This window comes from Campylobacter sp. B0100352/1 (assembly GCF_020135855.1).
In the GTDB taxonomy this organism is placed as follows: domain Bacteria; phylum Campylobacterota; class Campylobacteria; order Campylobacterales; family Campylobacteraceae; genus Campylobacter_D; species Campylobacter_D taeniopygiae.
Window position 1 is genome coordinate 1 of sequence record NZ_JACHTP010000008.1, and the last position, 57671, is coordinate 57671.

At 28.8% G+C, this 57671-nt stretch carries 51 protein-coding genes and 7 tRNA genes (1 of these 58 running past the window's edge); 40 read left to right on the top strand and 18 right to left on the bottom strand.

Going from position 1 to position 57671, the window contains the following annotated elements; all coding sequences use genetic code 11:
• Positions 1–177 precede the first annotated feature (177 nt).
• Both H2279_RS03525 and H2279_RS03530 read left to right on the top strand, forming a co-directional pair.
• Complete coding sequence (locus H2279_RS03525) at positions 178–930, top strand: hypothetical protein (protein ID WP_337195615.1); 753 nt, start codon at positions 178–180, stop codon at positions 928–930.
• Between the two features lie 26 nt (positions 931–956).
• A complete protein-coding gene (locus tag H2279_RS03530) occupies positions 957–1331 on the top strand; it encodes a YbgC/FadM family acyl-CoA thioesterase (RefSeq protein ID WP_137623720.1) in 375 nt (124 codons plus the stop codon).
• Here the strand turns inward: H2279_RS03530 and H2279_RS03535 are convergent.
• The gene (locus tag H2279_RS03535; RefSeq protein WP_171000077.1) at positions 1323–2519 is read right to left on the bottom strand and encodes a hypothetical protein; all 1197 of its coding nucleotides are present in this window, start codon (positions 2517–2519) and stop codon (positions 1323–1325) included. The genes H2279_RS03530 and H2279_RS03535 overlap by 9 nt on opposite strands.
• Entirely contained in the window at positions 2516–3127 is a 612-nt protein-coding gene (locus H2279_RS03540) for a uracil-DNA glycosylase family protein (RefSeq protein ID WP_337195616.1), read from the bottom strand. Before H2279_RS03540 ends, H2279_RS03535 begins: the two co-directional genes overlap by 4 nt.
• Positions 3128–3291: 164 nt before the next feature.
• Between H2279_RS03540 and rpmH the strand changes: the two genes are divergently transcribed.
• The 15 genes from rpmH (at position 3292) to H2279_RS03615 (ending at position 18915) form a co-directional block, all read left to right on the top strand.
• The gene (gene rpmH / locus H2279_RS03545) at positions 3292–3426 is read left to right on the top strand and encodes a 50S ribosomal protein L34 (protein ID WP_087723277.1); all 135 of its coding nucleotides are present in this window, start codon (positions 3292–3294) and stop codon (positions 3424–3426) included.
• A complete protein-coding gene (gene rnpA / locus H2279_RS03550) occupies positions 3423–3749 on the top strand; it encodes a ribonuclease P protein component (RefSeq protein ID WP_137623719.1) in 327 nt (108 codons plus the stop codon). Before rpmH ends, rnpA begins: the two co-directional genes overlap by 4 nt.
• The gene (gene yidD, locus H2279_RS03555) at positions 3737–4084 is read left to right on the top strand and encodes a membrane protein insertion efficiency factor YidD (RefSeq protein ID WP_137623718.1); all 348 of its coding nucleotides are present in this window, start codon (positions 3737–3739) and stop codon (positions 4082–4084) included. The genes rnpA and yidD overlap by 13 nt, the downstream gene beginning before the upstream one ends.
• Positions 4084–5649, top strand: coding sequence for a membrane protein insertase YidC (gene yidC / locus H2279_RS03560; RefSeq protein ID WP_137623717.1), 1566 nt, complete (start codon positions 4084–4086; stop codon positions 5647–5649). The genes yidD and yidC overlap by 1 nt, the downstream gene beginning before the upstream one ends.
• Positions 5650–5664: 15 nt before the next feature.
• Positions 5665–6480: a Jag N-terminal domain-containing protein gene (locus H2279_RS03565; RefSeq protein ID WP_337195617.1), complete on the top strand. Its 816-nt coding sequence runs from the start codon at positions 5665–5667 to the stop codon at positions 6478–6480.
• Complete coding sequence (mnmE, locus tag H2279_RS03570; RefSeq protein WP_337195618.1) at positions 6473–7801, top strand: tRNA uridine-5-carboxymethylaminomethyl(34) synthesis GTPase MnmE; 1329 nt, start codon at positions 6473–6475, stop codon at positions 7799–7801. The genes H2279_RS03565 and mnmE overlap by 8 nt, the downstream gene beginning before the upstream one ends.
• An 11-nt stretch (positions 7802–7812) precedes the next feature.
• The gene (purL, locus tag H2279_RS03575) at positions 7813–9999 is read left to right on the top strand and encodes a phosphoribosylformylglycinamidine synthase subunit PurL (RefSeq protein WP_337195619.1); all 2187 of its coding nucleotides are present in this window, start codon (positions 7813–7815) and stop codon (positions 9997–9999) included.
• Positions 9996–10766, top strand: a complete 771-nt coding sequence (locus H2279_RS03580; RefSeq protein ID WP_337195620.1) for a DnaJ family molecular chaperone — start codon at positions 9996–9998, stop codon at positions 10764–10766. The genes purL and H2279_RS03580 overlap by 4 nt, the downstream gene beginning before the upstream one ends.
• A gap of 16 nt (positions 10767–10782) precedes the next feature.
• On the top strand, positions 10783–12429 hold the full coding sequence (locus H2279_RS03585) for a tetratricopeptide repeat protein (RefSeq protein WP_337195621.1): 1647 nt from the start codon (positions 10783–10785) through the stop codon (positions 12427–12429).
• An 18-nt stretch (positions 12430–12447) separates the two neighbouring features.
• Positions 12448–13980: a bifunctional phosphoribosylaminoimidazolecarboxamide formyltransferase/IMP cyclohydrolase gene (gene purH / locus H2279_RS03590; RefSeq protein ID WP_337195622.1), complete on the top strand. Its 1533-nt coding sequence runs from the start codon at positions 12448–12450 to the stop codon at positions 13978–13980.
• A gap of 90 nt (positions 13981–14070) precedes the next feature.
• On the top strand, positions 14071–15663 hold the full coding sequence (locus tag H2279_RS03595) for a methyl-accepting chemotaxis protein (protein ID WP_337195623.1): 1593 nt from the start codon (positions 14071–14073) through the stop codon (positions 15661–15663).
• A gap of 10 nt (positions 15664–15673) precedes the next feature.
• Positions 15674–16105 carry an META domain-containing protein gene (locus H2279_RS03600; protein ID WP_337195624.1) on the top strand — a complete coding sequence of 144 codons (432 nt, stop codon included), beginning with the start codon at positions 15674–15676 and terminating at the stop codon, positions 16103–16105.
• Between the two features lie 79 nt (positions 16106–16184).
• A complete protein-coding gene (locus H2279_RS03605; RefSeq protein WP_337195625.1) occupies positions 16185–17162 on the top strand; it encodes an agmatine deiminase family protein in 978 nt (325 codons plus the stop codon).
• A complete protein-coding gene (locus tag H2279_RS03610) occupies positions 17159–18046 on the top strand; it encodes a cation diffusion facilitator family transporter (RefSeq protein ID WP_137623707.1) in 888 nt (295 codons plus the stop codon). Before H2279_RS03605 ends, H2279_RS03610 begins: the two co-directional genes overlap by 4 nt.
• Positions 18043–18915 carry an N-carbamoylputrescine amidohydrolase gene (locus H2279_RS03615; protein WP_337195626.1) on the top strand — a complete coding sequence of 291 codons (873 nt, stop codon included), beginning with the start codon at positions 18043–18045 and terminating at the stop codon, positions 18913–18915. The genes H2279_RS03610 and H2279_RS03615 overlap by 4 nt, the downstream gene beginning before the upstream one ends.
• Here the strand turns inward: H2279_RS03615 and H2279_RS03620 are convergent.
• On the bottom strand, positions 18905–20236 hold the full coding sequence (locus H2279_RS03620) for an SH3 domain-containing C40 family peptidase (protein WP_337195627.1): 1332 nt from the start codon (positions 20234–20236) through the stop codon (positions 18905–18907). The two genes, H2279_RS03615 and H2279_RS03620, sit on opposite strands and share 11 nt — an antisense overlap.
• 48 nt (positions 20237–20284) lie before the next feature.
• Between H2279_RS03620 and H2279_RS03625 the strand changes: the two genes are divergently transcribed.
• Positions 20285–21622 carry an ATP-dependent DNA helicase gene (locus tag H2279_RS03625; protein WP_337195628.1) on the top strand — a complete coding sequence of 446 codons (1338 nt, stop codon included), beginning with the start codon at positions 20285–20287 and terminating at the stop codon, positions 21620–21622.
• Between the two features lie 9 nt (positions 21623–21631).
• Positions 21632–22372, top strand: a complete 741-nt coding sequence (locus H2279_RS03630; protein WP_337195629.1) for a hypothetical protein — start codon at positions 21632–21634, stop codon at positions 22370–22372.
• Between the two features lie 4 nt (positions 22373–22376).
• Here the strand turns inward: H2279_RS03630 and lolA are convergent, their stop codons facing one another.
• Complete coding sequence (gene lolA / locus H2279_RS03635) at positions 22377–22886, bottom strand: LolA-like outer membrane lipoprotein chaperone (protein ID WP_337195630.1); 510 nt, start codon at positions 22884–22886, stop codon at positions 22377–22379.
• 92 nt (positions 22887–22978) lie between these two features.
• Between lolA and secA the strand changes: the two genes are divergently transcribed.
• Positions 22979–25567 carry a preprotein translocase subunit SecA gene (gene secA / locus H2279_RS03640; RefSeq protein ID WP_337195631.1) on the top strand — a complete coding sequence of 863 codons (2589 nt, stop codon included), beginning with the start codon at positions 22979–22981 and terminating at the stop codon, positions 25565–25567.
• Complete coding sequence (locus H2279_RS03645; protein ID WP_337195632.1) at positions 25564–26769, top strand: ABC transporter permease; 1206 nt, start codon at positions 25564–25566, stop codon at positions 26767–26769. The genes secA and H2279_RS03645 overlap by 4 nt, the downstream gene beginning before the upstream one ends.
• Before the next feature lie 60 nt (positions 26770–26829).
• Here H2279_RS03645 and H2279_RS03650 read toward each other — a convergent pair whose 3' ends face one another.
• Together H2279_RS03650 and H2279_RS03655 are read right to left on the bottom strand one after the other, a co-directional pair.
• Positions 26830–29862, bottom strand: a complete 3033-nt coding sequence (locus H2279_RS03650; RefSeq protein ID WP_337195633.1) for a YobI family P-loop NTPase — start codon at positions 29860–29862, stop codon at positions 26830–26832.
• Between the two features lie 108 nt (positions 29863–29970).
• Positions 29971–30354, bottom strand: coding sequence for a hypothetical protein (locus H2279_RS03655; protein WP_239820633.1), 384 nt, complete (start codon positions 30352–30354; stop codon positions 29971–29973).
• 110 nt (positions 30355–30464) lie between these two features.
• Here H2279_RS03655 and H2279_RS03660 point away from each other — a divergent pair, with 110 nt between their 5' ends.
• The 8 genes from H2279_RS03660 to H2279_RS03695 all read left to right on the top strand — a co-directional run bounded on the left by H2279_RS03660 (position 30465) and on the right by H2279_RS03695 (position 31892).
• Positions 30465–31244 carry an amino acid ABC transporter permease gene (locus tag H2279_RS03660; protein WP_337195634.1) on the top strand — a complete coding sequence of 260 codons (780 nt, stop codon included), beginning with the start codon at positions 30465–30467 and terminating at the stop codon, positions 31242–31244.
• A 61-nt stretch (positions 31245–31305) separates the two neighbouring features.
• Positions 31306–31381, top strand: a tRNA-Lys gene (locus tag H2279_RS03665).
• A gap of 4 nt (positions 31382–31385) precedes the next feature.
• Positions 31386–31461 (top strand) — tRNA-Val (locus tag H2279_RS03670).
• A 10-nt stretch (positions 31462–31471) separates the two neighbouring features.
• Positions 31472–31548, top strand: a tRNA-Asp gene (locus H2279_RS03675).
• 5 nt (positions 31549–31553) lie between these two features.
• A tRNA-Lys gene (locus tag H2279_RS03680) sits at positions 31554–31629 on the top strand.
• A gap of 14 nt (positions 31630–31643) precedes the next feature.
• Positions 31644–31719, top strand: a tRNA-Arg gene (locus H2279_RS03685).
• A gap of 10 nt (positions 31720–31729) precedes the next feature.
• Positions 31730–31805: transfer RNA gene (locus H2279_RS03690), tRNA-Val, on the top strand.
• A gap of 10 nt (positions 31806–31815) precedes the next feature.
• A tRNA-Asp gene (locus tag H2279_RS03695) sits at positions 31816–31892 on the top strand.
• Between the two features lie 15 nt (positions 31893–31907).
• On the opposite strand, the gene H2279_RS03700 is transcribed toward H2279_RS03695, so the two are convergent.
• Positions 31908–33176, bottom strand: a complete 1269-nt coding sequence (locus H2279_RS03700; RefSeq protein ID WP_337195635.1) for an aminotransferase class V-fold PLP-dependent enzyme — start codon at positions 33174–33176, stop codon at positions 31908–31910.
• 150 nt (positions 33177–33326) lie between these two features.
• Here H2279_RS03700 and H2279_RS03705 point away from each other — a divergent pair, with 150 nt between their 5' ends.
• Positions 33327–34100, top strand: a complete 774-nt coding sequence (locus tag H2279_RS03705) for a DUF234 domain-containing protein (RefSeq protein ID WP_337195636.1) — start codon at positions 33327–33329, stop codon at positions 34098–34100.
• Positions 34100–35119: a fla regulon two-component system sensor histidine kinase FlgS gene (locus tag H2279_RS03710; protein ID WP_337195637.1), complete on the top strand. Its 1020-nt coding sequence runs from the start codon at positions 34100–34102 to the stop codon at positions 35117–35119. Before H2279_RS03705 ends, H2279_RS03710 begins: the two co-directional genes overlap by 1 nt.
• Here the strand turns inward: H2279_RS03710 and H2279_RS03715 are convergent.
• The 6 genes from H2279_RS03715 to H2279_RS03740 all read right to left on the bottom strand — a co-directional run bounded on the left by H2279_RS03715 (position 35112) and on the right by H2279_RS03740 (position 40980).
• Positions 35112–36536 carry a UDP-N-acetylmuramoyl-tripeptide--D-alanyl-D-alanine ligase gene (locus H2279_RS03715; protein ID WP_337195638.1) on the bottom strand — a complete coding sequence of 475 codons (1425 nt, stop codon included), beginning with the start codon at positions 36534–36536 and terminating at the stop codon, positions 35112–35114. The two genes, H2279_RS03710 and H2279_RS03715, sit on opposite strands and share 8 nt — an antisense overlap.
• Before the next feature lie 2 nt (positions 36537–36538).
• On the bottom strand, positions 36539–37261 hold the full coding sequence (locus tag H2279_RS03720) for an alpha/beta fold hydrolase (protein WP_137623693.1): 723 nt from the start codon (positions 37259–37261) through the stop codon (positions 36539–36541).
• Position 37262: 1 nt separating this feature from the next.
• Positions 37263–37478: a type II toxin-antitoxin system Phd/YefM family antitoxin gene (locus H2279_RS03725; RefSeq protein ID WP_137623692.1), complete on the bottom strand. Its 216-nt coding sequence runs from the start codon at positions 37476–37478 to the stop codon at positions 37263–37265.
• Positions 37479–37539: 61 nt separating this feature from the next.
• Positions 37540–38580, bottom strand: a complete 1041-nt coding sequence (locus H2279_RS03730; protein ID WP_337195639.1) for a D-alanine--D-alanine ligase — start codon at positions 38578–38580, stop codon at positions 37540–37542.
• Between the two features lie 13 nt (positions 38581–38593).
• Positions 38594–39145: a Holliday junction branch migration protein RuvA gene (ruvA, locus tag H2279_RS03735; protein ID WP_137623690.1), complete on the bottom strand. Its 552-nt coding sequence runs from the start codon at positions 39143–39145 to the stop codon at positions 38594–38596.
• A complete protein-coding gene (locus H2279_RS03740; RefSeq protein WP_337195640.1) occupies positions 39118–40980 on the bottom strand; it encodes a flagellar assembly protein A in 1863 nt (620 codons plus the stop codon). The genes ruvA and H2279_RS03740 overlap by 28 nt, the downstream gene beginning before the upstream one ends.
• Positions 40981–41096: 116 nt before the next feature.
• Here H2279_RS03740 and murJ point away from each other — a divergent pair, with 116 nt between their 5' ends.
• Genes murJ through H2279_RS03775 form a run of 7 tightly spaced genes read left to right on the top strand, consistent with a single transcriptional unit; the run spans position 41097 to position 49678 of the window.
• A complete protein-coding gene (murJ, locus tag H2279_RS03745; RefSeq protein ID WP_337195641.1) occupies positions 41097–42548 on the top strand; it encodes a murein biosynthesis integral membrane protein MurJ in 1452 nt (483 codons plus the stop codon).
• Positions 42548–43930, top strand: a complete 1383-nt coding sequence (gene cysS / locus H2279_RS03750; RefSeq protein WP_337195642.1) for a cysteine--tRNA ligase — start codon at positions 42548–42550, stop codon at positions 43928–43930. The genes murJ and cysS overlap by 1 nt, the downstream gene beginning before the upstream one ends.
• Positions 43923–45659 (top strand): ABC transporter ATP-binding protein, encoded by a 1737-nt coding sequence (locus H2279_RS03755; protein WP_337195643.1) that lies wholly within the window; start codon positions 43923–43925, stop codon positions 45657–45659. The genes cysS and H2279_RS03755 overlap by 8 nt, the downstream gene beginning before the upstream one ends.
• A 54-nt stretch (positions 45660–45713) precedes the next feature.
• Positions 45714–46763, top strand: a complete 1050-nt coding sequence (locus H2279_RS03760) for a quinone-dependent dihydroorotate dehydrogenase (RefSeq protein ID WP_137623686.1) — start codon at positions 45714–45716, stop codon at positions 46761–46763.
• A complete protein-coding gene (locus tag H2279_RS03765; protein WP_337195644.1) occupies positions 46760–48001 on the top strand; it encodes a M16 family metallopeptidase in 1242 nt (413 codons plus the stop codon). The genes H2279_RS03760 and H2279_RS03765 overlap by 4 nt, the downstream gene beginning before the upstream one ends.
• 1 nt (position 48002) lies before the next feature.
• Positions 48003–48899 (top strand): 4-hydroxy-tetrahydrodipicolinate synthase, encoded by an 897-nt coding sequence (gene dapA / locus H2279_RS03770; protein ID WP_337195645.1) that lies wholly within the window; start codon positions 48003–48005, stop codon positions 48897–48899.
• Complete coding sequence (locus H2279_RS03775; RefSeq protein ID WP_337195646.1) at positions 48899–49678, top strand: enoyl-ACP reductase; 780 nt, start codon at positions 48899–48901, stop codon at positions 49676–49678. The genes dapA and H2279_RS03775 overlap by 1 nt, the downstream gene beginning before the upstream one ends.
• 34 nt (positions 49679–49712) lie before the next feature.
• On the opposite strand, the gene H2279_RS03780 is transcribed toward H2279_RS03775, so the two are convergent.
• The 3 genes from H2279_RS03780 to dsrO are packed head-to-tail and all read right to left on the bottom strand — an operon-like array spanning position 49713 to position 54556.
• Complete coding sequence (locus H2279_RS03780; RefSeq protein ID WP_337195647.1) at positions 49713–52724, bottom strand: molybdopterin-dependent oxidoreductase; 3012 nt, start codon at positions 52722–52724, stop codon at positions 49713–49715.
• Positions 52725–52728: 4 nt separating this feature from the next.
• The gene (nrfD, locus tag H2279_RS03785) at positions 52729–53790 is read right to left on the bottom strand and encodes an NrfD/PsrC family molybdoenzyme membrane anchor subunit (protein ID WP_337195648.1); all 1062 of its coding nucleotides are present in this window, start codon (positions 53788–53790) and stop codon (positions 52729–52731) included.
• Between the two features lies 1 nt (position 53791).
• Positions 53792–54556, bottom strand: coding sequence for a sulfate reduction electron transfer complex DsrMKJOP subunit DsrO (dsrO, locus tag H2279_RS03790; RefSeq protein WP_337195649.1), 765 nt, complete (start codon positions 54554–54556; stop codon positions 53792–53794).
• Positions 54557–54720: 164 nt separating this feature from the next.
• Between dsrO and H2279_RS03795 the strand changes: the two genes are divergently transcribed.
• Positions 54721–55401, top strand: a complete 681-nt coding sequence (locus H2279_RS03795) for a response regulator transcription factor (RefSeq protein WP_337195650.1) — start codon at positions 54721–54723, stop codon at positions 55399–55401.
• Positions 55386–56963: an ATP-binding protein gene (locus H2279_RS03800; protein WP_337195651.1), complete on the top strand. Its 1578-nt coding sequence runs from the start codon at positions 55386–55388 to the stop codon at positions 56961–56963. The genes H2279_RS03795 and H2279_RS03800 overlap by 16 nt, the downstream gene beginning before the upstream one ends.
• On the opposite strand, the gene H2279_RS03805 is transcribed toward H2279_RS03800, so the two are convergent.
• Positions 56949–57257: a hypothetical protein gene (locus H2279_RS03805; RefSeq protein ID WP_137623677.1), complete on the bottom strand. Its 309-nt coding sequence runs from the start codon at positions 57255–57257 to the stop codon at positions 56949–56951. The genes H2279_RS03800 and H2279_RS03805 overlap by 15 nt on opposite strands.
• A gap of 9 nt (positions 57258–57266) precedes the next feature.
• Positions 57267–57671, bottom strand: partial view of an MBL fold metallo-hydrolase gene (locus H2279_RS03810; RefSeq protein WP_337195652.1) — the 3' portion only. 192 nt of this gene lie beyond the right edge of the window; 405 of the gene's 597 nt are visible here — the last part of the coding sequence; its start codon lies beyond the right edge, outside the window; its stop codon occupies positions 57267–57269.

Here is a 57671-nt window from a genome sequence, read left to right on the forward strand (position 1 = left end):
ACACCTGAAAGATTGGAATTTATTTACAAAAAAGGAGACCTTGATGCTAAGCTTGATCCTAGAATCCCTGCTATATATAGGGCTAACTTCCCCGAAGAACTTAGAGCTAAGATAAGAGCTTATGCTAAAGAACATGGGATTAAAGAGTAAAGAATATATTTAAAGAAAGGAAAAACAATGCAAAAAATACTTCAAATTGATTTAGAAAAAAGAAAAGCTTTAGAAAATTTAAAAAATCTAGGTTTGGTAGGATTAGGCGGAACAATGCTTTTTAATTTAAAAGAACAGCCTTTAGTTTTTAATCAAGAATTAACTTATGTAAATACTTACAATAAGTATCTAAATTTAGATATCAATTCTTTTTATATCCCTTCTGTGCTTATGTCTTTACTTCAATTAATTAAAAAGACTCAAGATGCTTTTTATATTAATGTTTTAATCAATAGCGATACACATTATAAAAATCCTTTATTACAATACACCATCACTCAAAAACAAGAACATAAAAATATCGTTTATGCTTTAAAAAACGATGAAAGTTTTAATACTTTTCATACTTTAAATGATTTAAAATTGGCTTTAGAAGAAAAGAATTTTTATCTTAATTTTTTAGATTTAAACAATAAAGAAAGTCTTATGAGTTTTTATAATTTTTTACTAAAAGATAAGAATTTAGAATCTTATTTTTATTTTAAGGATCAACGTTTTTATATAAGTAAGAAAAATCTTAGAGAACTTCAAGTCAATACAGACTTAGATTCTAGAATGAGTTTAGATCTTTATTTAAAACTTCTCAATGATTTTAAAGTTTTAAATAAGTTTGAACTTATAGAGATTTTAGAAGCTTTAGCGCAAAATAATATTAAGGCTTTATATTTGAATAAGAAATTTACTTTTTCACCTTTCTTGATAAATTTAAGGGTAAAATAAAAACTTAGATATAAAAAAGGACTAGGATGAAGATAAGAGTTTATTACGAAGATACGGATGCTGGCGGAGTGGTCTATCATAGCAATTATTTAAAATTTTGCGAAAGAGCTAGAAGTGAAGTTTTATTTTCTAAAAAAGCTTTGATATTTGATGCTACTAATGGCCATTTTTTGCTTACAAAAGCAAATTGTAATTTTATAAAACCTGCTAAACTTGGAGATATAATAGAAGTTGAAACAAAAATTTTAGAAATTAAAAATGCTTCTGTGGAAATTTTGCAAGAAATTTACAAGGATAAAGATAGGATTTTTAAATTAAATGGAACTCTTGCTTATATAAAAAAAGAAAAACCTGCCAGAATGGAACCAGAAATTAAAAAACTTTTTGAAGAATTATTTTAATTCTTCAAAATTTGATTTGACGCTTTGCATCAGATGGACTTTGTATAAAACCTGCGAGTCTTCAATTTTTTCATCAAAAATACTTTTGCTTTCTTGATTTAAAAAATTGGTATAAAAATAATCAGTTCCTATGCTTGTTGCGTAAGCTACCCAATTGTAATCTATATTTTGGTTAAAAATTTCATTCAAATAAGATAAATTATCGTCATGATTATTAATAGAATTTGCAATAATAAAATTTTTTCTATCAGCTTCTTGAGTAAGATTTAAAAATGCAGGATTATAGTTTATTTGAGTGGATAATAATATATAAGGATGTATATTATAAACACGTAATTGAGAGCTTGTAAGCGCTGTTTTTACTAAAGGTGTATTAAAAAAAATAGAAGCTTGATTTAAACTTCCTTGAGATCTTAGTAATTTATAAAAATCAAGTTTTTCTCCATCAATTTTATAAATTCTTGCATTTTGATTTTTACTATTGAGTAATATACGTGTATTTAGGTTATCTGATAAAATAGAATTATCTCCAAAAATTGCTATATTGGAGTTAGCTTTTTGTAAAAGAGCCATAATTTGAGCATCATAATCTATGCTACCAAAAATTATATTTTGATTTAAATTAGAGGCAAAATTTTTATGAAGAGTTGGGATAAATATCTTCATATTCTTAGAATAATCTTTAAGAGCGTAAGCACCCTTTAGAGTAAAAGCTGCAATAACATATTGATAACCTTGAGCTTCTATTTGATCAAGAGTTTGGTGTATTTTGTTTTCATCTTCTGTGCCTATTAAAAATACTTTAACTTTAATATCTGCTCTTTGTCTTAAAAGATAGGCAATGCTAGAATTTACAATAGTGTTAGAATAGCTTTTAATTGTTTTTTCAGGAATAATAATGGCCAATTTAACTGCTGTAATTTTTTGTACAGCTTGATCAAAATCTGTAATAGAATTTAAAAGTTTTGCATAAACATTGGATAAAAATTGATCTTTTTGATCGCTAAATTCACTTAAAAAACTAAGGTAAAGTCTAGATTCTAATAGGTCAAAAAGACAGTTTATCCCACATTCTTGAGTGCTTAGATTGGGATAAAAATTCTCAGAAGGCGGTATATCTACTAATCGTTGTTCTCTAGCTACAAGAAAGCAAAAACATAATCCCAAAATTAATAATATTTTTTTCATAAAAATCCTTTAATTTTTTTTAGATCTTCTATAAATTTTTTTTCATAACTTGGATTTTTTTCTATAAATTCAAGTTCAAAACTAGCCATAAAAAAGAAATCTTTATGAGTAAAAATTTCTCCTCTTAAAGCATTAAAATCGGAAAAACCCAAGCTATTAAAAGCATATTCTCCCAAGCAAAGGATGAATTTAGGTTGAAGTAATTCTACTTCATTCCAAAAAAATGGTAAGCAAGATTGTAGCGAAAAATCATCAAATTTTCCATTAGAAAAACATTTAAAAAGATATGAAAAATAAAATTGCTCTTTTTTAAGCCCTAAGATATTATAAATATAACTTTGCAATGTTTTACCTTTTTTTGATTCTAGAATGCAACCATTTTCATTTTCAATCTTTTGTCCAAAAGTATCTAAAATCATTAAATTAACTGGTTTTAATTGATTTTCCATTAGCGTAAAACGACGGAATTTTGAAAAATGACATAGATTGCATTTTTGTACATTTGATCTTAAGTCTTCAAAATTTTTTATTTTTGATAAAATCTTATGAGGCTTATTGTCTGTAAAATTATATCCCATAGCTTTTAAATAATATAAACTTCTTATCATTGACTGCAAACTTAAAAATTATCTATAAAATTAAAAATACTGATTTTTTTAAAAATTTAGCAAAAAAAAATTAATCTTAACTATAAAAGCAATTTATAAGTAAGATTAAGGTAGAATTCGCTTTTATTCTTTATTTTCAAAAATAAAATTAAGGAAAATTTAAAATGAAAAGAACTTATCAACCACATGGTACTCCAAGAAAACGTACTCACGGATTTCGTGTTAGAATGAAAAGTAAAAATGGTCGCAAAGTGATCAATGCAAGACGTGCTAAAGGTAGAAAAAGACTCGCTGTGTGAAATTTTTTGAAAAAATCAGCAAAAATGAAGAATTTTCAGCTGTATATAAATTGGGAAAAAAATGGTATTGTGATGGCATTATTATTTTTTATCTCAAATGCGATGAGCAAAAAATGGCAGTTGTTGCAAGTAAAAAAGTTGGAAAAGCAGTGATTAGAAATCGCTCCAAGCGTATCTTAAGAGCTTTGTTTTCTCAAATTGAAACAGAAATTTATAATGGAAAATATATTTTTGTTGCGAAAAATGAAATCACTCAATTTTCTTTTTCTAAATTAGAGAGAAGCTTAAAATGGGGTTTAAAGAAGCTACAATGTTTAAAATAGCGTGTTTAAAATTGTTAATGATTTATCAAAAATTTTTAAGCCCACTTAAGCCTTCTGTATGTAGATTTTATCCTTCTTGTTCAGAATATGCTTATTGGCAATTCCAAAAAAAAGATTTTTTTTCAGCTTTTTATTTCACTCTTATGAGAATTTTAAGATGTAATCCTTTTTTTAAAGGTGGGTTTGATTATCCAAAAATTAGAAAAAAAATAACTCCTTACAATTTTTGTTTTAAACCAATTTTTTTATCTCAAAAAAAACTTTGCTATTTTTATATACCCTATAATGATAGAACTTTTTATTTTGTCAAAATTATATTTAAAAGGATAAGCTAGTGAATAATACAAATAATTTTTTTCAACAAAAACGCATACTTTTAGCCGTAGTGCTTTCTTTTTTATTTTTTATTGTGTATGATTATTTTTTTATACCAAAAAATCCTCCTAAATTAAATCAAAATATCACAAAAGTTGAAACTAATTCACAATTTAACGCACCAAAACATAACGCTCAACCTGTAGAAATTCAAGAGAATGCTTTACAAAATCAGATTATAGCTGATATTAAAAGCGATCATTTTGAGGCTAAAATTGATGCTTTGGGTAGAATTGCAAGTTTTTATCTTAAAGATAAAAAATATCAAAATGAAAATGGCGAATTTATCAATTTGATTCCTAAAAATAGCTTTCCTTATCCTTTGGAGATGCGTTTTAGTGATGAAACTATAAATGCTGAGGCTTTTAAAACTCCTTATAGTACAGATTGTAAAGAGCTTTTTGTGGATGAAAATGGTAGCAAAGCTATAAAACTTACTCAAAAACTTTCTTCTGGTTTGATTGTTGAAAAAAATATCACTTTTTATCCTTTGGGAAATTATAAAATTGAAGTTAGTCTTAATAAAAATAGCCATTATTTTATAAGCCCAGGTTCTCGCCCTGATATAGCGGTTGATACTTACACAGTGCATGGAGCATTAGCTATGGATGATAAAGAAACCATCCATACTTTTGAAGATGGAAAAGTGGATAAAGAAGAGAATATGCAAAATATCTGGATGACATCGGCTTTTGATAGATATTATGCTACATTTTTTTACAATTTTGAAAAACCTTTAAGTGTAACCATAGGAAAAGATACTCATGAAAATCCTTTAGTTTTTGCCTCTAGTGATAATAAATTTGAAGCGGGGGGTTATATAGGATCAAAAGAGCATGCAATATTAAGAAGTATAGATCCTCGTCTTGAAGCTGTAGTTGAATACGGCTGGTTTACTTTTATTGCAAAGCCTATGTTTGTATTTTTAAATTTCTTGCACAATCACATAGGAAATTGGGGTTGGTCTATAGTTGTAATGGTGCTAATCATCCGTCTTATTTTATTCCCTTTAACCTACAAATCTATGATTTCTATGAATAAATTAAAAGATTTAGCTCCAAAAATGAAAGAGCTAAGAGAGCGTTATAAGGGCGATCCTCAAAAAATGAATGTTCATATGATGGAACTTTATAAAAAACACGGTGCAAATCCTATGAGTGGATGTTTGCCTATACTTTTACAAATTCCAATTTTCTTTGCAATTTATCGCGTGTTATTAAATGCTATTGAGTTAAAAGCTGCACCTTGGATATTTTGGATACATGACTTATCGATTATGGATCCTTATTTTGTTCTTCCGATTTTAATGGGAGCAACAATGTTTGTACAACAACTTGTTACACCGATGACAATTCAAGATCCTATGCAGGCTAAGATTATGAAATTTTTACCTGTGGTATTTACTTTCTTTTTTGTGACTTTCCCTGCAGGACTTACTCTTTATTGGTTTATTAACAATCTTTGTTCTTTTATTCAGCAACTGATTATTAATAAAATTTTTGCTAAAGAACATCATAAAAAATAAAATGGAGTGCAAAAAATGAGAGTTGAAGCTAAAGATCTTGAAGAAGCATTGATTGAAGCTTCTAAAAGTTTAGATTGTTCTGTTGTTGATCTAGAATATACTATTATACAACTCCCAAAAAAAGGTTTTTTGGGTTTTGGTTGTAAAAATATTATTATCGAGGTTGAAAGCAAAAAAAAACAATTTAAGAAAAACACAAAAAAGAATTTCCAAACAAATAAAATCCATGAAAAAAATTTTTGTGAAAAAATAGAAGAAAATAAAGAAAGCATTACAATAGAAAACATAAAACCTAAAGAAAATTATATCGTTAAAAACGATAAGATTTTTGATAGTTTTCATCGCGAAAGCAAAGACACTAGAAATATCCAAAATATTTTAGATGAAATTAAGATTCAGCTTGAAAAATTGCTTAATTCCACTTGTTTTGATATTGCCTTAAAAGAATTAAAAATGTATAATGAAGAAAGCGTCTTTATCCATTTAGATGGCGAAGATGCTGCTTTGCTTATAGGAAAAGAAGCTCATCGCTATAAAGCTATTTCTTATCTTTTACATAGCTGGATTAATGCGAGATATAATCTTTTAGTGCGTCTTGAAATATCTCATTTTTTAGAGGATCAAATTCAAGGTATGCAAGGTTATCTTCAAAGCGTTGTTGAAAAAATTAGACTTTATGGAAGTGGTCAAACAAAGCCATTGGATGGTGTTTTAATTAAGATTGCTTTAGAAAGACTAAGAAGTGAATTTCCGCATAAGTATGTGGGCATTAAGCAAAATAATAATCAAAGATTTATAGTTATAAATGATTTTTTAAAAAAAGATGAATGATACTATAGTAGCAATTGCAACAGCGCACGGAATAGGTTCGATTTCTATTGTAAGATTAAGCGGTGAAAGAGCTTTAGAAATTGCATCAAAAATAAGCAAAAAAAAAGAATTAATTCCGCGTTATGCTACTTTTACCAAGCTTTATAATCACAAAGATGAATTTTTAGATGAGGCTATAATTATATATTTTAAAGCGCCTTTTAGTTTTACAGGTGAAGATATAGTGGAATTTCAAATTCACGGTGGTTTTAGCGTGAGTGAGATTTTGCTTGATGAGCTTGTAAATTTAGGAGCTAGATTAGCTCAAGCTGGAGAATTTAGCAAAAGAGCATGTTTAAATGGAAAAATGACTCCTTTAAAGGCTTTAAACATACAAGATTTAATCGTTTCAAAATCTGCTCTTGCAGCTAAAGTTATCGCAAGAAATATGCGAGGTGATTTAGGAGACCTTTTAGAAAAAATTCGCACCGATTTGGTTAAAACTTTGGCTTTTGTAGAAACAAGTATTGATTATGCTGATGATGATTTGCCACCCGATTTATTAGAGCAAATTAGCCTTATGTGTCAAGATAATGCTAAAATTTTAAGAGAAATTTATACGATTTCTCAAAGCAAAAAAGGACTTATAGAAGGTTTTAAAATAGCTATAGTAGGCAAACCAAATGTTGGAAAATCTTCTCTTTTAAATGCTTTACTTTCTTATAAAAGAGCCATAGTTTCAGATATAGCAGGGACAACTCGTGATACCATAGAGGAAAATTTTAAATTAGGTTCTTATTTGCTTCGCATTATCGATACAGCAGGCATTAGAGAAAGTAAAGATAAAATAGAACAAATAGGTGTAGAGTTAAGTAAAAAAAGTTTAAAAGATGCGGATATCATTTTGGCTGTTTTTGATTCTTCTAGAAAAGAAGATAAAGAAGATTTAGAAATTTATAATTTATTGCAAGATAGCGATAAAAAGGTATTTTGGATTTTAAACAAAACTGATTTGTGTGAGGTTTTTGAAAATAGTCAAAATATAGATTTTATAAAACTTAGCGCCCAAAATGATATTAATTTGCTTAAAGAGGAATTGGAAAAATATCTCAATTCTTTTGATGCTGAAGATACTATGGTAAGTTCTTTGGAGTTAATTAATTCTTGCAAAATTGCAAGTGAGGCTATATCAAGAGCAAAAGATCTTTTAAAAGAAAATTCTCTAGAGCTTTTTGCATTTGAATTAAATTTGGCAATAGGCGAACTTTCTAAATTTACTAAAGATTTTGAAAGAGATGAAATTTTAGATGAAATGTTTAGTAATTTTTGTTTAGGAAAATGAAAGGTAATAAAATGGATAAAGAAATTATAAAAGCACATAAAATCAGCGATGAAGAATATGATCAAATTTTAGAAATTCTTGGACGAGAACCTAATTTACTTGAATTAGGTGTTATTTCTGCTATGTGGAGTGAGCATTGCTCTTACAAATCAAGTAAAAAATACCTTAATGGTTTTCCAACCAAAGCGCCTTGGGTAATTCAAGGTCCTGGTGAAAATGCAGGGGTAATTGATATTGGTCAAGATATGGCAGCGGTTTTTAAGGTTGAAAGTCATAATCATCCTAGCTTTATTGAACCTTTTGCTGGGGCGGCAACTGGAGTAGGTGGAATTTTACGCGATGTTTTTACTATGGGTGCAAGAGTTGTTGCTGGACTTAATTCTTTAAAATTTGGAAATATTTATGATGAAAAATATGGAAATCATCAAAAATATCTTGTAAAAGGTGTTGTAAGTGGAATTTCTCATTATGGAAATTGTATGGGTGTTCCAACCATAGGTGGAGAATGTTCTTTTGATGAATGTTTTAATGGAAATATTTTAGTCAATGCATTTGCATTAGGGATTTGCAAAAAAGAAGATATTTTTTATGCTAAAGCTGAAGGGGTAGGAAATCCTGTAATTTATGTAGGATCAAAAACGGGTAGAGATGGGCTTGGTGGTGCTGTTATGGCTAGCGATAGCTTTAATGAGCAAAATAAAAGTTTAAGACCAACAGTACAAATAGGAGATCCTTTCAGTGAAAAACTTTTAATGGAGGCGTGTTTAGAGCTTTTTAAAAGTGATTTGATTGTAGGAATTCAAGATATGGGAGCTGCTGGACTTACTTCAAGTTCTTTTGAAATGGCAGGACGAAGCGGAAGTGGAATGAAGCTTTATCTTGAAAAAACTCCTATGCGTGAAAGTGGTATGACGCCTTATGAATTGATGCTTAGTGAATCTCAAGAAAGAATGCTTATTTGTGCAAAAAAAGGTTGCGAAAATCAAGTTATAGAAATTTTTAAAAAATGGGATTTAGATGCTGTTGTGATTGGTGAAGTGACAGATACGGGAAATATGGAGCTTTTTTGGAATAATGAGCTTGTAGGAATGATACCTATTGAGCCTTTAAGTGAAAAAGCACCTATTTTAGATCGTCCAATAAGTAAGCCAAAATATCTAGATAGCATTAAAGATTATCAATTTGAATTAAAAAATGATGTACAAGACTTATTTATTCAGATGATAAAAAATGAAAATGTTAATGATAAAGCTTTTGTTTATGATCAATTTGATTCAAGCGTACAAACCAATACAATTAAAGCCGATGGAAAATTAGGTGCGAGTGTTATACGCGTAAAAGAAAACAATGCAGCAATAGCAATGGCTATAGAATGCAATTCTCGTTTAAATTATATTGATCCAAAAGTAGGCGCAAGTGCTGCTGTGGCAAGTGCTGGAAGAAAAGTAGCTTGTACGGGAGCTAAGCCTTTAGCGATTAGCGATTGTTTAAATTATGGAAATCCGCAAAATCCTGAAGTGATGTGGCAATTTGCACAAGGATGTGAAGGCATTAAGGAAGCTTGTAAAGAATTAAATACTCCAGTGGTTAGCGGTAATGTCTCTTTATATAATGAAACAGAAGGGGTGAGTATTTATCCAAGTCCTACGATTGTAAATGTTGGCGTTTTAGAAAATTCTAATCGCGTTCTAAAAGCAAATTTTGATAAGGCTGGAATTAGAATCTATCTTCTAGGAGAAACTTTAGGTCATTTTGCCGGTTCTTTAGTGATGAAAATTCAAGATAAAAAAGTAGCAGGAAATCTTAAAAATATAGATTATAAAGCAGAATTAATGCTTTGGGATTTTCTTTATAAAGCAAATCAAGAATCCTTGCTTGAATGTGCAAATAGTGTAGGAGTTGGCGGTATTGCTATAACTTTGGCAAAAATGTGTGCTATTTCTAAAAAAGGTGCGATTTTAAAAAGTGGTTTTAGCGATAAAAAAATGATTTTTGATGAAAGCTTTAGTCGTGTTATAGTAGGCGTTGATGAAACATGTGAAGAGCAATTTTTGCAATTAATTCAAGAGTTTAAGATAAAAGCTCACAAATTAGGCGTAAGTACCGATGAGGATTGTTTTAGACTCGATGAAATTAATTTAAGTAAAAAAGAGCTTGAAAATCTTTATTTTGAAAGTTTTAAAGAGCAAATTCAATGAGTTTAATTTTAATCATTTTAGTTATCTTGGTTTTTTATTGGTATTATAAAACTTGGGAAAAACAAGATTTTTTTAATTCTACTGCACGCGGTGTTAAAGGTTTTGCAAAAGGCTTTATGCGTGGAGTAGTTGAAGAAAGAATGGATGAAATTAAAAGACGGATGAATTATTATGTGATTGCACTTTTGGCAAAAATTGCAAAAAGTGACGGCAGAATCAGTCAAGATGAAGCTGATATGATCACCCAAATTTTAGATGCAAATGCAAAAGATAGGCGAGAAAGAGAATTTTTAAAAGCAAGTTTTAATGAGCACAAAGAAAATTTAAATGATGCTTTTGAGGTTGCAAAAGATTTTTTAAGAGAAGTTCCTTTGCCAAAAAGTGAGCGTTTTAATGTGCTTAGAGTGCTTGTTTTTATGGCTTTTATTGATGCAGAATTTAGCCCTAAAAAGAAAGAAATTTTAGGACAAATTGCACAGGCTTTTGATATAAGTCAGAATGAGTTAGAGAATTTTATCAATAATTTTTCAAATTTAAATACTTCTAAACAACAAATAAGTCTAGATGAGGCTTTTGAAATTTTAGAATTACCAAAAAATGCTGATATCAGTGCTGTAAAAAAACAATACCGAAATTTAGCGAAAAAATACCATCCTGATATTTTAAATGCAAACAATGTTAGTGAAGAAGAAATCAAAAAAGGGGTAGAAAAATTCCAAAAAATAAACGAAGCTTATGAAAAAATTAAAAAGTATTTAGAAAGGTAATCTTTAAGGAGTTAAAGTGAAAAAAGTTTGTTTGTTTTTGTTTATATTTTTAGGAATTTTAGCAGCAAAAGAAGAGTGTAAAAGCAATAAAGAATGTTTTAATTTAGGTTCTTTGTGTTATAAAAAAGGAGATTATCAAAAAGCTTATGAAATATGGACTGGTCTTTGCAAAAATAATTATTATCCTGCTTGTTTCTATTTAGGTACTTTTTACATTCAAGGACTAGGTGTAGTAAAACAAAGCTATGAAAAAGCAAGTCAATTTTATATCAAAGCTTGTAATGGCAATGTTTATGGTGCTTGTTACTATTTAGCTAAACTATATAAGGATAAAAAAGTAAGTGTAAAACAAAAATACAAAACAATTTACAAGCTTTATGCCAAAGCTTGTAAGGGTAATGTTTATGACGCTTGTTATGATTTAGGAGTTTTATATACAAATGGACTGGGTGTAAAACAAGATTATAAAAAAGCTGTTGAGTTTTATACCAAAGCTTGTGATAATAATATTTATGATGCTTGTAATAATTTAGGAACTGCTTATATGTATAGTAGAGGTGTAAATCGGGATTATTCTAAGGCCAAAATGTTTTGGGAAAAAGCTTGCGATAATAATAATATTTATGGATCTTGTTATGGTTTAGCTTTTATTTATGCAAATGGGCTAGGCGTAGAACAAAATTATAAAAAAGCTTATGAACTTTATACTAAAGCCTGTAATGCTAACAATTATTCTGCCTGTTATAATTTAGGCGTTTTTTATGAAGGTGGATTAGGTGTAAAACAAGATTATGAAAAAGCAAGTGAATTTTATACTAAAGCCTGTAATGCTAACAATTATTCTGCCTGTTATAATTTAGGTATGTTATCTCAATATAAAAAAGTAGATATGGAAGTGGATTATAAAGTACTTTCTAAGCTTTATACCAAAGCTTGTAATGGTAATGTTTATGATGCTTGTTATAGTTTAGGTATGTTATATCAGTATGTAGATGTAGAACAAGATTATAAAAAAGCAAGTCAATTTTATGCCAAAGCTTGTAATGGTAATGTTTATGATGCTTGTAATAATTTAGGAGTTTTATATGCAAATGGGCTAGGTGTAAAACAAAGCTATAAAAAAGCAAGTCAATTTTACACCAAAGCTTGCAATAATGATATTTATACCTCTTGTGGTAATTTAGGTATTTTATATGTAAAAGGATTAGGCACAAAACAAGATTATAAAAAAGCAAGTCAATTTTACACCAAAGCTTGCAAGGGTAATGTTTATCCTATGTGCAATGATTTAGGTTTTTTATATGCAAAAGGACTAGGTGTAAAACAAGATTATGAAAAAGCTGTTGAATTTTATACCAAAGCTTGTAATGGTAATAATTATATTGCTTGTGGCAATTTAGGTGTTTTATATACAAAAGGATTAGGAGTAGAGCGAGATTATAAAAAAGCACATAAATTTTACTATAAAGCCTGCAGTGGTTATAATGATATTCCAGATATTAATAAAGGTGATATGGCAAAATTTTGCTATAATTTAGGAATTTTTTATGTATTTGGCAAGGGTGGAGAATATAATCTCTCTGAAGGTGGAAAATGCCTTAATCTGGCCTGTACTTTAGATAGAACATATTGTGATAAAACTGATATGGCTATTACAAGATAAATAATTAAAAGGAATAAAATGAGAGCATTACTTAGTGTTAGCGATAAAGAAGGTATAGTAGAATTTGCTAAAGAGCTTGAAAATTTAGGTTTTGAGCTTCTTTCAACGGGTGGAACTTTTAAAATTTTAAAAGAAAATGGGATAAAAGTTGTAGAAGTGAGTGATTTTACAAAAAGTCCTGAGCTTTTTGAAGGGCGAGTAAAAACCTTGCATCCTAAAATTCATGGGGGAATTTTACATAAAAGAAATGATGAAAATCATGTTAAACAAGCCAAAGAAAATGGAATTTTAGGTATTGATTTAGTGTGTGTGAATTTGTATCCTTTTAAAAAGACTACTATTATGAGTGATGACTTTGATGAAATCATAGAAAATATCGATATAGGCGGACCTGCGATGATCAGATCTGCGGCAAAAAATTATAAAGATGTGATGGTGATTTGTAATCCGCTTGATTATGAAGAGGTGATTGAGGCTTTAAAAAGTGGAAAAAATGATGAAAAATTCCGTTTAAATTTAATGATAAAAGCTTATGAACATACGGCAAATTATGACTCTTATATAGCAAACTATATGAATGAACGTTTTAATGGGGGTTTTGGATCAAGTAAATTTATAGTAGGACGAAAGGTTTTTGATACTAAATATGGGGAAAATCCTCATCAAAAAGGTGCTTTATATGAGTTTGATTCTTTCTTTAGTACCAATTTCAAAGCCCTTAAAGGTGAAGCTAGTTTTAACAATCTTACTGATATTAATGCGGCTTTAAATTTAGCCAGTAGTTTTGGCGATTCTCCAGCAGTTACAATAGTAAAACATGGAAATCCTTGTGGTTTTGCAATCAAAGAAAATCTTTTGCAAAGCTATATTAGCGCATTAAAATGTGATAATGTAAGTGCTTATGGTGGAGTGGTTGCGATCAATGGAACACTTGATAAAACTTTGGCTGAAAAAATAAATGAAATTTATGTTGAAGTGATAATCGCTGCGAATGTAAGTAAAGAGGCTTTGGAAGTATTTGAGGGTAAAAAACGTATTAAAATTTTCACTCAAGAAAATCCTTATTTAGTGCGTAGTTTTGATGCGTATGATTTTAAACATATCGATGGTGGATTTGTGTATCAAAATAGCGATGAAGTAGGCAATGATGAACTTAAAAATGCCAAGCTTGTTTCAAAAAGAGAAGCAAGTAGGGAAGAACTTCAAGATTTAGAAATTGCCATGAAAATTGCTGCATTTACAAAATCAAATAATGTCGTTTATGTTAAAAATGGAGCTATGGTGGCTATAGGTATGGGAATGACGAGCAGAATTGATGCAGCAAAAGCAGCCATTGCTAAGGCTAATGAAATGGGACTTGATTTACAAGGTTGTGTTTTGGCAAGTGAAGCTTTCTTTCCATTTAGAGATAGCATAGATGAAGCAAGTAAAGTTGGAGTTAAAGCTATAGTTGAACCTGGTGGAAGTATAAGGGATGATGAAGTGATAAAAGCTGCGGATGAATACGCTATGGCTCTTTATTTTACCGGAGTGAGACATTTTTTACATTAAATTTATTGAAAATTAAAATATTATTTAATTTAGTTTAAATAATTTTAAGTACAATGGTTTATAGTATTTTATTTATGAAAGCAATTTAAAATGTTTAAAACCATTGGATTTAAAGTTTCTTCGGCAATTTTTATTGTTTTATTGTTTAGTTTTGTGATAATGCAAATTATCGTTAGTTTTGATTTTAAAAATACAGCCAATCAAATCAGTAAAGAAAATCTTAATACGGTCAGTAATTTAGTTTTTCAAACCATGAGAATGGCTATGAATTTGGGTGATCCAGATAAAATAAAAGAAGCAATTAATGATGCTAAGAGTATTGAAGGGATTAGCGATATAAAAATTTATCCATCAAAAGAAACAATAGAACTTTTTGATATTAAGAAGCCTTTGATTTCTAATGAAAATATTATTTTAAGTCAATTTTCTAATCCTAGTTTGGTTTCCTTAGAGCAAAATATTAATGGAGTAGATCATTTAAGGCTTATTCGTCCTTTGGTTGCAAATAAAACATGTATAGCCTGTCATGCAAATGTAAAAGAAGGCAGTGTGATAGGGGTTATGGATGTATATCATTCTTTAGAAAGTGTAGAAAAAGATATCTCAAAAACAAGCCAAACCTATATAGTGATTTTTACAATTGCTTTAATACTCACTTTAGCTGTTGTGCTTTTTATACTAAAGATCGTTGTAGGACGTCCTGTTTTGGAACTTTTAAACCATGCTAGAGAGTTGGCTCAAGGCAGTGGAAATTTAAAAGCACGAATCCGTATTAAAGGGCATGATGAAATCGCAACTGCTTGTGGATATATCAATCAATTTATCGAAAAAACTCATAAAGCTGTAAGTGAAGCGAGTTTGAGTTCTAAAAATGTGGAACATCAAAGTGTTCTTTTAAATTCAAATGCAACTTCTTTAAATGAAATTACGGAATTAAATCACAAAAAAATTGATTCAAGTTTTCATCTTGGAAATAATATAGGTTCTGATTTAAGAGAATTAGCTAATTTATCAAGTGATGCAAATACTGCAAATGATAAATCTTATGAGTTATTAGAACAAATGCTTAAGTCGTTATTTTCAGTGGCACAAAAAGTTACAGATCTTGCTGAAAGTGAAAACAGTTTGGCTAAGAAAATTTCAGATATGGTTGAACAAGCAAAAAATATACAAAAAGCCACCCAGATGATGAATGAAATTGCTGATAAAACAAATCTTTTATCTTTAAATGCGAGTATAGAATCTGCAAGAGCTGGGGTTTATGGCAAAGGATTTTCTGTTATTGCTGAAGATATAAGATTGCTTGCGAATAACAGTGAAGAATTTTTAAATAGTGTCGCGGTTATCACAAAAGAATTATTAATCAGCATAGAAAAAGTGGCTAATGAGCTTAAGGATAATTCTCAAAAAATTTATTCTTTAAATGAAGATACTAATTTATTAGCCAATAGTGCAAATGAGGTTAAATTTTGCAATCAAGATGCGAAAAATCTTGTGCATCAATGCAGCCAAAAAATAAAAGTAAGTCAAGAAAATATACAAGATTTGTTAATGAGAATGGAAGAAAATGTTGAGGCGAGTGAAAAAAATGAAGAAATTTCAAAAATTTTACTTCAAGTTGCTGATGAGTTAAAAATAGTATGTCATAATCTTGATAATGAATTAAAGCAATTTCAAATTTAAAGGATAAAAGATGAAAAAAACTTTACAAATGACTTTAGCAGCTGCTTGTTTTGCTGGTTGTGCAAGTACTTCAGTATCTTCTGATGCAAACACTCAAAATAAATTAGTGCAAAATCAGCAATTAAAAATAGAAAAAATAGTTGTTGATGGAAAAACATTTGATCCTAAGAATGCTGAAGAAACTCCAAATATTAGCTTTGATAAAGATAAATTTTACGGTTATGCAGGTTGCAATCGCTTTTTTGGATCATACACTAATAATGGCGATGCTATAAAAATCAACGGAGATCGTGCTGCATCAACTCAAATGCTTTGCCATCCTATGGATGTTATGAATTTTGAAAATTCCTTTCTTTCTAATTTCAATGGAACTTTTAAAATTTCAAATGAAAATGGCAAACTCGTTTTAAATAACGGCAAAATGAAAATCTTTTTTAAATAATTTTTAGCCCTTTTTTGGGCTACTTTCTTAAATTTATTTCAAAAACACAATTAAATTTTTTAATCAATAAGGGTATATAATGATAAAATCAATTCCAGAATGGAGTGAGCAAGAATATTTAATCCTTTCTTTACCACATGAAAAAACGGATTGGAAGCCTTATTTGGATGAAATTTTAAAAAGCTATCAAGAATTTGTAAGAGTAGTGAGTCAATTTCAAAAAGTTTTATTGATTGCTCCGCAAGATCAAGATTTTATCCCTTTTAAGGATATAAAAAACGTTGAATTTTTTAAATGTGATACAAACGATACATGGATAAGGGATTTTGGTCCTATAGATATTTTAAAGGATGATCGTTTGCAAGCTCTTGATTTTACCTTCAATGCTTGGGGAAATAAATTTCAAAGCGAATTAGACAATGCTGTAAATTCTAAACTTTTTAATATAAAATTTAAAGAAAAACTTGAAAAAATCGATATGGTCTTAGAGGGTGGAAGTATTGATTTTAATGGCGATGGCACTATGCTTACGACGACAAATTGCCTTTTAAATGCAAATAGAAATTCCCATCTTGATAAAACCCAAATCGATCAAAAATTAAAAGAAATTTTTGGATTAAAACATATTATTTGGCTAGAAAATGGTTTTATTAAAGGAGATGATACGGATTCTCATGTGGATATTTTGGCTCGATTTATCAATAAAAATACGATAGCACATTGCGTTTGTGAAGATGAAAAAGATGAACATTTTTTACCTTTAAAGAAAATGCAAGAAGAGCTTGAAAAAACAGGATTTAATTTATTGCCATTACCATTGCCTAAGCCTTTTTTTTATGATAATCGTAGAATGGGTGCTACTTATGCAAACTTTGTTTTTGTCAATAACGCTTTAATCGTTCCATTGTATAAAGATGATAATGATAATATCGTAATTGAAAGGCTTTCTAAGGCTTTGCCTGATCGAAAGATTGTAGGCATAGATGCGAGAGTATTTGTGCGTCAAAATGGCTCTTTGCATTGTTCTTGTCAAAATCGTTTCAAGGGCTTAAGATGAGTTTGCAAAAAAAAGCCACTATCATTGCAAGTGTTTGTGCTCTTGGTTTAGCTTGTGTTAAATTTGTAGTTGGCTTAATGAGTGGATCGGTTGCAGTGCTTTCAAGTGCGATTGATTCTTTAATGGATTTTGCAATTTCTGCGTTTAATTTTTTGGCTTTAAAAAAGAGTGCACAAAGGGCAAATGAAAATTATAATTTTGGCTTTTCCAAAATCGAAGCTTTAATGGGGCTTCTTGAGGGTGGTTTTATCGTAGGTGTGGGTATTTTTATCTTTTATGAAAGTATTTTAAAAATTTATTACAAAAAAGAAATCATTGATTTAAATTCAAGTATCTTTGTAATGATTTTTGCCATTATTGTAACCTTTTTTCTTATTCTTTTTTTAAATTATGTGGCAAAAAAAACAAAAAGTTTAATCATTGAAAGTGATGCCTTACATTATAGGAGTGATTTTTTAACCAATATTTGCACCTTAATTGCTTTGGTGCTGATTTATTTTACAAATTTATATATTATCGATGCTATTTTTGGGATAGTAATCAGTCTTTATACGGCTTTTTCTGCTTTTAAAATCATTAAAAAAGCTTTATCTTTTTTAATGGATCAAGCCTTACCAAAAGAACAAGTTGATCAAATTTGTACTTTAATTTCTAAGCATCCAGAGATTATTTCTTACCATGAATTAAAAACGAGAAGAACGCCAAATTGTAATTATTTAAGTGTGCATTTGGTTTTTTGTCCTATAATTTCGCTTTTAAATGCGCACAAAATTTCAGATGAGATTGAAAATAATGTGCGTTTGATGTTTAAAGATGAAAAATGGGATATACAAATTCATCTAGATCCTTATGATGATCAAGAACAAGAAAGGCAAAGACAATGAAAATAGCTCTTGTGCAACAAAAATTTCATTCCAATAAAAAACAAACAATACAAAAAACTTGCGAATTCATAGAAGAAGCGGCAAAAAAGGGAGCTGAGCTTGTATGTTTAGGAGAACTTCATCAAAGTGAATATTTTTGCCAAAGTGAAAATGTTGCTTATTTTGATTATGCAAATGATTATGAAAAAGATATTGAGTTTTGGTCAAGTGTAGCTAAAAAGCATAATATAGTTTTATTAACCTCATTGTTTGAAAAACGTAGCGCGGGACTTTATCATAACACAGCCGTTGTTTTTGAAAAAGATGGCAGTATAGCTGGAAAATACCGAAAAATGCATATACCCGATGATCCTTGCTTTTATGAAAAATTTTATTTTACGCCAGGTGATTTAGGTTTTAAACCAATTCAAACGAGTGTAGGCAAGCTTGGAGTATTGATTTGCTGGGATCAATGGTATCCTGAAGCCGCAAGATTGATGGCTTTACAAGGGGCTGAAATTCTTATTTATCCTACGGCTATTGGATGGTTTGATAAGGATGAGGAAGAAGAAAAGCAAAAGCAACTTGGTGCTTGGCTGGGAGTTCAAAAAGGACATGCTATTGCTAATGGTTTATTTGTGGCTGCGATTAATCGTGTTGGATTTGAAAAAGACGCAAGTGGAGTAGAGGATGGAATAAGATTTTGGGGAAATTCTTTTATTTTTGGCCCTCAAGGAGAAGAGCTTTGCTTGTTAGATAATGAAAACGAATGTGTTAAGGTTATAGAGATCGATAAAACAAGAAGTGAAAATGTAAGGCGTTGGTGGCCATTTTTAAGGGATAGACGTATAGAATATTTTCATGATTTAAATAAAAGATTTATCGATTAGATAAATCTTTGGCTAAATACTTATTTATCTCATCGATTTCTTTTTGACTTAAACTGATAAAGCTTACCTCTTTAAGCCTTGAAAGTAATAAATTTTTTTCAAGAATTTCTTTTTTTCCTATCTCTAAAGAAGTGATTGCGCTTTCTCCTATAATAAGTCTTTGAGTTTTTCCTTTTCTAAGCCCCCATATATTATGTATTACTATGTTATTATCCGTAATTTTTCCAGCATAAAGCATAATGTGTCCTGGGATGTAGAGCAAGGTTGTATAAGCTTTTCCAAATCGATTTAAAAAATCCTTTTTTTGATTATTGTTTAACATGCTAATATCAAAATGATAAAAAGCATTTTTTTGCGCACCTGAATTTCTTGGTAAATAAAGCCCAAAAGCTGAAAATACATCACGAGTAAATAAAGAACAATCCCTTTCTAAATTATATCCACCCCAACCATAAGGCAAACCAAGCATTTGATTTAATTGATTTTTTAAATTAGCGTCATTTAGTTTTAAAGGAAATTTAGCAACATCCTTTTTTAAAATTTTATATTTTTTAGAGCCAATCTTTCCATAAAAATATTTTTTATCTTGTTTATAATACGGATAAATAGCACCGATTCTAGTCTCAAAGAAAAAATGATGATCTTCGCTAAAAACCGCTTCTTTTTCTTTGAGTGGCGTTATAAAGTGGAGTTTCTCATAAATTTTCGCTCTAGAGTTGGAAAATGTCTCTAAATTTTGACTTTCTACAAAGCCAACTCCAGTTTCACTCAATACAAAAGCGTATCGTTTATCTTTTGTATAATGAGAGATTAAAACAGGCGTAGCGATATTTAAAATCGCATCATTTGCGTAATCAAATGGAAATCCTTCATTTTCTAAAAAAGGATTTTTAAGTATTGCTTTTTGGGTAGGGATATTTTTAAGTAGGGTATTTTGTATGATTAAAGCTTTTTGATTTAACTTGCCTATATTTTTTATATTTGCATTATCGATTTGTTTTTCAAACCAAGAGATAGGAATTTCTTGTTTGTTAAAAAAATAATATTTATTTTTTGGGTTAAGATAAATAGGAAAAGCCCAAAATAAATTTTGATTTTTATAGTTTTTAAAAGAAGAATGCCAAGGTTTAAAAAATATTTTTTTATAATCTTTGGCGTTAAAATTGATGTTTTGATTAAATTTTGGCAATATATCAACACTTTGTTCAAATTCCAATTTAGCATAATGTGAATTTGTTTTATTTTCTTTAAAATGATTTGTAGGGTTTTTAAAGGAGCAAGCTGTAAAAAACAATAGAGAAAAAACTAAAATATATCGCATAATCAACCTTTTACAAAAAATCGTTATAATTAAAGCTAAGGAAATATAATGCTTGATAAACTAGAAAAAATTTTAGCCAATGACAATGTTTTTCTAAGCGGTGGTGCTGGGGTTGGAAAGAGCTTTTTAACCAATAATCTAATGAAATCTTATAGAAAACAAGGTAAATTTGTAGTCGCTTTAGGTTCTAGCGCGCTTTCTGCTTTTAATATAGGCGGCGTTACCCTGCATAGTTTTTTTTGTTTGGGTTATTGTGAAGATATGATGGCGCTTAGTGTTTTTGATCGCAAACAAAAAGAAAAAATTGCTAAATTAAATGAGAATTTAAAAAAAATTAATCTTATTATTATCGATGAAATTTCCATGGTGAGTGCTAATATTTTTGAAATGATAGGTTTTAGAATCAAAAATTCAAGGTTCGATGGAAAAATTTTAGTCGTAGGGGATTTTTTTCAATTACCCCCTGTGATTAGAGAAAAAAAAGAGACTCTTTTTTTAAATTCTTGCTATGCTTTTTCTTCTTTTTTTTGGAAAGACTTAAATTTTAAAAATGTTAAACTCTCGCAGCCTAAAAGAACTCAAAATTTAGAATTTTATAAAAATTTATCTTTAATAAGACAAGGTTTTTTAAATGAGAATATCATCGAGCAATTTAAGCAAATGTGCATTGATACAAAGGAACTAGAAAAATTAGAAGATGATTATACTTTGCTTTGTGGGATTAATAAAAAAGCTAATGAAATCAATGAAAATAAACTTGATCGTTTAACAACTCCTTTGGTAAGTTTTAAGGCTAAAATTCAAAAAGAAAATAAAGAACTAGAAGATGATAAATTGCAAAATTGGATTAAGAGTTTAAATATCTTAGAGGAACTTAAGATTAAAATCGGAGCTCGCGTTATTTTTTGTATCAATAATTGGGATAAAAATTATTATAATGGAGAGCAAGGAGTGATTGAAGATATTATCTATGATGAAGATAAAATTTATATCAGTATCGTAAAAAATAATGGGATTAATATCATGCTTGAACCTTATGTTTTTTTTATGGAGGAAATCGAGCAAAATAATGGGGAGCTAATTATCAATACTCTAGCAAGTGTGAGTCAATTTCCTATAAAATTAGCCTATGCTATTACCATACATAAATCTCAAGGCATGAGTATTGAAAAATTAGTTTGCGATATAGATCATATTTTTGAAAATGGACAACTTTATGTGGCATTATCAAGAGCGATCAATCCTGATACTTTAAAAATTTATTACACTAAGGGTGTAAAATTTGAAAATTATTTTGAAAATATTTTAAAATTTGATGTTAATGTGATTGATTTTTACAAAAATCATTTGTTTTTTGATCTAGAATTAGAAAATATAAGCCATTAAGGAAAAATAATGAAAAAGGTATTTTTTTGTATTTTTTTATGTTTAAATTTAAATGCACAAAGTCTTGAAATATCTAAGTTAAGAACAGATTTGTATTCTAAAAGCGGCGCTAATGTTTTAAAAAAGATTGAAATTTCTTTGGATTTTGAAGGAGAAAATTTAAAAGAAAATGAACTTAAGCTTATTGATTCTATCAATACCGTTATTTCTGGCTTTTTCTATGAGGATATCTTTACTGAAATTGGCAAGGATAATTTTAAAAAAGTTTTGAAAAAATTTATAGAGAAAAAATATAAAATGAATATTGATGATATTTATATTTTATCTTTAAGCGGTGTTGAAAAATTTGATTTAGAAGAATTTAAAAGATTTTTAGAGAGTGCAGAAGCTAAAAAAAATAATACAAGCGATGAAGTGAAAAAAGTTTTGGAAAATTTAAGCGTTCCTGAAGTTCCACAGGTTAAAACTCCAAATAATATCAGCATTCCTAATATACCTGAAGCAAAGCAAATAGGGCAACTTTTTGGCGATGGCAATGAAGATAAAAAAGATGATGGTGAGATCAGTCCTGATTCTCTTAATATTCCTAAGATCAATCCTTCAGAACTTGAGGAAAAAATCAAACAAGATTTGATCAAAAATCCACCACAAATTTTTAAAGAAAAAAATGCAAGCAATAATATTTCTAAAGAAAATTCAGATATGGGTTTTGATTTGAAATTAGATAATAATTTAAGCCACGTTCAATAATTTCTTATTGAACGATGTCGTAATTTTTTGGAATTTTAAATTCAAAAATTTTAGGATCAATTTTAGGATTTTTGATTTGATTGCTTAAGGTTATTGTTACGTCATTTTCAAATTCATCTTTATAAGAAATAGACTGAATTTTATCTTGATCTAAAATAAGAGTGTAATCAATCTTTTCATATTTTGCTAAAAGTTTATTTTTTGAAATTTGTTTAGCATTTTTAAAAATTTGATTAAGATTAGGTATGTTATCGAGTTTTGAAAAGATCACTTGTTCTAAATCATGTTCTATGATCGCAACTCGATTTTTATTGATATAAATTTCTTTTTTATTGGGTGTGGTATATTCCCAAAATGCTTTATCTTTGCTTATGATAAAATGTCCGCTATAACGAAGCGTTGAATTTTTGGATTTAACTAGCTGAGTAAAATCGCTTGAGTAGGTGTTAAAATCAAGATCAATAGCCCAAATTTTAACTACAGCAATTAAAAAAAATATAAAAATTTTTTTCATTATTTTCCTTAAAATTTTTTATTAATTCTAGCTAACTTTAATTAAACAATAGCTATAATGATAGCTTGAAATTTTAGCAAAAGGTTTTAAAAATGTTTTTAAATGCTTTAAGAGCCATATTTGGAACAAAAAATGATCGCGAAATAAAAAAATATTTTAAACGAGTGGCACAGATTAATATGCTTGAGCCTAAATATCAAAATTTAAGCGATGAAGAGCTTAAAGCTGAATTTTTAAAATTTAAAGAGCAAATTATTAAGGGCGAAAAAGAAGAAAATGAAATCTTAAATGATGTTTTTGCCATCGTAAGAGAAGTAGGTAAAAGAACTTTAAATATGCGTCATTTTGATGTGCAATTAATCGGCGGTATGGTTTTGCACGAAGGTAAGATTGCAGAAATGAAAACAGGGGAGGGAAAAACCCTTGTGGCGACTTTGCCTGTTGTTTTAAATGCTATGAGTGGAAAAGGCGTTCATGTTGTAACTGTGAATGATTATTTGGCTAAAAGAGATGCAGAGCAAATGAGTGCGATTTATAACTTCTTAGGTTTTAGTGTCGGGGTTGTGCTTTCATCTCAAAATAATGACTTAGAGCATAAAAAAGCTTATGATTGCGATATTACTTATGGGACAAACAATGAATTTGGCTTTGATTATTTGCGTGATAATATGAAATTTTCAAAGGCTGAAAAGGTTCAAAGAGGGCATAATTTTGTAATTGTAGATGAAGTAGATAGTATTTTAATCGATGAAGCAAGAACTCCTTTGATTATTAGTGGGCCTACTAATAGAACTTTAGATGGTTATATAAAAGCCAATGAAGTGGCAAAAAAAATGAAAAGAGGTGAAGCGGTATTGCCTTCTGCTAAGCCTGAAGGTGATTTTGTAGTGGATGAAAAAAATAGAAATATCTTGATCACAGAAGCAGGAATTGCTAAGGCTGAAAAGCTTTTTGGAGTGGAGAATTTATATAGTCTTGACAATGCTATTTTGGCACATCAACTTGATCAAGCTTTAAAAGCACACAATCTTTTTGAAAAAGATATACACTATGTTGTTAGAAATAAAGAAGTTATTATCGTTGATGAATTTACAGGGCGTCTAAGCGAAGGACGTCGTTTTAGCGAAGGACTTCATCAAGCTTTAGAGGCTAAAGAAAATGTAAAAATTCAAGAAGAAAGCCAAACTTTAGCTGATATTACTTTCCAAAATTATTTTAGAATGTATAATAAGCTTGCAGGTATGACAGGAACAGCACAAACTGAGGCGACAGAATTTTCACAAATTTACAATTTGGATGTTATTTCAATTCCAACAAATATTCCTATCAAAAGACAAGATAAAGATGATCTAATTTATAAAACTCAAAATGAAAAATTTAAAGCTGTTATTGAAGAGATTAAACAAGCTAATAAAAAAGGACAACCTGTTCTTATAGGAACAGCAAGCATAGAAAGAAGTGAAGTTTTTCATGAAATGCTTGTAAAAGAAAGAATTCCACACCATGTTTTAAATGCTAAAAATCATGAGCAAGAAGCTTTGATTATCCAAGATGCTGGAAAAAAAGGTGCTGTTACTATAGCGACAAATATGGCAGGACGTGGGGTTGATATCAAAATAGATGATGAAGTTAGAGCTTTAGGAGGGCTTTATATCATAGGAACTGAAAGGCATGAAAGTCGTCGTATAGATAATCAACTTCGTGGTCGTGCGGGGCGTCAAGGTGATCCTGGAATCAGCCGTTTTTATCTTAGTGTAGAGGATAATTTATTAAGAATTTTTGGTGGCGACAGAATGAAAGGGATCATGGATCGCTTGGGTATAAAAGAGGGTGAGCATATAGAATCTCCTTTTGTAACAAGAGCGGTTGAAAATGCACAAAAAAAAGTGGAGAGTTTGCATTTTGAAAGCAGAAAGCATTTATTAGAATATGATGATGTGGCTAATGAGCAAAGAAAGACCATTTATCGTTATCGCAATGAATTGTTAGATGAAGAGTATGATATAAAAGCTAAGATTTCTCAAAATATTGCCGAGTATAGTGCTAGTGTGATGAGTGAGCTTATGATCGATGAAAATAATACTGAGTTTAATTTTGAAACTTTGAAAAGTAAAATTTTTGATGAATGTTCTACTGAAATCAAAGAAAGCGATTTTGAAAATCTCAATGCCATTGAAATGCAAGATAAATTAAGTGAAATTTTAGAAAAATCTTATCATCAAAAAATGGAAAAATTAGATGAAAAAGAATTACACAATATCGAGCGTATTTTGTATTTGCAAGTTTTAGACAATGCTTGGAGAGAGCATTTGTATCAAATGGATATTTTAAAAACAGGTATAGGTCTTCGTGGATACAATCAAAAAGATCCTTTAGTGGAATATAAAAAAGAGAGCTACAATCTCTTTTTAGAGCTTGTGAATCGCATCAAATTTGATAGTATAAAACTTCTTTTTAGTGTTAAATTTACTCAAGAAGAAGCTAAAGATCTAGAAAATACAGCGAGTAAAGAAAATGAAAAAATTCTTGAAAATTCTGTAGAGATTGGAGTAAGTGAAGATGGGCTTGATGAACCTGAATTTAAAAAAGTTCCTAGAAATTCACCTTGTCCTTGTGGAAGTGGCAAAAAATTTAAAGAATGCCATGGAAAAAGTGGTCCAAAACAAGGAATTTTAGCTTGAATAAAAGCGTTTTAAAATATTTACTTTTTAAATATTTAAGATTTGATAAAGAGCAACCTTTTATCAATCTATCTATGCTTTTAGCATTTTTAGGAGTGTGCGTAGGACTTTGTGTTTTGCTTGTGGCAATGGCTATCATGAATGGTTTTGATAAGGAATTTGAAAAACGTTTTTTTGTAATGAATTATCCTATCACCATTGTGTCAAAATTTTATGCTCCTGTTGATGATGAGTTGGTTAATGAACTTAAAAAGCAATTTCCAAAATTGCTTTTTAGTCCTTATATCAGCACTCAAGTTGTTGCCAAAGGAGACAATCGCTTTGAAGGCGGGGTGCTTTTTGGTGTTAATTTTAAAGATGAAATTAAGATCAATGAAATCATTGCTAAGGCTATTAAAGATCAAAATTTAAGCGGTTTTGATATCCTTTTAGGATCGGCTTTGGTGGATGAGTATGGCTTGCGTAAAAACGATATGATTTCACTTATTTTTTCAAATTTTAATCCTAGCGGATTTTCTTTGATCCCGCAAACTAAACGTTTTAAAGTAAAAGCTCGTTTTACTTCCGGACTTGCTTTTTATGATAAAGCTTATATGTATACTGATGTTAAAGCCTTAAGAAAAGTTCTTGGAATGAATGAAAATCAAGGTTATGATGGAATACATGTTTATAGTGATGATGCTTTTAAAGATGTGGAAAAAATAAAAAATTATTTAAAAGATGATTATATCGTTATAGGATGGTGGGAGCAAAATAAAAATTTCTTTTCAGCTTTAAAACTTGAAAAAAGAGCACTTTTTATAGTTTTGATGCTGATTATCTTGGTTGCAAGTTTAAATATAGTCAGTTCTCTTTTAATGATCGTTATGAATCGTCGTAGCGAAATCGCTCTTTTATTTGCTTTGGGCGCAAGCAAGGCAGAGGTTAAAAAAAGTTTTTTTGCCTTAGGGATGCTTATAGGTGGTGGTGGTATGATAGTGGGCATTTTACTTGCTTTTATCGCTTTGTGGCTTCTAGGAAATTTCGATATCGTTACCTTGCCGGCTGATGTTTATGGGACGAGTAAATTACCGCTTGATTTGTCGGTTATGGATTTTACTTTGACGGTTATAGGGGCTTTACTTATCATCGCTTTATCGTCCTTTTATCCGGCTAAAAAAGCAACTCAAATCAATGTTTTAGATACTTTAAGGAATGAATGATTTTTATAAATTAAAGTTGCAACTGATATCTATGATAACTTTAATTTTAGATTATTAAAATTATTCATTATATTTTACTATGGTTCTATAATAGTTTTTTTCTTTTTTATAGCTAGTTATAAAATGTTTTTCTTTTAATTTTTCTAGAAGTTTATAATTATATTCTTTAATTTCTATTTTCACATGCTTTCCATCTTGAAGAGCAATTTTTTTGTATTCGCCACCAAGATTGTTTAGAATATCTAGAATATCTTGAGTTTTTAAATTATCAATTTGTTTATATAAAAAAGTAATTTTTTTATCAATCTCATTATTATTTTGGATTACTTGTTTAATTGTGCTACTATTAAGTTTTTCTTTATCTTTAAATTTTTTATAAACAAAATCTATTAATTCTTTATTTTTGTTTTTATTTAATAATAGTTCGCAACATTCTTTTAGAATATTCTGTTCTATATTATTCTCATTTTGAATTAAATACTTAACTATTAAATTAAAATTATATCCTAAATTTAATAAATACTTTATATTTTCAATTGTGCAAATTAATTTATTTTGTTCTATTATAAAAATTTGTAAATTTTTATTAACATCATTAAGAGAATAAAATTTACATTCTTGTTTTTTAATTATCTCCTTCTTTAGTACCTCATCTATATTATTGTTTATAAGTTCGATTACTATCTCTTCGCTTTCTTTGGTGTTATATTCTAATTTTAAAAATACATTTTTTATATATTCATTTAAATTTTCTTTAATATAATTAAATAGATTATTGTTTTTTAGTTCTTTAAAAAATGTATAATTTTTTTCATTAAACTTATTTTTATTTTCTTCTCTTTCAGCAAATAATGTTTTAAAATTATCAATATTTATTTCATAACTATTATTTTCAATAATATGATTATATAATACATACTGTATTTTAATGTCATTTAGTTTTTTAAATTTAATTTTAAATTTTTCAATAATATCAATAATATTTTTGGAAGTATTTTCGTCATTTGGGCCTATAAATGATAGTGAAGATATATTGGAAAAATAAATTTGCATATTTTTACTTTTAAAAATTTCATTTAAGTTAGCTTTAGAGGCCATCTTAATAATATTTTTTAAATATTTTTCTTTATTTTCAATTTTTTCAACTATACTCCAAAAATCATTAATATTTTCAATTAAACAATTAATTACATCTTTGCAGTTTTCGTCTAATAAATTTTTATAAAATTCTAAAGGATTAGTATCTTGTAAAAATTTACAAAAATTACTAAATTGTTGATTGTAATTTTTATAATTTTTAATAAGATGTAAAAATAATTGAATATTTAATATGAAATCACAGGTGAAATCATCTGATTTTAAATGATCTAAAACTTTATCCACATTGGAAAGTTTATAGTCAAATCCTAAATTTTCTTTTTTATGTTTAAGGTTTAAAACAAATTTTTTATCATTGTCTGTTAGATCATCATAGGTAAAATTTGAAATATATTGATCGTAATCTTCATCTATATAACCTTGTTCGATAAAATATTTTATCATATCCGCGTATTTATATTGTTCTATGTTTTTAAAATCAATATATTTGTAAAAATCTTTTAATGGAGAATTAGAAAGTATATTTAAAGATTTAATTTTTTTTTGATATTTTTTATTCACGTCTTTTACATCTATCTCAGAATAGTTATCAAATATTTTACAGTTGTTAACAAGTTTTGAAACTAATTCATAATTATTTTCTATATCTTGTTTGTTATATCCTAAATTATCATTTCGATCTATATATATCCTATCATAGCTTGAGTCGCTAGAAATAAGATTAAACAATTCTTCTGCGTAGCTCTTGGCAATATAAGATACTAATTCACTTTTTTTAGTTTTAATGTAGTCATTTTTAGATTTTAAAATATTATGTAAATTACCTTCACTTTTCTCCAATTTTGAAAATTCTTCTGTATTGAAAAATTTATACACAAGTAAAGCAAAAAGTTTTGTATTTTTTAATTTATCATTTCTATTAATATTAAGCTTATCTTTATAAAATAAAAATTCATTATATATGTTGTTTATTATTCTTATATTGTGCATATATAACGAAACATACTTTAATAAATCTTCATCTATAAGCATATTATCTTTTTCAAAATATTTTATTATTTTTTCTTTTGAATTGTGAGAATTTATATACGGTATTTTTATTAAAATAAAATCAAAAAATTTAGTTCTTTCTTCGGTATTTTTTAATATAGAAGGTTTAATTGCGTATAAAAAAGTTATTTTATGTTTTATGCCTTCATAATTATTTAAAAAATAATTTAGTTGTCTAAGTCTTGTGAAAATGTCAATCTTGTCAAATCTGTCTAGATCTTGAAAAACAACTATCCGAAATTTATTTTTTTTAAAAAAATATAAAATTTCATCTAGATATTTATTGAGTAAAGATTTTTCATCGATTTGGGAAATCTCAATATCTTTGCTTGTAATTTTATTTATTGTGCTGTTTTTAATAATCAATAACATCTTATAAAAATAAAAATATAAAATAAGAAAATCTATAATACACAAAGTACATACAATGAAATTATTATAGTTTGAAATGTCAAAATTAGATTTTAATAAATTTTTAAAAGTTTCGTCAAATATAAAAAAATAAGAAAATATCAAAAGAAAAAAAGATGTAAAATTTATAAGAGCTTTCCAGAAAGACACTTCACTTATTCTTTTGAATTTGGATAAAGGAATTTTAGATTTTTCAACCCTATAAAATATCTGCTCTAATATTATTTTTTCTATAGTTTCTATTTTATTATCTGTATTTCCAAATGTTGCTAAAGAAATGTCTAAAATTTTATATTCATTTAAATACCCGTATTGTTTTTCGAAAGATTTTATAAGGCTGGTTTTTCCTGATCCGTATTCCCCTTGGATTGCAATATTTTTCACTTCTTTGTTATCAATAGCATATTTTAATATTTCAATTTCTTTGTTCCTTGTATCATCATAGTGCGGAGTTGAAAATTTATATTTTTGAAGTTCTTCAGAATTTATTGGACTATCACTGTATGTTTTTTTAAAAAAATTTCTTATTTTCATAATCAACATCACCTTGATTTTAAATATATAAAATTATACCAACAATTAAATCTTTTTTAAAAATCTTATGTTGTTTTCAAGTAAAAAATTTAAATTATTGCAATGAAGTTATTTAAAAACTTTATAATTCTTTATAAAATCCTTTAAAATAACCCCATCGACTCTCAAATCATAAGCTTTTTCCAAATCATCAAAGTTTTCTACCATCATTAAAATTTTGCTATCAAAAAGGTAAAATTCAGCCACTTCTGAAGCAAATTTTGCTAATTTTTCATCTTTAAAGATTAAAAATTTTGCCTCAAATGCATTGCTTAAAAAAATTTCATTTTTATTTTGTATAAAAATGGCAAAATCCAAATTTTCATTTTTTGCTTTTTGGATAATTTTTTCATCATAAAAAAAACAAGAAATTTGATCGTTTTGCAAATTTTCAATTTTTTCTATAAAATTAAAATTCAAATTTTTTGCTAGAGGATGTCCAAAAATTAGCATATTAATTTACCTTTAAAATGATTTTTGAAAATTTTAGTTAAATTTTACTTATAAAAAAATTTGCATACTTGAAATTATAAAAATGTTTTTATGAAGAATAGGAGGATATTTTGTTTATTCAAGAGCGTAAAAACTTTAGACCCATAAAACCACTTTCTAAAATAGCTTATTTATTAAATGCGACGCTTTTGCTTTGTCTTTTGACTTTATTTTTTTATTTTAGCTTTAAAGTGAGTGCTTATCATTTTGATTTTGCTTTATTGCTGGAATACAAAAAAATAATTTTGAATGGATTTTTAAATACTTTATTGATCAGCTTTTTTGCTTTAGGAAGTAGTATTTTTTTGGGTTTGGTGATTTGTTTTTTTAGCTTGAGTAGATTTATAGTGTTGAGATTTTTTGCTTTATTTTATATAGAAATCATTCGCGGAACGCCTTTGCTTGTTCAGGTGTTGTTGATTTATTACATTATTGCCAATAATTTAGGTTTTGATAATAGATATTTTGTAGGGATATTTATCCTTTCTTTGTTTTCTGGGGCATATCTGGCTGAAATTTTTAGATCAGGAATTCTTAGCATTGCTTTGATCCAAATAGAAAGCGCAAGAGCTTTAGGATTAAGTGAAAGGCAAATTTTATTTTATGTGGTTTTTCCACAAGCTTTGAAAAATATCTTAGCTCCTATTAGCGGACAATTGGCTAATTTGATCAAGGATAGTTCTTTATTGAGTGTGATCGCTGTAAATGAATTAACACAAAATGTTCAAGAGGTTAATTCTTATGTTTTTGCTACGCTTGAGGGCTATATAATCTTAGCTATAGCTTATCTTGTATTAACCTTGCCGATCGGTTTATTGTCGCGTTATTTAGAAAGAAAATATCAAAAATGAAAAAAATCCTTGACAAATGAGTATATATTTTGGCATAATCACATTTTTATTTTTGGTTTATGTCTCGTTAGCTCAGCCGGTAGAGCATCTCCCTTTTAAGGAGGGGGCCGTTGGTTCGAATCCAACACGGGACACCACTTTGGTCGCTTAGCTCAGTTGGTAGAGCGCCACCCTTACAAGGTGGATGTCATAAGTTCGAGTCTTATAGTGACCACCATTTTTTAGGTGCAGCGGTAGTTCAGCTGGTTAGAATGCCGCCCTGTCACGGCGGAGGTCGCGGGTTCGAGCCCCGTCCGCTGCGCCACTTATGTCTCGTTAGCTCAGCCGGTAGAGCATCTCCCTTTTAAGGAGGGGGCCGTTGGTTCGAATCCAACACGGGACACCACTTTTTTGGGTTTAGACCCTTTCGTCTAGTGGCCCAGGACAACACTCTCTCTGTGTGGAAACAGAGGTTCAAATCCTCTAGGGGTCGCCATTGTTTTTTTGGTCGCTTAGCTCAGTTGGTAGAGCGCCACCCTTACAAGGTGGATGTCATAAGTTCGAGTCTTATAGTGACCACCATTTTTTAGATGCAGCGGTAGTTCAGCTGGTTAGAATGCCGCCCTGTCACGGCGGAGGTCGCGGGTTCGAGCCCCGTCCGCTGCGCCACTTCTATGATACTTTCTAAAATTTCAGTTTTTTTATACTTTGTTTTAAGGCTTTTATAAAATAATCAACATCTTCTTTTTCATGTGTGTAATGCAAGCTAACTCTTAACCATCCTGGTTTTGTTTTAAGCTCTTGATTATCCTTTAAACCAAGCAAATCATGTCCATAAGGTCCAGCACACGCACAGCCTGCACGCGTTTCAATGTGATGAGTTTTGCTTAATTCATAAGCAAGATCATAAGGAGAAATTCCTTTGATATTGAAAGAGAAAATGGGCAAACGATGGGTTAAATTTTTAGCATAAAGAATCAAATCAGGTATTTTTTCAATTTCTTTTAAAAAATATTTTTTTAATTCCTCATCTTTTTTTTCTATTTGAGAAATTCCTAAAGAATCCTTTATCTTAAAAGCTAAACTAGCACGGATAAGCTGTAAAATTCCAGGAGTTCCGCCTTCTTCTAAAATTTCTTCATTGCAAAGATAACATTGAGAAGTTCTTGAAACGTATCCTACGGTTCCACCTGCTGCAAAACTAGGCTTGTTTCCGCAAAGATTTTTTTTGATGACTAAAAGTCCAGAGCCACCAATACCTCCGATGAGTTTATGCGAGCTTATAAACAAAGCATCATAATATTTGCAAGATATATTTTTATAAGGGATAAAGCTAGAAGCATCAAAAGCCACTATGCCTTTATATTTACGCACTAAATCACTTATGCGTTTATAATCACTCAATATCCCAGTTACATTAGAGGCTAAAGAAAAACTAGCAATAATTTGTCGTTTTTTATTGTTTTGAAGAGTTTTTTCTAAAAAGTCAAAATCTATTTCTCCAAATTTATTTAAAGGTATCCTTATACATTCGCACAAACCTTCTCTAAAAGATAATTCATTAGAATGATGTTCATAAGGCCCAACAATTACTAAAGGCAGCGTGTCTTTTTGTATTTGAGCAAAATATTTTTCTTTCACTAGTGGAGGTAAATAAATTCCAAGTAATTCTTGAAATTTTTTTATCGCACTGCTTGATCCAGTTCCACAAGCAATAAGGGCAAAATCTTTATTTAACTTGAGACTTTTTTTAATATCGTCTCTAGCTTGTTCATAAAATTGTTGAGTTTTAAAAGAATTTAAAGAGCTATCAGAATGGGTATTTGCATAGGTTGGTAATATTTTAGCGATTTGTTTTTCTACGCATTTTAAGGCTAAGGCACTTGCAGTAAAATCAAAATGCAAAACACCTTTTTTAAGTATAATTTGTTGTTTTAAATCTGAAATTTGCAATTATAATCCTTGTAAAAATTTGATAGAATTATACTATAAATTATTTTGTTTAAAAGGAAAAATATTAAATTTAATCATTTTGCGAGTTTTTGCAGCACTTTAACTTTAGGGAATGTTTTTGATTTTTATAGTATTTTTGATGGTTTTGATATGCTAGAAAAAATCGATTTTAATCAAAATATTTTTTACAATATAGAAAATTTACTCCTCAAAGACTATCTTAGAATAAACACTCAATTTAATTTTGATGAAACTACTTCTTACGCGCTTTCTCTTTTAGCTAAAAACAATAGAAAACGTTTTTCTATTAATAAAAACATACAGCATTTTAAAGCTTGGGCTATTTTGAGATACCTTTTAAAAAATGGCATTTTAAAGCTTGAATACAGCAAGGAAATTAAAAAAGTTAAAAATAAAAGAGAAAAGTTAAAAAAAGAATTAAGATCCTATGTGGTACAAGATAAACTTATATTTCAAAATCATTTTACACGTTTCTTTTTTTATTTTTTAAAGCCCCATGAAAAATTCATTTTAGAGCAAAAATATGATAGAGTTTTAGAAATCATTAAGGAGAAATTCGAACTTTATCAAAGTTTTTGTTTTGAACAACTCTCAAGAGAGTTGATCGAAAAGAGATTTGATATTTTGGGAGTGCAAAGTTATTGGAATAAGGATTTGGAAATAGATTTGTATTATCAAGATGAAAATTTGAGTTTAATCGGAGAAGTTAAATTTAAAAATAAAAAAATTTGCAAAAACATCTTAAATCTTTTAGAAATGAAAGCAAAAATCTTAAATTTAACGCCTAATTATTATATTATAATTTCAAAGAATGGTTTTAGTAAAGAATTTTATAAAATAGCTAAGCAAAATTTGCTTTTAATGGATATGAATGATTTTAAAATTTTATTAGAGGAAAAATAATGAATGAAAATATTTTAAAAAGTTTGGATGCGACTGAAAAAGAAACCTTGCAAAAGGGTTTAGAAAGCCTAATAGAGCAAACTTATGTCATAGAAAATGAATATAAAGTTTTAAATGAAAATTATAATTCTTTACGTGCGATGGTTGATGAGATTATCGAGGTTCTGCCTAGCGCACTTTGGATTTTGGATAAAGAAAAAAGTATTATTTTGCAAAACAAAGAAGCTTTGAAAAATCCTAAATTATTAAGCAGTATCAGTCTTGAAAAAATGCGTGATGAACTTGAATTTGAGGGAAGATTTTACGCTGTAAAGATCATCGCACACAATGAAAAAACTATTATTTCAGCTACAGATATTAGCGATGAAAAACGCAATGAAAGACTTGCGAGTATGGGGAGTGTTGCTGCGCATTTAGCACATGAAATAAGAAATCCAATAGGCTCTATATCTTTACTTGCTTCCACTCTTTTTTCTAGGAGTGAGCTTAAAAATAAACATATAGTACTTGAGATGAAAAAAGCCATTGATAGAGTAGAGCGTATAGTTAATTCAACTTTATTATTTACTAAAGGTGTGCATATAAATACTTTGAATTTTAATCTTTTAGAGTTAAAAGAAGAGTGTGAAAGCGCAATCAGTTCTTATAATTTTTCTTCGCCAATCCAATTTGAATTAAATTTTTTAGATATGCAAATTTATGCCGATAAAGCACTTTTAGGTTTGGTATTGCAAAATTTAATCTATAATGCTATTGATGCTATAGAAGACAATGAATGCGAAAATCCAGAAATAAAAATCATAGCAGAAGCTAAAGAAAATAATTTAATTTTGAGAGTTTATGATAATGGTTGCAAGATCAAAGATGAAAATTTGGTTTTTGAGGCATTTAAGACGACAAAGTTAAAAGGAAATGGTTTAGGCTTATCTCTTTCTAAAGAAATCATTAATGCCCATAGAGGGGAATTAAGCTTTGAAAAAGAGCCTAAAAATTTTTATTTTATTTTGCCTCTTACATAAAACTAGGAGCATCATTAGAAAATAAAATCAAATCTCCATTTTTGGTTTCTTTGGCTAAAGTATTTACTAGTTCAGATTTTTCTTTTAATATGATTTTTTTGATGCTGAGTTCTTTTTCAAAAATTTCAGCATTTACATTGGCTGTGATGATAGCTAAATCAAAGCAATCATTAATGATTTGTGCGAGTTTGATATTTTCTTCCTTGCTAACCTCTATAATTCCAGGGCTAACTAAAACTTTACGTCCTTGATAAAGTTTGCATAAAAGATAACTTGCACTCATTCCTTTAAAATTGCCATTAAAACCATCATCGATAATGAATTTTGGCTCTTTAGAAATGATTTGTAAGCGATGCTCTACGGATTTGATATTTAAGATATTTTTCTTAATAGACTCAAAATTAATACCTAAATAATGAGCGCAAAGTATGCAAACACATAAATTTTGAGCATTAAATTCTCCTAAAATTTGACTTTTAAAAGTATGCAATTCTTGTTTGAATGATATTTCAAAATTTAAACCTTCTAAATTTGAATCAATATTGCTTATTTTATCATCATACAGAGTGATGATTTCATCTTCTTTTTTTAGTGTGCTTGTATGAAGAAAAGCTTTTTCTAATCTTTTAGAATTTAGAGCTTCAAGCTTTGTTTGTCTGATATTATCTACGCTTTTAAAATATTCTAAATGCGCATTTCCTATTTCTCCTACGATGCAAATTTGTGGCTCTAAAAAGCGAGTGATTTCATCAATATCCCCTTTAAGTCTTGCGCCTGCTTCTGCGATATAGATTTGAGTTTGTTCATTTAGATTGTTATTGATATCTGCAACTATTCCCATAAGAGTATTTACAGATCTTGGAGTTTTATAAACTTTAAAATCATCTTTTAATAACTCATAGAGAAAATTTTTAATGCTTGTTTTGCCAAAACTTGCCGTAATGAGTATGATTTTTAAATTTGAAAGACGGTTTAATTTTGATTTGGCTTGTTTTTTGTAATATATTTTTGAAAAGAGATCATAAATTTTTAAACTTAAAAGTGCTAAGACTAGAGTGCAAAGATTAAAAAGAAATGAAAATCTTAAGGCTAAGATAGCAAAAAGAGCGTTATAAACAAAAATAAAAACAAAAAACCATTTTACCTTGCTAGTAAAGATGAGTTTTTTATCTATGCTTTTATTCCAAAAATATAAAATTGGAGCAAGAATAATAAAATAAATTAAAGAATATAAAGGAAATGCTAAAAACATCAAATAAGGACAAAGTAAAAAATATAAGTGCCATAAAGGCTTATGATAGTGAAAAACAATACGATTTAATTTATAAGAATACCATTGTAAAGCACTAATAAGATAAAAAGATATGCAAAAATTAAACAATAATGAATTAATAAAATAAAGAGCATTAATCAGCATTTTTATCCTTTTATTTGTTTAGCTATAAAAGCAGAATGTTTTAAAAAGAAAAAATGATCCCCTTCTAAAGGATAGAAATTGCTATTTTTAATAAGCTCATGCATTTTTTCTCCACTTGATAATGGGGTAGCTTGATCATCAATGCCCCAAAAAATATAAGTTTTTGCTTCTATTTTTGAAAAAACATCTTTCAAATCCTCATCCACTACATTTTTAAAAGTTTGATACATCGCAGCATTTAAATTTGAAGCATCCTTGCTTGCAAAATAACGATAAAATTTACCCAAACCAAAGATTTTTAAAAATTTAAAAATAGCAATTTTTAAGCGAATTTTTAAAGATTTTGGAGCAAGAATTCCAGAATTAGAAAGCAAGATTAATTTTGAATTTTTAAATTCCAAGGCAAGTAAGGCTGCTATTTTTCCACCAAAAGAATGACCCATGTAAGTATCAATATCGATTTTTTTTTCTTGTAAAAATTTTTTTATAATATTAACATAATCTTTACTTTGAAAAGCCTTTATAATACTTGATTTTCCAAATCCAGGCAAATCAAGATACAAATGGCAATAATTAGGAAATTCTTTAGCAAAAGCTTGTTTCATTAATTCTTTATTAGCCCCCCATCCATGTAAAATAAGTAGAGTTTTTTTCTGATCTTGATTGATAATTTCATAGCTTAAATTATAAGTATTTTCTTCATAGATAATTTGAGTTAATGCCATTTTAAACCTTTTGATTTTTATAAATATTTTCTAAAAGTTGTATAGCATTTTGTAAGCGTTCATATTCTGTCATGTTAAGCATTACAGCTTCAAATTTATTGTTTTTTAAAATAACGATTTTTCCCGTTTGACTTTTTTTTAATTTTTCCATAATAGGGCTAAAATTTCGAACAACCTCTGTGGCTGTATAAATTTCATCTTTTTGAAAGGTAAGCATAGCATTTCCTAATAAATACGTTAAATTTTATGTAAAATTTAACGTATTTTGACTTAAAAGTTTATAATTTGCCCTTTTGTCCATTGATTGAATGAAGGAAATTGTAATTTATTTTGATCTTGTTTTCATTTTTAGCATTTTTAGCAAGTTTTTCTAAAAGAGTATTGAAATCTTTAAAAAGATAATTAGCTAAAGAACCTGGATTTGGATTGATTTCATTGAGATAAACTTCGTTATCTAAAATGAAAAAATCACATCGTATTAAAGCGCCTTTAAACAATGGATTATAAATCCTTTTAAAATTTTCTTTAAGTTTTGTTTTTAATTCTTCACTTAAATCAGCTTCGATAAGCTCATTATTGCCAGAAAAGCTAAGATATTTTTGTTCAAAATCTAAAAATTCTTTTTTCTTAGGCTCTTCTATGATGGAAAAAACAAAATCATCATCGATCATACAACCAGCAAGATTGTATTCTTTGACATTGCTTTTAAATTCTTCCACAAGAATATCTGTATCAAATTCAAAAGCCACATCTTTGGCGTATTCGAATTCTTTTTCGTTATTGACGATACTTATACCTATACTACTACCAAGTCTTGATGGTTTTAAGATTGAAGGAAATTTTGGAGTAAAATTATCATTATGATTTTTTCTAAGCATAGAATAATCAAGCGTTTTAACGCCTACATTTTTTGCATAAAGTTTGGTCAATTCTTTATTAAAAGATAAAACACTCGCTTCAAGTCTTGGTCCGATGAAATTAATGTCAAAAAATTCTAGCAAAGAAGCTATTTTTCCATCTTCTCCATCTTTTCCATGGATAAGATTGATCACGCATTCCATTTCGATTTTGCTTTCGCCTATAAAATTTTTAACATAAAATCCTTTTTGTTTTAAAAATAATTCTTTTTCTTTTGTATAAGATCTTGTGCTAAAAGTTTTTGAATGCATTTTATCATTTGGAATGAGATAAAATTTTTTATCTTCATCGCAAAAAATAAAGGTTAAATTTGTCTTAAGAACTTTTTTTAAGACTATAGCACTTACAATGCTAATTTCGTGTTCGTATGAATTTCCTCCAAAAAGTATCGCAAAATTCATTTATTTTTTCTCCTTATGCTAGTTTTTTAAGTGCTTCTTTGATAAGATCGCTAGTATTTGTTCCTGTGCAATCGCGTAAAATATTTAAAATTTTATCCTGTTTAAAACCTAAAGAAATTAAGGCCGCTAGAGCTTCATTTTTCTCATTGCTGATATTTTCAAGATTCTTTTTATTATCACTTAACTCAATGATGATCCTTTTTGCAGTTTTTGCTCCAATTCCTGGAACTTTTTTTAGCAAACTTTCATCACACGTACTTAAAGCTTGATAAAAAGAATTCACATCCAAGCTTGAGCAAACTGCCATAGCAGTACTTGCACCAACACCATTAACCTTTAAAAGCATTTCAAACATTTTTTGTTCATTTTTATCCAAAAAGCCATAAAATCTATTAGAGTCTTCTTTGATAATTTGAGTGATCAAAAGCTCACATTTTTCATTACTTTGAAGTTTGGCGGAGCAAAAAAGAGATATAAAAACTCCATAGCTAAGCCCACTAGCACATTTTAAGACTATAAACGTTGGTTCTTTTTTTGTTATGATTCCTTCGATGGCAACAACCATTCTGTATCCTTTTTATCGTAATCGAGTTTTTTGTTGATTTCTATAAATTCTTGATTGTTTTCTGTGTTTTTTTGCAACCCTATAAATTTAGCACTTTCATTACTAAAAGAAGAATATAAAATATCTTTTTTAGGTTCTATCAGTGAAAATTTTATTTCATTCATATCATTCCACTTACCACTTTTATTGATAAATTTGGCTTCAAATAGGCTTTGTTCAAGCACTACTAATTCAGAATGCAATTGTTTTTTAAGTTCTAAAAGTTCTTTTTCTTCGTTGATCGCTTTATTTAATTCGCGATTTTGAAAAGAAAATTCTTTTAAGGCTTTTTCATATTGTGGAGGTATATTTTGTCCTTGATTTTTAAGTTGAATTGCTTTTTTTTCTATATTTAAAATACTATTTTTGTTAGATGATATAAAATGTTTTAATTTATTGATTTTAAGATTAAGGGTGGATATTTTATTTTTAATGTCTAAAAATTCCTTATCATAATCTTTATCAAGTGATTTTACTTTAATATTGAATTTATTATTTTGACCTTTCATATTTTCAACTACAGCGCAGTCATAGAAAACACAAGTATTATTATTTTCTAAACTTTCTACATAAACTTTTTCAGCTTGTATTGTTCCGCCTAAACTTTTTTTAATTTTTACTTCCTTGGCTTTAACTGTTCCACCTTCGAGTAAATCTATATTTAATATTTCACCCTCTGCAAACCCTCTGTGAGTTTTAATATAGCCTTCTTTTGCATAAATATAAGCCTTAGAATGCGTGATGCCTTCAATTTTCATTTTTGTAGCTTTTAGGTGAGTATTACTACCCACACTTCCAGCGATGTTTAGTTCTTCGCATTCTATTCCAACTCCAGAATTAACAGCATCTTGCATATCGGAGATGAATTTTATATTGATTTTGACATTTTTATCAATTCCAGCACGTATGATACCTATATTTTTAAAATCAACTCCATTAAATTCTAATAAATTATTAATATCAAAACGATCAGATTCTTCGCTTACGAAACCTTTTTTTAAGGCAATATAATCTGTAAAATCCTCATTTTCAACCGCTTTAAACGCAGAAGAGCAGGTAAATTTAATTTTATTTTCATTAGCGCTTAAAACTTTTAATACTCTTAAATTTAAATCCTTACCTTCTTTTCCTTGCTTAAATTTAGTATGCTTTAAAACAACTTCATTTTCATCTACGGCTATAATACCTGATCTTTTTTCATCGATGGTGTAATTTTTAGCCTTTTCTTTGTAAAGCAAAATCAGTTTTTCATCTTGACTTTGAATAGGATCAATGCCTCTAGCTACATTAATTTGCACTATTTGATTTGAAGGATTTAATTTATGCTTATTACAAGCACTAAGAAGTTCTTTTTTAAAATTAAAAATGCGAATTCCTATTAAAAATTTAAGTTTAAGCATCTTTTTATAGATATTTTGCAAAAGTTCAAGAGCTAGTTTTTCATGAAACACCAAAGAACTAAAATCAATTTGCGCGACTATTTTTGTGAGGTTTTTATTGGCGATGAGTTTTACTGCATGTGCTAATTTATCTTCATTTGTCCGATGAAAAATTTCTATTTTATATTCTTGTTTGATTTTTAAATCATTTTTTAGAAATACTTCATCTTTTTCAAAAAGACTTAAATCCTTTTCTGAAATTTTTTCCCATTGATTGTCGTTAAAACAATATTGGGTTGAAAATGCCAAAAGTTTAAAATCAAGTTCATTTAAATCAATATTTGTTCTAGATGATACTTCTAAAAGTTCTTGATTTGGATCTTCAGTGTAAGAAATAATTTTTTCATCTAATCCCAAAACTTTTCCTTGTAATTAAATCATTTTTAAAGCAAATTATAGTCAATTTTTAATCAATTTTAGTTAAAATAAAATCTTTATATTTAAAAAAATGATGAAAAATTTTCAAAAAAACAATGAAAAATTTAGTATTTAAAAATTTTATTATTAATGCCTTAGGAATTTTATGTTCTCGTGTTTTAGGCTTAGCTAGAGATATTTTAATCGCTCTTTTTTTAGGAGCTGGACTTTATAGTGATATTTTTTTTGTGGCTTTAAAAATGCCCGCTTTTTTTAGAAGAATTTTTGCAGAAGGGGCTTTTGGGCAAAGTTTTTTGCCTAATTTTGTAAAGGCACGAAAAAAAGGAGCGTTTTGCGTTAGTATTCTAGTTCAGTTTAGCTCAATTGTTTTTTTATGCTGTCTTTTGGTGAGTTTTTTTTCTTCTTTTTTTACTAAAATTTTTGCTTTTGGTTTTGATCAAAAAACTATTGATATTGCATCGCCTTTAGTGGCGATTAATTTTTGGTATTTATTTTTTATTTTTTTAGTTACTTTTTTTGGTGCAATTCTAAATTACAAACAAAAATTTTTTATCACTTCATTTAGTGCTGCTTTATTTAATCTAAGTATAGTGATTGCTGCATTTTTTGTTGATAAAAATGAACCTTTAAAAACGCTTTATTATTTTTCTTATGCAACGGTTTTAAGTGGTGTAGCACAATTAATTTTGCATTTAATTATCTTAAAAAATAATCCCGTTATTAAAGCAATGATATTAAGCATAAGATTAAAAAAAGCTAAAACAAAAATGAAATCATTTTATGGAAATTTTTTTCATGGAGTTTTAGGTTCTTCTGCAACTCAAATCAGCTCTCTTTTAGATACCACAATCGCGAGTTTTTTAATCAGCGGAAGTATTTCTTATTTGTATTATGCTAATCGGGTTTTTCAACTTCCTTTAGCACTTTTTGCCATAGCCTTAACTCAAGTTTCTTTTCCTAAAATTTTAAAGCATTTAAAAAGCAATCAAGAAAATCTAGCTTTAAAATTCATGCAAAGAGCGATGATATTTTTAAGTGTTTTATTGCTTGTTTCAAGTATTGTAGGTTCTATTTATTCTTTAGAAATTTGCCAGCTTTTGTTTCAAAGAGGAAATTTTACCCATTCAGATAGTATTACAACCGCTTATGTTTTAATAGCTTATCTCATAGGACTTCTTCCATTTGGTTTGCAAAAGCTTCTTTCATTATGGCTTTATGCTAAATTCAAACAAAAAACTGCTGCTTTTATAGCATTTAAAGCTTTATTTATAAGTCTTTTGTGTTCGATTGCTTTTATAATTTTAATCAAAGATGAAAATTTAAAAGTTATAGGAGTGGCTTTTTCGAGTTCTTTAAGTGCTTTTTATTTGCTTGGAGCCAATATTAAAGAATTTGGTTTTAAGAAATTTTTTGGTTTAATATCGTTTAAATTTTACTTTTTAATCATAATTGCTTTAGTAATTTTTACTGCAATACTTTATTTGACAAAGCCTTATGTTTTAAATATGTTTATTTGGATTTATATGGGATTTAAGGGGATGATTTGATGAAATTAATGGATAGTGTTAAAAAAGAAAAAATTCATTTAGATCAAAAAAAAATCAATATTTATTTATGTGGCCCTACTGTTTATGATGATGCGCATTTAGGACATGCTAGAAGTAGTGTTTGTTTTGATTTATTACGTAGGGCTTTAATCGCTCAAGGCTGTGAAGTCAATTTTGTTCGAAATTATACAGACATTGATGATAAAATTTTAAAAAAAATATCTGAAAGCGGAAAAAACATCGAGGAATTAACAGAATTTTATATACAAAGCTATGAAGAGGATATGAAAAAATTAAACGTCTTAGATCCTAATTTAAAACCTAGGGCAACCCATTTTATCGGGGAAATGATTGATTTGATTTCAAGATTAAAAGAAAAAGGTTTTGTTTATGCTTTGGAGGATGGTTTATATTTTGATACAAGCAAAGATAAAGATTATTTAAGTCTTTCTAAGCGAGGCTTAGATGAAAATATTTCTCGTCTTGATAGTGACGTTAAGAAAAAAAATGAAAGCGATTTTGTACTTTGGAAATTTGATGAAAATTTTTATGAAAGTAAATTTGGCAAAGGCCGCCCAGGTTGGCACACAGAATGTGTAGCTATGATTGATTCTATTTTTAAGGACACACTTGATATTCATGCGGGTGGAATTGATCTGCTTTTTCCACATCATGAAAATGAATCCGCACAATGTCGTTGTGGCTGTGAAAGATCTTTGGCTAAAATTTGGCTTCATAATGGTTTTGTCAAAATCAATGGTGAAAAAATGAGCAAAAGTCTTAACAATAGCTTTTTTTTAAAAGATGCACTTAAAGATTTTATGGGCGAGGCATTGAGATTTTATCTTTTAAATTCACATTATAGGGCGCATTTTAATTATTCTTTGGAAGATTTGCATGCTGCTAAAAAACGTCTTGATAAATTTTATCGTCTCAAAAAGAGACTGGATATGGATAATATTTTAGACTTTGATATGACGCAAAATACAACATTTCAAAGCGACATTGCACAAAAAATTTTAGGAATTTTAAATGATGATCTAAATATCTCTAAAGCTTTAGCTTGTTTGGATGATTTTATCAATAATGCTAATTTAGAATTAGATAAAAAAAATAAAACTTTAAAACAAGATATTAAAGATTCTTTAGATGAGTTAGCTAAAATTTTTGGTTTTGGCTTTATGGATGCAAAAGAGTATTTTCAATGGGGTGTGAGCGAGGATAAAAAAGCTTTCATTGAAAATGAAATTTTAAAAAGAAATGAAGCAAAAAAAGAAAAAAAATTTAAAAAGGCTGATGAAATAAGAGAAAATTTAGCTAAAGAGGGTATCTTTTTACAAGATACGCCAAGCGGAACAATTTGGGAGTATGAAAATGTATAAAGAAATGAATTTAAAAGAAGTTTTAATTCGCTTTAAACCTTTTTATAAGCAGTATTGGAAGCAATTTGTTATTGTCGGAATAGGTATGCTTCTAGCAAGTGGTGGAACTTCAGCGAGTGCTTATATGATAAAGCCTATTTTGGATCAAATTTTTATAGATAAAAAAGAAACAATGCTTTATTTTGCTCCTTTTTTATTTTTTTTGATTTATTTTCTTAAAAATGCGGGTTCTTATTTGCAAACTTATTATATCTCTTATATTGGCACAGATATATTAAGGATTTTGCGTTCTAAGGTTTTAAAAAATATCTTGCGTTTGGATATGGATTTTTTTAAACGGCACAGAAGTGGAGAGCTTATAAGCCGCTGCACTAACGACATAGGTGCTTTACAAAATGTAGTTTCTAGTGTCATTCCAGATTTTTTAACTCAACTAATTACAGCTATAGGACTTTTAGGTGTGGCTGTGTCTCAAAGTCCAAGATTGGCTTTTTTTGCTTTAATCATTTTTCCAATTACTATTATTCCTTTATTTTATCTTGTTAAAAAACTCAAGCTTTATGCAAGAAATATCCAAGAAAAAAATTCTGATCTTTTATCTCGTTTAGGAGAAATCTTTTCAAATATAGAATTAGTTAAAGCCAATAATGCGCAAGAAAAGGAAAGGCAAAAATTTGATCAAGAAAATAAGTCTTTTTGTAAAATTATTTTAAAAAGCACAAGAATTAATGCTTTAACAAGTCCGATGATGGAAGTTATAGGTTCTATCGGAGTTGCGGTTATGATTATAGTTGGTGGGCACGAAGCAATTAAAGGAAATGTAACCGTTGGAAGCTTTTTTGCTTTTATTTCGGCGCTTTTTTGGTCTTATACGCCTATAAAAAGACTTTCAAATTTATATGGAGGTCTTCAAGGAGCTATAGCGGCAAGCGAAAGAACTTTTTATTTGTTGGATTTAGAGCCTGAAATTAAAGGTGGAGATAAAGAATTAAAAAGTATAAAAAATATTCAATTTAAAAAAGTGGAATTTGCTTATGATAATTCTTCTAAAAAGGTTTTAAATGGAATTGATTTTGAATTCAGCAAAGGAGAAACACTAGCACTTGTAGGTATGAGTGGCGGTGGAAAATCTTCTATTATTAATCTTTTGATGTATTTTTATGAAAAAAATAAGGGTGAAATTTTATTTAATGATGTAGATATCCACCATTTTAACATTGAAAGTTTAAGAGATAAAATAGGGCTTGTGACTCAAAATATTTATCTTTTTAATGATAGCTTTGCTGAAAATGTAGCTTATAGTGAAGATTTAGATGAAGAAAGAGTGATTGAAGCTTTAAAGCTTGCTAATGCTTACGAATTTGTAGAATCAATGGGCGGAATTTATGCTGAAATAAAAGAGCATGGAAAAAATTTAAGTGGAGGGCAAAAGCAACGTATCGCTATCGCTAGAGCTTTGTATAAAAATCCAGATTTATTGATTTTTGATGAGGCAACTTCAGCACTAGATAATGAAAGCGAAAAGGCTATAATGAAAACCATAGAAAATCTAAAAAAAGAAAGATTGATCTTAATGATCGCACATCGATTAAGTACGGTTGAAAATGCAGATAAAATCGTTGTTATTGACAAAGGGCAAGTTTTAGCCATCGGAAAAGATGAAGAGCTTTTGAGAACCTGTGAACTTTATCGTAAATTCAAAAATAAAGAAAAAGAAATGAAAGCTTGACTTTATTTTAATTTTGTTAAAATTTTATATTATTTTTTATTTCAAGGAAAAACAATGTATGAACAAATAAAGCCTTTGCTTTTTAAACTTCAACCAGAATCAGCTCATTATTTAGTGGAGCATTCTTTAAGAGGACTCAATGCTATTTTTCCAGCTGCATTGGGCTTAATGGCTAAGAAATTTGTTGTAAATGATGCAAGCTTGAAACAAAATTTATTAGGACTTGATTTTAATTCTCCAGTAGGCATAGCAGGTGGTTTTGATAAAAATGGAACCATGATTAAGCCTTTAAGTGCATTAGGCTTTGGCTTTTTAGAGTATGGAACTTTCACTCCTAGACCTCAAGAGGGAAACGAGAAGCCAAGAGTATTTCGCTTAGTAAAACAAGAAAGCATACAAAATGCTATGGGTTTTAACAATAAAGGATCATATGAAGTTCGATCGCATGTTTCAAAAGTTTATCCTTTTGCTTTACCTTTGGGTGCAAATATAGGTAAAAACAAAGACAGTCAAAATGCTTTGGAAGATTATTTTATTTTATTGAGAGAATTTAAAGATTTGTGTGATTATTTTGCTATTAATATTTCATCTCCAAATACTAAAAATTTAAGGGATTTACAAAATGATCAATTTTTAAATGATTTATTAACAGAAGCAAAAAAAATCACTCCAAAGCCTATCTTTATAAAAATAGCACCTGATTTAGATGTTTCTATGGCTATAGCACTTTGCCAACAAGCAATAGAAAAAGGTGCAGATGGTTTTATAATTGCTAATACAAGTACAGATTACTCTTTGATTGATAATGGAAGAACCTTTGGTGGTATCAGTGGAAAGCTTATCCAAAAGAAAAATGGTCTTTTCTTTAAAGAATTGGCTAAAGAGCTTTTTTCTCATACTCTTTTAATTTCTTGTGGGGGTATTGATAGCGGAAAAGAAGCGTATGAACGTATAAAAAATGGAGCCAATTTAATTCAAATTTATACCTCTTTAATCTTTAAAGGGCCAAGTATAGTAAAAAATATCAATCAAGAATTAATTTCTTTATTAAGGCAAGATGGTTTTATGCATATTAGTGAAGCCGTGGGGGCTAATCTTAAATGATTGCTTTTGAAAAAATTCGTTTAAAAAATAAACTTGAAGTTTATGCCCTTCCTGTAAATAAAAATAGCGATGTGATCAGCGTTGATATCTTTTATAAAGTGGGGTCAAGAAATGAGATCATGGGTAAAAGTGGAATTGCCCATATGCTTGAACATTTGAATTTTAAAAGTACAAAAAACCTTAAAGCCGGTGAATTTGATGAAATCGTTAAAAGCTTTGGAGGTTTGGATAATGCAAGCACAGGCTTTGATTATACACATTATTATATAAAATGCGCTAAAAAAAATTTAGATAAAGCTTTAGGGCTTTTTGCTGAATTAATGGCTAATTTAAATTTAAAAGATGAAGAATTTCAGCCTGAAAGAAATGTTGTTTTAGAAGAGCGTAGATGGAGAACGGATAATAATCCTTTAGGATATTTGTATTTTAGACTTTTTAATCATGCTTTTATGTATCACCCTTATCACTGGACTCCGATAGGATTTTACAAAGATATAGAAAATTGGACTATTGAAGATATTAGAGATTTTCATAGTATATATTATCAACCTAAAAATGCTATTTTACTTGTTAGCGGAGATATAGAGCATCAAGAAGTTTTTGATCTTTCTAAAAAGCATTTTGAAAACATTAAAAATACAAAAACTATCCCAAAAATTCACACACAAGAACCTAAGCAAGATGGTGCAAAAAGAATTATTATCAAAAAAGAAACTCAAACTCAAATTCTTGCTGTAGCATTTAAAATTCCAAATTTTAAACACAAAGATATTCCAGCCTTAAATGCTTTATCAGAACTCTTAGGAAGTGGAAAAAGCTCCATTATGAATGAAATTTTAATAGATAAACTTCATTTAATCAATGATTTTTACGCCTTTGCTAATGATTGCATTGATGAAAATTTATTTATTTTTATTTGCAATTGTAATGTAGGGATTAAAGCTGAAGAGGTTGAAAAGGAACTTTGGAAAATTTTAGAGCAAATCAAAAAAGGAAAATTTACAGAAAAAGATTTACAAAAAGTTAAAAATAATATAAAAAGTGATTTTATTTTTTCACTTGATGCAGCAAGTGCGGTTTCTAATATTTATGGTTCTTATTTGGCAAGAGGGGATTTAAAACCTTTATTAAATTATGAAGAAAAAATAGAAAAATTGACTTTATTGGATTTGCAAAAATGTGCTAAAAAATATTTTGATGAAGAAAATTCCACAACTTTGATTTTAAGAAAGGATTAAAATGGATAAAAATGTCATCATTGGGGCGATGACAGCACTTGTTACCCCATTTAAAAATAATAAAATCGATGAGCAATGCTATGCAAAACTTATTCAAAGACAAATTGATAATGGAATTGATGCCATAGTGCCCGTTGGTACGACTGGAGAAAGTGCGACTTTGACCCATGATGAACATAAGGCTTGCATTGAAATTGCAGTAGAAGTTTGTAAAAATACAAAAGTTAAAGTTTTAGCAGGAGCTGGAAGTAATGCGACACATGAAGCTGTCGATTTGGCACAATTTGCAAGAGATTGTGGAGCTGATGGTATTTTAAGCGTGGCTCCGTATTATAATAAACCAACCCAAAAAGGACTTTATGAACATTATAAAGCAATTGCAATGAGTGTGGATATTCCTATTCTTTTATATAATGTTCCAGGACGAACAGGTTGTGATATTGCTACAGAAACTGCTATTGAGCTTTTTAGAACTTGTGAAAATATTTATGGGATTAAAGAAGCAAGTGGAAGTATCGATAAGTGCGTGGATTTGCTTGCACATGAACCTAAGATGGTTTTAATCAGCGGTGAAGATGCGATTAATTATCCTATACTTTCAAACGGTGGAAAGGGGGTGATTTCGGTAACTTCAAATTTATTACCCGATAGAATCAGTATGCTAACGCATAGGGCTTTGGAAGAAAATTACAAAGAAGCAAAACAAATCAATGATGAACTTTATAATATTAATAAAATTTTATTTTGCGAAAGCAATCCAATCCCTATAAAAACAGCGATGCATATAGCTGGATTGATAGAAAATTTAGAATTTAGACTCCCACTTTGTCCTCCTAGTAAAGAAAACTATGCTAAAATACAAGAAGTGATGAAGCAATATAATATTAAAGGATTTTAATGAATCAAGAATTTCAAGGAAAAACTTTAGTGATTAGCGGTGGAACGCGTGGAATTGGTAAAGCTATTGTGTATGAATTTGCTAAAGCGGGTGTCAATGTAGCTTTTACATATAATTCTAATGCACAAATCGCAGAAGAGATGATAAAAGATTTAGAAATAAACTATAAAATTAAAGCAAAAGCTTATGAATTTAATATTTTAGAACCAGAAACTTATAAAGAACTTTTTGAAAAAATTGATCAAGATTTTGATCGCATAGATTATTTCATTTCAAATGCGATCATTTCAGGTCGTGCGGTAGTTGGCGGATATACTAAATTTATGAAATTAAAACCTAAAGGAATTAATAATATCTTTACTGCAACAGTTAATGCTTTTGTCGTTGGTGCCCAAGAGGCGGCTAAGAGAATGGAAAAAGTAGGGGGAGGAAGTATTATTTCTATTTCTTCTACTGGAAATTTAGTTTATATAGAAAATTATGCAGGTCATGGAACAGCAAAAGCAGCAGTAGAAGCTATGGCAAGATATGCAGCCACTGAACTTGGAGAAAAAAATATCCGTGTGAATGTTGTCAGTGGTGGCCCTATTGAAACGGATGCTTTAAGGGCTTTTACAAATTATGAGGAAGTTAAACAAGCTACTATTGATTTAAGTCCGCTTAATCGTATGGGGCAGCCTGAAGATTTAGCTGGCGCTTGTCTTTTTCTTTGCTCTTCAAAAGCAAGTTGGGTAACCGGACATACTTTCATCGTGGATGGTGGAACTACGTTTAAATGAAATTTATCATCTTGAATATTCAAGATGATACAGGTTAAATCTTTTCTATTTTTACCATAAATGCTTGTCTTGCATTAGATCCTATGACAAAATCGCCTAAATTAGGACTATTTGGTCTTGTAATATCTCTTAAGCCTAATTGACTATAAGCAATTCCAGTTTTTCGTCTGATTTTTGCCTTAAGTGTTTTTCCATCTATGTTAAGATCTCGTGCTCCTTCTGCATCCCTTCCGCCTCCGTGTTCTAAGCCAATTGCACATGGATGAATGCCTTCTTTAACTCTTGCATAACCTATAATTGAGGTTTCATAGGTGCTTAATTTTACTTTATCGCCATTTTTGATATTGTATTTTTTTGCACTTTGTGAATTAATATCTATATAGGTGCTATATTTGATCTCTTTTAAGGACTCAAGAGTAGCAGAATAAGAAGAAAAAACATTGGATTTATAATTAAATGCTAAAAGATCAAAACCTTCTTTTTTGATAATTTTTTCTCCATTGGCGTATCTTGCATCATAATATTTTATAGTTCCACTGTGTCTTTCTCCGCTGAGTGCATTTTTGGTTGTTGCTAGTTTTTCATTATAAATTGCAATAGCTTTTTTATAAGAATTGCTTAAAGCATTATCTTTATAAGCACTTTCTTTACTCGAAAATCTTCCTCCGCGACTCATTATGAAAGCTACTTTTCTCCAGTGCTCTTTGCAAATTTCTTTTAAGATTTTCTCATATTTTTGCAAACCGCTTATTTTAAACTCTTCATCACTGATATCATTTACAGGATTTTGAGTATCTAATGCAACGTTTAAAAAAGCTCTTAAATAAAAATCTTCAGGCTTATCTAAAGGATAATAATTTCCATCTTTATCTTTAATGGCATCTTTTCCAAAAGAAGATAAATTTAAAGCTTTTCCGAGTTCAATTAAAAAACTATCCATGCATATACTTTGGCCGTTTTTAAATTTTTCATTTGGACTTTGGATAATAGGAAATCTTAAATGGGTTGTTTTTGTGGTATATCCAGCCCAAGGAGACAACACTCCCCAAGTTTCAAAAAGCACACTATCAGGAACAATATAATCAGCATATAAACTTGTTTCATTGATAAAAGGATCTATGGCTATAAATAATGGAATTGATTTTTTAGGATCTTTTAAAAGTTCAATAGTTTTTGAATTTAAATTTTGCCCATAAACGAGACTAGTTCCCCAAGTTATTAAGGCGCCAAGTTTATATGGATAAGCATTAGCACTGCTTGTTAAAACTTCATTTTCTAAAGCATTGCTTAGTGGATACCATTGATCTTTGGCAGGATATGGATTTTGATTATTTTTGATTTTTTCTTGAAATTCTGTACTTGTTTCATAGGCTTTTCTTGCACGATCTATCCTTGTTCCATAAGCTTTCTTTTTACCTTCGTAGGCTAAAAGATTATACATTTTTCCATTAAAACTATTGAATTTTCCACCTCCTATACTCATACCTCCTTTATGGTTTAAATTTCCCACCATACTTCCTAACATCATGATCGCATAAGTGGTATAAAATCCTGTTGTATGCATGGTTCCTCCATGGCAATCAGTCGCCACAGCTCTGCCATACGAAGTGAATTTTTTTGCTAAATCAACGATAATATTTGCTTCAATTTCACATTTTTGTGCATATTCTTCCAAGCTATACTCAAAAACATTTTCTTTTAAAATTTCAAAGCTAGTTTTTACTTGATACATTTGACCTTTGTATTCTACACTTCCGCTAAATTCAAGATCGGCTTGTTTAACTTCATCAGCATTTTTAAGAATGCCATTTTCAAGAACTAAAATTTGATCATTTTCATCTCTTAAAAAAGTGCCATAGTGTGCTTCATCTTGCAAGACAAGATGGGTTGCGTTAGTAAAACTAACATCATTAAGAGCGATTTGAGATTTTAAACTTGGAATTTGTAAATAAGAAAGATTATAAAGTTTATTTTCTATGATCACTCTTAACATCCCCATGACAAAAGCAAGATCGCTCCCTGGTTTTATGGGTATCCATCTTGATTTATTTTCCACTGCAAAAGTATCGGCGTTGGTTAAATTTGGAGTTATAGTGACGTATTTCATTTCTCCTTCACTTCTAGCTTTTGCGAGTAAATGCGCTTGTCTTTTAAAAGGATTTCCAGCTTGTGCGGGTGCGGTTGCTATATTAAGAAGAAATTTACAGTGTTCAAAATCAGGTTTTAAATGGGGATATTTTTGAAAATCATTCAAATAAGCAGCCTCACCCGCACGCATAGAAAGACCACAGATTGCAGTATGTCCTAAATAATTTATCGTTCCAAAACTTTGAGCAAATCTGTGGGTGATAAAATTTTGCCTTCCTTCATCTCCCGTGCCTAAAATACATAATTTATTTGCCAAAGAACCATAATCTGGATTTTTTTCATCGATTAAAGTTTTTGTATCACAAAATGTTTTAAGCCCTTCAATATGTCCTTCGTTAAATAAATCCCCGCCATTTACAATTTCAGAGATCAATTCTTCAATGCTGATACTTTTCCATTTATTTTCCCCACGTTTTCCTGCTCTTTTTAAAGGCTTTGTGATCCTAAATTCATCATCAAGTTTATGATGGATAAAATTACCCCTAACGCAACACGTAGAACGCATATTTAAGCCATTTTCATTATGATTTGATAAGGCGATAAAACTTTCTTTTAAAGGTGTATTCATATCAAGATAAGGATCGCTTGAAAGCAAACTATAAGGATTTCCACTTACTCTAAGTACTTTTTGGCTTTTTTTATCGATTTTAGCACGTACAGAACAAAAGGTTACGCAACCATTGCAAACACTTGGCATGATGCTAAATTTATCATTAAATTTAATTCCATTTTTATCTAAAGATACTTCGCATTCTTGTGCGTTTGCATAGATAGTATTTTTTGCTTTACTCCCTTTATCTGAAAAAGTCAATGCATGTTTTAAAGTATCGGAATATCCAAGTGCTGAAATTGCACCAATGCTTAATCCTGATCCGATTAAAAATTTTCTTCTTTTCATTGTTTTATTTTCCTTTTATCAATATATTTTTATTAAAAAATGCTAAAGCAAGGCAAAAAAGTGCGATTAAAAGTCCATAATTGCAAATTATGCCTATAAGATTTGAAAAATCTATGTGATATTCTAAAAAAGAAGGTGTGGTTTTTGGAAAAGATTGACCTTTGATCACTAGGGTATATCTAAACATTAAACTTCCAAGCACGCCTAAACATCCTGCTAAAATCACAAAAGGTAGTTTTTGGTTTAATTTTGAAAAACCTATGATTAAAGGCAAAAGAAGGCAAAGTCCCATATCTATGAAAACGATAAAAAATCCTTCTTTTTGGAAGAAAATTTGAGCTACAAATCTATCATCTGTATTAAAGACTAGCAAAAAGCTAAACCAAAAAATTCTTAAAACAATATCAAGCATAGCAAAAAAGGCTAAAAATTTTGCCAAGGTTGAAAATAAAGAAGTGTTTAATTTTTCATCAGTGAAAAATTTAAGATGAAATTGTGTTATAAGTATTAACATTCCTATTCCGCTTACAAAAGCAGACGCTAAGAACAAAAGCGGCATTAAAGGAGTGTGTAAAAACACAAATGAGCTTAAAATCGCAATCAAATACGCAGTATAAAATTCGATCCCAAAAGCTAAAATAAGTCCTAAAATTCCAAAATAAAAAAGCATTTTTTGCTTTTTAGATTGATTTTTAAAAAGCACTTGATAGGCTAAATAGAGTTCAAAAAATACAACAACGAAGAAAAAAATTAACAGTAAAACTCCCCATTTCATAGGACTAGTGAAGAAATTTTCCCATCCGTATAAAAAGACATTAATCATTCTTCCAGGTTGGCTTAGATCATCGATCAAATTTAAGGGTGCCACCATTAAAAAAATAAAAGAAATTATAAGGGCTAAGAAGGCTATATTTTTTAATTTTTCTTGTTTAAAGATAAAATAAAGATTAGCAAAAATAAAATTAGCCGCTGAAATTCCTGTTAAAAATAAATAATTGGCTATATTTAAACCCCAAGGCCTTTCAGGGGTTATACTGACTAATGAGTGAATAACGCTTAAATCCATATCAAACTCCTTCGCTTTGCCATAATAATTTTTCATTTTTTGATTTTAATGCATCGTCTAAATCATCCATTGAGACAACATTGTCTAGTAATTCTCCATTTAAACCTATGTAAAAAACTTGAGGTTTGGTTCCGCTTTTTTGTTTTAAAACAAAATTTGGAAATTGGCTTAAAAGTTGATAGATTAAAGAATTTTTATCGTTTAAATTTCCTATGATTCTTGCGCCTCCAACGCAAGTTTCAACGCAAGCTGGAAGTAACCCTGCATCAAGCCTATGTGCGCAAAAGGTACATTTATCTACCACCTTAGTTTGAGAATTGATAAATCTTTTATCATAAGGACAAGCATTAACACAGTATCCGCACCCCCAGCATGTTTGATTATCTACAACAACAATACCATCTAATCTTTTAAAGGTTGCACCCGTTGGACAAACGCTTACACAAGGTGGATTTTTGCAATGATTGCAAAGTTGCGGTAAAAAAGCCTTTCTAATATTAGGAAAAGTTCCTATTTCAAATTCAGCAACATTGGTTCTAAATTGATCTTTAGGAACTTGATTTTCAACCTTGCAATTTGCAGTACAAGCATGGCACCCCACACATTTTCTAAGATCAATTAGCATTGCAAATTTTTTATCTTTTTGACCTAAAGCCTCTGGATTTTTAGCATTTCTACTAGGATTTTTTAAGCTAAAAGCCTTGCCACTAGAAAGTAAGGCTATACTAGCAGCACCTTGCTTAAGAAAAAAACGTCTTTTGTTCATAAATTTTCCTTAATGATTTTAAATGGGATTATTTTAGAAAAAAATAGGGAAAAAATAGGGATATTTTTTAAATGTATTATTAATTTATTTATATTTTTTAAATATTTATAAAATTAATGAAAAATTTAAAATAAAATAATTTATAATAACGCATGCAAGAAATTTTGAATTTATTTAGCAATTTAACTGTTTTAAATGTCGAGGATGAAGAAGGCGTTAGAAAATCATTGAGTGCTAATTTATCCTTTTTCTTTAAAGAAATTTATGAAGCAAAAGATGGAGAAGAGGCATTAAATTTATTTTTTGAAAAAAATCCTGATGTTATTTTTATGGATATTTGCATACCTAAATTTGATGGTCTTGAAGTGCTTAAAAAAATAAAAGATTTACACAAGAAAATTCCTATTGTAATTGTAAGTGCTTATAGTGAGCAAGAATATTTTTTAAAGGCAATAGAACTTCATATTTGTAAATTTTTAATCAAGCCTTTTAGTCGGGACGAATTTATTAATACGCTTAAGCATATAGCCCAGTGGATGTATGAATATACAGATAATTATAGAATAAAATTACAAGAAGATGTTTTTTATGAGCCCAATACATCAAAGATTTTTCACCATCAAAATGTCTTTACTTTAACAAAAAAAGAAAAACAAGTGTTTGAATATCTTTTAAGAAATAAAAACAGGGCGGTAAGTTTTGACGAACTCGAAATCAAGCTTTACAATGATGTTAATGATCACAAAGAAGCCTTAAAGGCAATTGTTAAACAATTACGCAAGAAAATTCCTTATAAAATCATAGAAAATGTTTTTGGTTTTGGTTATCAATGCGTTTGTCTTTAAATTTTTCAACCAAAACCAAAACGATGATTTTGGTTATAGCTTTATTTATTTTAACTTGTTTGGTTTTTAGTCTTTTAAGGCAATTTGATATTAGAAATTTAATCAATCTTTCCAAAGAAGATTTTAGAAATGAAATTGAAAATATTTACAATACAACCCTAAAACGCACTAAAGAATTTTACATGAGTAGGGCAAAGGCAAATGTTGAATCTGATAATATAAAAATCTATATCAAAAAACAAGATATAGAAAAAATCAACAAATTAACCCTAGTAAGATTTCAAGTTTTAAAAGAAGAAAATCCTTATTTAATCAGTATGAAATTTTTTGATCATCAAGGAAAACTTTTAACCTATTTAGGCGAAGAAAGCCTGTCTTTAAATTTAAACCAAAGCGAATATTTTTTTCTTGATAAAAACAGATTAACCTACCATATCTTAACCCCTTTTTATGAAAATGGTAAATTATTAGCTTGGATTGAATTTTGTTTTGGAGCTGAATATTTTTTAAAGGAGATAGAAGCTTTTTCGAAATTAAAAGGCAGGATTATTTTTGATAAAAATTATAAAAATAAAGATACGATCAAAAAGGATGGTAAATTTTTTATCATACATTCTTTCAATTTAACCGATGAAGCAAAAATGGTTTTTTATCAAGACATCACAAAACAAGAAGAGATTATTACAAAATCTTTCTATGAGGCTTTATTATTATCTTTAGTTTTATTTTGTGTTGTTTTTATTATTTTACATTATGGTTTTAAAGTGCTTATTAAAAGGCTTGAGCTTAGTGAAAATTCTTTAAAAAATTTAAATGCAAATTTAGAGCAAAAAATTCAGCTAGAACTTCAAAAAAGAAGAGAACAAGAAAGAATTTTAATGCATCAAGGTCGTTTGGCTAGTATGGGTGAAATGATAGGAAATATCGCGCATCAATGGAGACAACCTCTAACCGAACTAAATACCATTTTAACACACATAAGCCTTATGTTAGAATTTGAAAAAATAGATTATCAAAATTTTAAAAGACTTGAAAAGAATGCCGAGGATCTGATCTCTTATATGTCAAAAACTATAGATGATTTTAGAAATTTTTTCAAGCCTAATGTTTCTAAAAATTATTTTTACATAGATCAAGCTTTGAGTAAAACTTTAAAGTTGCTAGAAAGTTCTTTTAATTTTATAAAAATAGAAGAAAATTTTGAAAAAAAGATCCAATTTTATGGTTTTGAAACTCAATTTTGCCAAGCAGTTTTAAATATACTTTGCAATGCCAAAGACATTTTTATAGAAAGAAAGATAGAAAATCCTTATATAAAAATAGTAGCTTTTAAAAAAGGACGAAATATCATCATTGAAATTTGTGATAATGCGCAAGGTATTACTATATCACCTATAGAAAAAATTTTTGAACCCTATATCAGCAGCAAACATGCCAATATAGGAACAGGTATAGGTTTGTATATGAGTAAGGTGATTATTGAGAAAAATTTCAAAGGCAGTTTATTAGCAAGTAATGAAAACGACGGAGCAAAATTTAGCATATGCTTAATCGATTTTTAATTTCCAGCCTAAAAATGCCATCGAAATAGAAAGGGCTAAGATAAGATCTAACGCCCAGTTTCCAAATCCTATAAACCCTATAGAAAGAACGCTATAAAAAAGCCCACCTACAGCACAATAAATACAAATTGTGCTTAAAGAGCCATTTTCAGCCATTTTTCTACAAGGACAAATTCTAGAAAATTTTTTTTCATTGAATTGATTTTTTTTGCCTTTTCCAAAAAACAAACCCAGTAGGGCAAAAATGTTTAAAAATATAAAAAAATAAACTAAAAACAGATCTAAGTTATCCAAAATTTATTCCTAGAAATATCTTAACCAAGAAGGAATATGTACTTGTTCATTCTTTAGCGTTGTTTCTTTTCCATGTCCAGGTAAAAGTCTATAATCATTTTCATAAGCTAATACTCTTTGCAAACTTTCTTTCATAAGTTTTGGATCAGAAAAAGGAAAATCCCATCTTCCTATACTTCTATAAAATAAAAAGTCTCCGCTAAACATTAAATTTTGTCCTACAACTTCTATCATGGTACATCCTGGGGTATGTCCAGGTAAAAAATGGAATTTAAAATCAGTTCCACAAATATTAAGAATATTTTCATCCTCGACTAAAAAATCCGCTTTGCTTGGTTCAAATCCTCTATCCATAGGATCATCTAACATAAATTCATCATTTTTGTGTATGTAAATAGGGATGTTATATTCTCT

Bases quoted from the DNA above. Each gene is read 5' to 3' on its own strand.
- H2279_RS03525 (WP_337195615.1), top strand. From the start codon at position 178: ATGCAAAAAATACTTCAAATTGATTTAGAAAAAAGAAAAGCTTTAGAA.
- H2279_RS03530 (WP_137623720.1), top strand. From the start codon at position 957: ATGAAGATAAGAGTTTATTACGAAGATACGGATGCTGGCGGAGTGGTC.
- H2279_RS03535 (WP_171000077.1), bottom strand. From the start codon at position 2,519: ATGAAAAAAATATTATTAATTTTGGGATTATGTTTTTGCTTTCTTGTA.
- H2279_RS03540 (WP_337195616.1), bottom strand. From the start codon at position 3,127: ATGATAAGAAGTTTATATTATTTAAAAGCTATGGGATATAATTTTACA.
- rpmH (WP_087723277.1), top strand. From the start codon at position 3,292: ATGAAAAGAACTTATCAACCACATGGTACTCCAAGAAAACGTACTCAC.
- yidD (WP_137623718.1), top strand. From the start codon at position 3,737: ATGTTTAAAATAGCGTGTTTAAAATTGTTAATGATTTATCAAAAATTT.
- H2279_RS03565 (WP_337195617.1), top strand. From the start codon at position 5,665: ATGAGAGTTGAAGCTAAAGATCTTGAAGAAGCATTGATTGAAGCTTCT.
- mnmE (WP_337195618.1), top strand. From the start codon at position 6,473: ATGAATGATACTATAGTAGCAATTGCAACAGCGCACGGAATAGGTTCG.
- purL (WP_337195619.1), top strand. From the start codon at position 7,813: ATGGATAAAGAAATTATAAAAGCACATAAAATCAGCGATGAAGAATAT.
- H2279_RS03580 (WP_337195620.1), top strand. From the start codon at position 9,996: ATGAGTTTAATTTTAATCATTTTAGTTATCTTGGTTTTTTATTGGTAT.
- purH (WP_337195622.1), top strand. From the start codon at position 12,448: ATGAGAGCATTACTTAGTGTTAGCGATAAAGAAGGTATAGTAGAATTT.
- H2279_RS03595 (WP_337195623.1), top strand. From the start codon at position 14,071: ATGTTTAAAACCATTGGATTTAAAGTTTCTTCGGCAATTTTTATTGTT.
- H2279_RS03600 (WP_337195624.1), top strand. From the start codon at position 15,674: ATGAAAAAAACTTTACAAATGACTTTAGCAGCTGCTTGTTTTGCTGGT.
- H2279_RS03605 (WP_337195625.1), top strand. From the start codon at position 16,185: ATGATAAAATCAATTCCAGAATGGAGTGAGCAAGAATATTTAATCCTT.
- H2279_RS03610 (WP_137623707.1), top strand. From the start codon at position 17,159: ATGAGTTTGCAAAAAAAAGCCACTATCATTGCAAGTGTTTGTGCTCTT.
- H2279_RS03615 (WP_337195626.1), top strand. From the start codon at position 18,043: ATGAAAATAGCTCTTGTGCAACAAAAATTTCATTCCAATAAAAAACAA.
- H2279_RS03620 (WP_337195627.1), bottom strand. From the start codon at position 20,236: ATGCGATATATTTTAGTTTTTTCTCTATTGTTTTTTACAGCTTGCTCC.
- H2279_RS03625 (WP_337195628.1), top strand. From the start codon at position 20,285: ATGCTTGATAAACTAGAAAAAATTTTAGCCAATGACAATGTTTTTCTA.
- H2279_RS03630 (WP_337195629.1), top strand. From the start codon at position 21,632: ATGAAAAAGGTATTTTTTTGTATTTTTTTATGTTTAAATTTAAATGCA.
- lolA (WP_337195630.1), bottom strand. From the start codon at position 22,886: ATGAAAAAAATTTTTATATTTTTTTTAATTGCTGTAGTTAAAATTTGG.
- secA (WP_337195631.1), top strand. From the start codon at position 22,979: ATGTTTTTAAATGCTTTAAGAGCCATATTTGGAACAAAAAATGATCGC.
- H2279_RS03650 (WP_337195633.1), bottom strand. From the start codon at position 29,862: ATGAAAATAAGAAATTTTTTTAAAAAAACATACAGTGATAGTCCAATA.
- H2279_RS03655 (WP_239820633.1), bottom strand. From the start codon at position 30,354: ATGCTAATTTTTGGACATCCTCTAGCAAAAAATTTGAATTTTAATTTT.
- H2279_RS03705 (WP_337195636.1), top strand. From the start codon at position 33,327: ATGCTAGAAAAAATCGATTTTAATCAAAATATTTTTTACAATATAGAA.
- H2279_RS03710 (WP_337195637.1), top strand. From the start codon at position 34,100: ATGAATGAAAATATTTTAAAAAGTTTGGATGCGACTGAAAAAGAAACC.
- H2279_RS03715 (WP_337195638.1), bottom strand. From the start codon at position 36,536: ATGCTGATTAATGCTCTTTATTTTATTAATTCATTATTGTTTAATTTT.
- H2279_RS03720 (WP_137623693.1), bottom strand. From the start codon at position 37,261: ATGGCATTAACTCAAATTATCTATGAAGAAAATACTTATAATTTAAGC.
- H2279_RS03725 (WP_137623692.1), bottom strand. From the start codon at position 37,478: ATGCTTACCTTTCAAAAAGATGAAATTTATACAGCCACAGAGGTTGTT.
- H2279_RS03730 (WP_337195639.1), bottom strand. From the start codon at position 38,580: ATGAATTTTGCGATACTTTTTGGAGGAAATTCATACGAACACGAAATT.
- ruvA (WP_137623690.1), bottom strand. From the start codon at position 39,145: ATGGTTGTTGCCATCGAAGGAATCATAACAAAAAAAGAACCAACGTTT.
- murJ (WP_337195641.1), top strand. From the start codon at position 41,097: ATGAAAAATTTAGTATTTAAAAATTTTATTATTAATGCCTTAGGAATT.
- cysS (WP_337195642.1), top strand. From the start codon at position 42,548: ATGAAATTAATGGATAGTGTTAAAAAAGAAAAAATTCATTTAGATCAA.
- H2279_RS03755 (WP_337195643.1), top strand. From the start codon at position 43,923: ATGTATAAAGAAATGAATTTAAAAGAAGTTTTAATTCGCTTTAAACCT.
- H2279_RS03760 (WP_137623686.1), top strand. From the start codon at position 45,714: ATGTATGAACAAATAAAGCCTTTGCTTTTTAAACTTCAACCAGAATCA.
- H2279_RS03765 (WP_337195644.1), top strand. From the start codon at position 46,760: ATGATTGCTTTTGAAAAAATTCGTTTAAAAAATAAACTTGAAGTTTAT.
- dapA (WP_337195645.1), top strand. From the start codon at position 48,003: ATGGATAAAAATGTCATCATTGGGGCGATGACAGCACTTGTTACCCCA.
- H2279_RS03775 (WP_337195646.1), top strand. From the start codon at position 48,899: ATGAATCAAGAATTTCAAGGAAAAACTTTAGTGATTAGCGGTGGAACG.
- H2279_RS03780 (WP_337195647.1), bottom strand. From the start codon at position 52,724: ATGAAAAGAAGAAAATTTTTAATCGGATCAGGATTAAGCATTGGTGCA.
- nrfD (WP_337195648.1), bottom strand. From the start codon at position 53,790: ATGGATTTAAGCGTTATTCACTCATTAGTCAGTATAACCCCTGAAAGG.
- dsrO (WP_337195649.1), bottom strand. From the start codon at position 54,556: ATGAACAAAAGACGTTTTTTTCTTAAGCAAGGTGCTGCTAGTATAGCC.
- H2279_RS03800 (WP_337195651.1), top strand. From the start codon at position 55,386: ATGCGTTTGTCTTTAAATTTTTCAACCAAAACCAAAACGATGATTTTG.